This is a genomic window from Corynebacterium rouxii, assembly GCF_902702935.1.
GTDB lineage: Bacteria > Actinomycetota > Actinomycetes > Mycobacteriales > Mycobacteriaceae > Corynebacterium > Corynebacterium rouxii.
The window spans coordinates 1,836,470-1,892,146 of record NZ_LR738855.1 but is presented as its reverse complement, the minus strand read 5'-3'; the positions used below and the strand labels follow the sequence as shown (position 1 = coordinate 1,892,146).

Genomic DNA, 55,677 nt, shown 5'->3' with positions numbered 1-55,677 from the left:
CATTATTGATCTCGTTAGCGCGTAAGGCTTGTATCGTCACTTCTGCTGTAATGGATGAGCCTTCAATTTGTGCGTAATAGACCGTTTTGAGTCCTTGTGAGTCCAGATACTCAATAGCTGGCAGCATTTTCTCTCCAGTTACCTTAGAGGGCTCGCCGATTCGAGGTTTCTTGGTACCTAGGTTTTCTTTGTGAAGCGTTACAAAGATAGCTCCTGTACCAGACGGTGGAACGTAGTCCTGGCTCTAATAGAGCTATTTTTAGATCCATATAACTGTCTGGACTGAAAGGTCATTGGATACCCATAAACGAGCTCCTGTTCGTGCGAGTTGCCCGCTAGCGCAGATTCGCGCAACTTCTGGGCAGTATTCTGGTGCGATCTCTAAAGGGATGTATCCGAGTATGTCCGAACCGTTACGGACAGAGATGGCTTTACCAGAGTCTGAATATGGATTGACTGGTTTTGCAAACCAACGTGGCATCGAAGAAATACTCATTTTTGCCGTTTGGATTGGACACATAGGCGGCCTTGCGAATTTCGCTTTTATGGTAATACTCGCCGTTGATATCGATGTTGTACCACTTCAAGGTTGCGGTAGGAAGTGGATAGAGGGGGGTCACGTTGCGTTACGCGTCTTCCTCATCGAAGAAGTCTTCGTCGATTTCGTAGAGTGTAAATTCCTGCTTCTTCTGGATGGCAACACCATAATTCAGCATGTAACGGGTGAGTTTTTGTCCGTCGATAAGGACGATACGGCCATGGCGATAGCGGGCTGCTGATTGTTGCGCTTTAGGAAGAAAACTGGAGGTGGTTATGAAAACACCTAAGTTTGCACCTTGTGCATCGAGCGATCCGATGAAGTTACGAATCTCAGGATCACCGACCTTGTTTGTATCTGAGTATCGTTTGGCTTGGATGTAGACGTTGGTAAGTCCGAGGGCATCTTGGCTAATAATCCCGTCAATTCCGCCGTATCCCATTGCCCATAGGAGTTTAATCACAGCTTTTTCGAAGAATTCGGGAGAGGCTTGCTGAAGTCGATTTCGGAGCTCTGTCTCTACTTTGTAGTTAAAGGCTTGCTCATTATTTGCCATAACCTCAATGGGGCTTTGTAATTCTTCGTTTACGGGGGCAATGGAACTACCTGCAGGATCGTCTTTTTTACGCGCAGCTACTTCTTCTTGGTACGTTCGCCACGCTGGCCATTCGAGCATGTCTTTTTCTGAATAGGTTTTTAGTTTTCTTGACTCTACTTCACGTCCATTTGCTGTGATTGCGTAATGGCCGCGTTGTGGGCGTCCTAAAAGTTGGGCCTGGGTGAGTCCTGAGCATGCCCAATTGATGCGATTGATATAGCGTGCTTGCCCAGAAGGAACCTGTTCGGCGCGTATCTCTGTGCTCAGCCCGAGATAGTCAGCGACTTTTGTACATAGTTCGCGGAAAGGTACGACTCTGCCGTCGGCTAGTACGCTGAGGACGACTGGACGAAACTGGTCGATTGTTGGTGTGTTGTCAGTGCTCATAAAACAATTTTCACATTGTTTCTATTCGCGCGCCTTGGGTTTCACTCATTTTACCCTCACCTTGGCGTTACCATTGCTGGCATGAGTATTTCTCGGCATCTGGATCAGTATTTGAGTGAGCGTGGTTTGGTTCAGCGCGCGGAAGTTGTGCCGGAGGATGGGTGTCAGGAGTTTTTGCCGGCGGATCGTTGGTTTGGCGACATACCGGAGGGTGAAAAGGCGGAAAATGACACGCCGCAAAAAGATTTTTTTGACGAAAGTACTGGCGATGTTATCGATCAAGCGCGGTCGATGATTGAGGACCTTTTCCGCAGCTAGAAAGGTTTGTGGGCAAAACTTCATTATCAAGGTAGGGGATATGCGGCAGGTCGTCGCGGCCCAACCCACCCCGAAAAAGATGACAGTTTCCTCATATTTTGTGGCATATTAGTCTGGCAAAAGTTTTTAAGGTAGAACCTTCTTCACGATGGTCCGTAACTACAGGAGAGACAATCAGGTGACTGAACACAGCATCTTTACCAGCCATGCGGCCACCTCTAGGTTGATCGACAACCTCGAAGAGCAACCCTTCGCTTTGGTATTTTCCGGTCAAGGGTTCGACTGGCTGGAAACGCTGCGCGGCTCTGTTGGGCAGGGCGCTGCACGAACTCTCGCCCCGATCATCGACGAGGCCGCTGAGATCCTCAAGCCTGCCGCAGCCTACTTGGCACCGTGGCAGCCGCAGGGATTCAAGCCGATTGAGTGGACGCGCACAGAATCGCTGACATTGGACACACAGGCGGCGTCGTTAAGCGTGCCGGGCATTGTGGCCGCACAGCTGGCAACGCTGGATCAGCTGGAAAAGCAGGGCTTGGATCTGGATAAAGCTGTGGTAAGCATTGGGCATTCGCAGGGCATTTTGGGTGTGATGGCCCATGCGGATCTGACTCGCGCAGCCGAAATCCTTGCGATTTCCCAGCTCATTGGTGCGGCGATTGCTCGCCAGGGTCGGATCACGCACATGATGGTGACAGGCGACGCACGTCCGATGGTGTCGATCGAGGGTGTAACCCAACAGCAGCTCGAGGATGCGATCGCTACGGCGGGCGTGGCCTCGGAGATCGGTCTGCGCAACGCGCGATCCACGTTTGTGCTGGTCGGTACGCCTTCGGATAACCAGAAGGTGATCGAGGTTCTGCAGGCACAGGCCGCAGCAAGTGCCCGCGAGGTTGAGAATAAGCTGCGTGGCGGTCGTGCGTTTGAGCCAGTGATCAAGCCGTTGGATGTTGAGGTGGCGTTCCATCATTCCGCGATGGCCCCTGCCGTTGATGTGGTCGTGGAGATGGCCGCTGCGTGTGGCATTGATGCTGAGCGTGCGCGCCGGGCAGCCCAGGCTGTGATTGTGACTCCTGTGGATTGGCCAGGTGAGGTTGCGCAGGCGACGGCGGCGGGCGCTCAGTGGCTTCTCGACGTCGGCCCGAACGGTGGCGTGGTGTCGTTGACGAACCAAGCTGTGGTGGGGCAGCAGGTGGCGTCGTTTGCTGTGTGTGGCAACGAGGGCCAGGCGGCATTGTTCGATGCTGGTGCGGCCCCTGAGCTGCCGGTTTCTTTTGAAAAGTTTGCGCCACGATTGGTGCGTCGTAACGGTGAGGTGGCGGTGTCCACCAAGTTCACGCAGCTGACTGGCCTTAGCCCCATGTTGCTAGCGGGCATGACACCTACCACGGTGGACCCTGAGATCGTGGCCGCGGCGGCCAATGCAGGTCACTGGGCGGAACTTGCCGGCGGCGGCCAGGTCACCCCAGAGATCTTGGAAAGCAACATTGAGCGATTGACACAGCTGCTTGAGCCTGGCATGAATGCGCAGTTTAACTCCATGTTCTTGGATCCGTACCTGTGGAAGATGCAGGTGGGGGGTAAGCGTCTTGTGCCGAAAGCTCGTGCCCATGGTGCCCCGATTAATGGCATTGTGATCACAGCAGGTATCCCAGAGCACGATGAGGCTGTGGAGCTGGTACGTGAGCTGCGCGATTCTGGTTTCCCGTGGGTGGCGTTTAAGCCTGGTGCGGTCAAGCATGTGACCAAGGTGTTGGCTATTGCACGTGAGATCCCGGAGATTCCGGTGATTATTCAGGTTGAGGGCGGTAAAGCGGGCGGCCACCATTCGTGGGAGGAGCTTGATGAGCTGCTGATTGCTACGTATGCGCAGATCCGTGCTGTGGATAACACGGTGTTGTGTGTCGGTGGCGGCTTTGGTACTCCGGAGCGTGCTGCGGATTACCTCACCGGCCAGTGGTCGCAGACGTATGATCTGCCGGCTATGCCTGTCGACGGCATCCTGGTGGGTACTGCGGCGATGGCTACGAAGGAAGCGAAGACTTCTGCTGCTGTGAAGCAGATGTTGGTGGATACCAAGGGCTCTCAGGATTGGGTCCCTGCCGGTGGCGCTGTTAATGGTATGGCTTCGGGGCGTTCGCAGCTGGGTGCGGATATTCACGAGATTGATAATTCCTTTGCCAAGGCCGGCCGGTTGTTGGATGAGGTTGCTGGCGACGCGGATGCGGTGGCGAAACGTCGCGAGGAGATCATCGCGGCGATCGATAAGACGGCGAAGCCATTTTTTGGTGACCTCGACCAGATGACGTATCGCGCTTGGTTGGAGCGTTACATTGAGCTTTCTGGCCCGTACCAGGGCGAGTGGACTGATGTGAGCTGGCATGGCCGCTTCGTGCAGATGCTGCACCGTGCGGAGGCTCGGTTGTCGCAGCAGGATCACGGTAGTTTTGCCGCCAGCGTGGAGCTGGGTGTGGATGAGGATCCATACGCTGCGATTGCTGCGTTGGCCAAGGCTTATCCACTGATCGATCAGCTGGTTCATCCTGCAGATGTGGCGTGGTTCTTGGAGCTTGCGCGCACTCCTGGCAAGCCGGTGAACTTTGTGCCGGTGATCGATAAGGATATTCGCCGCTGGTGGCGTTCGGACTCCTTGTGGCAGTCGCAGGATGAGCGTTATAGCGCTGATCAGGTGGCTATCATCCCAGGCATTGCTGCAGTTGCAGGTATTGATCGTGTGGATGAGCCGGTTGCGGATCTTTTGGCGCGTTTCGACGCAGCCACCGTGGCACGTCTTACCGGCGAGCAGGTCTGTGAGAACACGGTGCGTGTGGTTTCTCGCGTGCTTGCTGCTAGCGGCACGTACTGGGCTGGCCGCCATGAGAGCAACATTGTTCAGCGTGTTGGTGCACCTGAGCAGTGGAAGGTTTCCGAGGATCAGACCCGTGCCACCCATCCAAGTGGTGCCACGTTGGTGGAGCTGGACGAGGATCATGCACTGTTGAACGTGGTGCTGGAGGGCTCTACTGCTCCTGGTACGCACGCGGTGTTGCCGATTCGTATTACGGCACCGGCTAAGCCTGGTCAGGTTCCAGCGGTGACCACTGCGGATGCTGAGGAGGCGATGGGTGAGCTGACTCGTATCGCTGCCGGTGGCAACCTTGGTGAGGTTACTGGCGATAAGGTGACTTCGACGACCAGCATTGACCGTGGTCATGTTGCGGACTATGAGCAAGTGACAGGTTCTGGTCCAGCACCGGACATCCTGGTGGGTAAGGCGTGGCCTGCGATTTTTGCGGCTGTGACTCAGGCGAAGATCCCTGACACGGATGATTCTGTGATCGAGGGAATGCTGTCGCTGGTGCACTTGGAGCACCACATCACGGTGGTCGACCATGACCTGTTTGCGCAGATCTGTGCTAGTGAGCAGCCGGTGGACATTGACGTCACCGCTCGTGCAGAAGACGTCAGCGACACCACCATTGGTCGTATTGTGATCGTGCGCGCGGAGATGTTCGTCGGCACGCAGCTGGTGGCAAAGCTGAGCGAGCGCATGGCTATTCGCGGCCGCCATGGTTCTGCTGTGGCACGCACGAACACATCGGCGTTGCCTACTGTAGTGGATACCCCACGGTCGTTCCGCGCGAGTGCCACGGTTACCGCACCCGTGTCGATGTTGCCGTTTGCGATGGTGTCGGGGGATCGCAACCCACTGCACGTCTCTGATGTTGCCGCCCAACTGGCAGGCATGAGCGATGGTGTGATCGTGCACGGCATGTGGACGTCTGCCATGGCGGAACTGACCGCTAGCCAAGATGGCAGCACGGTAATCGAGTACACCGCCACCATGTTGGCGCCGGTACTACCTGGCCAGCAGGTGGAGTTTGTTGTCGAGCGCAGTGGCGTGGATAGCCGCCCAGGTGCTGGCGAGGTCCGCGAGGTGACCGCAACAGTCGATGGCACCGTGGTTCTTACTGCTACCGCGGTGATGGCCGCACCGACCACGTTCTATGGTTTCCCAGGTCAGGGTATTCAACACCCAGGCATGGGCATGGATGGGTTTGCGCGTTCTGCCGCAGCGCGTGCGGTGTGGGAGCGTGCCGATAAGCACACCCGCGAGAATCTGGGATTCTCCATTGTGGAGATCGTCAAGAACAACCCCGAAGAGGTTCGCGTTGCTGGGGAGACGTTCCAGCACCCCAAGGGCGTGCTGTTCCTCACCCAGTTCACCCAGGTGGCTATGGCTACCCTTGGCGTTGCCCAGATCGCCGAAATGAAAGAGGCGAAGGCGCTTAACCAGCAGGCACTGTTTGCTGGCCACTCGGTGGGCGAGTACAACGCATTGGCCGCCTATGCTGAGGTGCTTTCGCTAGAAAACGTGGTGGAGATCGTCTACCAGCGCGGATTGACCATGCACCGCCTTGTGGAGCGCGACTCCGAAGGCAACTCCAACTACGGTCTGGCAGCCCTTCGCCCCGACAAGATGGGGCTGAGCGAGGCAGAAGTCTTTGACTACGTAGCCCAAGTTGCCCAAGCAAGTGGCGAGTTCTTGGAGATCGTCAACTACAACATTGCCGGCAAACAGTATGCGGTGGCGGGAACGTCGAAAGGCCTGCGTGCCTTGGCTGCGGACGCGGAAACCCGCGCGCCGGGCAAGCGTGCCTTTATCCAGATCCCTGGTATTGACGTGCCGTTCCACTCCACGCATTTGTTGGATGGTGTGGGTGCGTTCCGTGAGCATTTGGACTCGTTGATCCCAGCCGAGATTGATTTGAGCACGCTGGTAGGCCGCTATGTTCCGAACTTGGTGGCGCGCCCGTTCGAGGTGACTCGCGAGTTTATTCAGGCGATGCTGGATGTTGTGGACGCTCCGATTTTGCATGCTGCGTTGGAGAACTTCGATGAGGAGATCCGCAATGAGGTTCGTTTGGCGCGCACCTTGTTGGTTGAGCTGTTGGCGTGGCAGTTTGCGTCGCCGGTGCGCTGGATTGAAACACAGGATTTGATTATCCGCGGCGATGTGGATCGCTTTGTTGAGGTCGGCGTGGGTTCCTCGCCAACGCTTGCGAACATGTTGGGTCAGACGTTGGCGTTGCCGCAGTATGCGGGTGCTCACCTTGAGGTGTTGAATGTTGAGCGCGATCGCCCAGTCGTGTTTGCTACCGATGAGTTGGTTCGGGAAACCCCTGAGGTCGAGGTAGTTGCGGAGCCGGAGGCGGCGTCTGTCCCGACGGCGGCTGCTCCTACGGAGGCTCCGGTGGTGGCTGCTGCGCCGATGCAGCGCCCTGATGATATTGATTTCTCGTCTGCGGATGCGACTGAGATGTTGATTGCGTTGTGGACGAAGGTTCGCCCTGATCAGATGGGTGCTACGGATTCGATTGAGACGCTGGTGGAGGGTGTTTCTTCACGCCGTAACCAGTTGTTGTTGGATCTGGGCGTGGAGTTCGGCTTGGGTGCTATTGATGGTGCAGCCGATGCGGAGCTCATGGAGCTGAAGTCCACGGTGTCGCGGATGACGAAGGGCTACAAGGCGTTTGGTCCGGTGTTGGGCGATGCGATCAATGATGCGTTGCGACGTCTCACCGGCCCTACGGGTAAGCGTCCTAATTATGTTTCGGAGCGCGTGGCTAACGCGTGGGAACTTGGCGCTGGTTGGGGCGATCACGTCACCGCTGCTGTGGTACTGGGTGCGCGCGAGGGGGCGTCGTTACGCGGCGGGAACCTGGCCACGTTGAGCCCTGCGTCGCCGTCGAATACCGCTGAGCTGGATCAGTTGATCGATGCTGCGGTGCAGTCGGTTGCTCAGGCGCGCGGTATTACAGTGGCGTTGCCAACGGCCGGTGGCGCGGGCGGATCCGTGGTGGATTCAGCAGCATTGGGCGAGTTCGCGGAGCATGTCACTGGTGAGCAGGGCGTGTTGGCTACCACCGCGCGCACGATTTTGAGTTCCCTGGGCTTGTCGGCTTCTGCTGGCATGGATTCTTTGGATGATGCGGACGCGGATGCGGCTCTGTTTGATTTGGTGTCGCAGGAGTTGGGTTCGGACTGGCCACGCCAGGTTGCCCCAGCGTTTGACGCCACCAAGGCGGTGCTTCTCGACGACCGTTGGGCCAGCGCTCGTGAAGACATTGCGCGGGCCGCGGTGTCGGGTAGCGCTCCTGAGATTGATGTGACTGGTCTTGGCGAGGCCGTTGCCGCCCAGGCGGAGTACTGGGGCTTTGATGAGCTGGCACGTCAAGCACGCAATACCACATCATTGCGCTACGCGGATGACATTGCGGTGGTCACGGGTGCTTCGCCTCGCTCGATTGCGGCCTCGGTGACAGCCGAGCTGCTGGCAGAAGGTGCCACCGTGGTGGTTACCACCTCCAGCCTGAGCCATTCTCGTCTGGCGTTTTATAAGGATCTGTATCGTTCGGCTGCTCGTGGCAGCGCGGCGTTGTGGATTGTGCCAGCGAACCTGTCCTCGTTTGCTGATCTCGATGCGTTAATCGAGTGGATTGGTACGGAACAAACCGCCACCGTTAACGGCAGCAGTGTGCTGATTAAGCCAGCTCTGGTTCCTACCGTGCTGTTCCCATTCGCGGCACCGCGCGTGAGCGGTTCGCTGGCAGATACTAGCCACCAGACGGAAATGCAGATGCGTTTGCTGTTGTGGTCGGTAGAAAAGCTGATCGCTGGGTTGTCCAAGATTGGTGTGAACACCCATGTGGGCGAGCGCCTGCACGTGGTGCTACCAGGTTCTCCTAACCGTGGCCGCTTCGGTGGCGACGGTGCCTATGGTGAGGCCAAGGCAGCACTGGATGCGCTGGTCAACCGCTGGAGTGCAGAAAACGCGTGGAAGTTTGATACCTCGCTGGTGCACATCTTGATCGGTTGGGTGCGCGGCACCGGTTTGATGGGTGGCAACGATCCGCTCGTGGCAGCGGTTGAAGCTGCGGGTGTGACCACCTATTCCACGGAGGAGATCGCTAAGGTGCTGGTGGCGCAGGTTGAGCCTGAGGTTCGCCAGCGTGCCGCGGTTGCCCCAGTTCAGGTGGATTACACCGGTGGTTTGGGCACGGCTGAGCTTGATCTTGCGGAGTTGGCACGCAATGCCACGCTGCCGCAGGCAGAGGGCGATAACCCCGAGGCTGGCACGAAGCTCAAGGCGTTGCCGTCGCTACCTCACCAGCTGGCAGCTCCAGCACCAGATTTTGCGGGACAGGTGTCGCAGAAGCTCGATGACATGGTCGTGATCGTTGGCGCTGCGGAGCTTGGGCCATATGGTTCTTCGCGTACCCGCTTTGAGGCAGAAACCACCGGCGATCTGAATGCCGCTGGTGTGCTTGAGCTGGCGTGGACCATGGGACTTATCCACTGGGATGAGGACCCAACCCCAGGTTGGTACGACGCAGATGATCAAGCGATTGCAGAAGAAGACATCTTTGATCGCTTCCACGACGAGGTATTGGCTCGCGTGGGTGTGCGCCGCTACCACGACGACTTTGGCATGGTGGATAACCTCGCACCAGAGCTGACCACGATCTACTTGGATCAAGACATCAGCTTTGTGGTCACTGATAAGGCCGCTGCCAAGACATTCTTGGAGTCGGAGCCAGAGCTGACCACGGTGGCACACAACCCAGAAACTGGGGAGTGGATTGTTACCCGCAAGGCGGGCTCAGCGGTACGCGTTCCACGTCGTATGGCGATGAGCCGGTTTGTGGGCGGCCAGATTCCGGAGGGATTTGATCCTTCGGTTTATGGAATCCCAGCCGACATGGTGGACAACCTAGACCGCGTGGCACTGTGGAACCTCGTGTGCACGGTGGATGCGTTCTTAAGCTCCGGATTTAGCCCTGCTGAGTTGTTGGCGGCGATCCACCCAACTCGTGTTTCTTCCACCCAGGGCACTGGCCTTGGTGGTATGGAATCCATGCGTTCGTTGTATGTGGACGGCCTGCTTGCCGAGCCTCGCCAGAACGACATCCTGCAGGAAGCACTGCCAAACGTGATGGCTGCGCATGTGATGCAGTCCTACGTTGGCGGCTACGGCCAGATGATTCACCCGGTTGCTGCGTGTGCTACCGCTGCAGTGTCCGTGGAAGAGGGCGTGGACAAGATCAAGCTGGGCAAGTCCGACTTTGTGGTCGCCGGCGGTTTTGACGATCTTTCCATCGAGGGCATTACCGGCTTCGGTGACATGGCGGCTACTGCGGATTCAGCAGAAATGGCTGCTAAGGGCATTGAGGATCGCTTCTTCTCCCGTGCGAATGATCGTCGTCGCGGTGGGTTCGTGGAGGCTGCAGGTGGCGGAACCGTGCTGTTGGCACGTGGCTCGCTTGCCGCAGATCTCGGCTTGCCGGTTCATGGTGTGATTGGCTTTGCGGAGTCCTTCGCTGATGGTGCACACATGTCGATCCCCGCGCCTGGTCTGGGTGCGTTGGGTGCAGCCCGTGGCGGTAAGGATTCGCGGTTGGCTCACCAGCTGGCAGCGGTGGGTGTGACTGCCGATGACATCACGGTGTTGTCTAAGCACGACACCTCCACCACGGCGAATGATCCGAACGAGTCGGATCTGCACGAGCGTCTTGCCAAAGCGTTGGGCCGTACCAAGGGCAATCCCATGTTTGTGGTGTCGCAGAAGTCGCTGACCGGCCATGCCAAGGGTGGTGCTGCTGCCTTCCAGATGATCGGGCTTACCCAGGTGCTGCGCAGCGGTGTGGTTCCTGGCAACCTGGCGCTGGATTGTGTGGATCCGGTGTTGCGTGAGCACAAGCATTTGGTGTGGTTGCGCAGCGCTATGCAGCTGGGCACCGCAGCGAAGGCTGGTTTGGTGACCTCGCTGGGCTTCGGTCACGTGTCGGCGATCATTGCGATCGTGCACCCGCAGGCGTTCGTGGAGGCTCTGATTGCGCAGCGCGGTAGTGCGCAGCAGTGGCAGGAAGCCGCCCATGCCAAGGAGGAGCGTGGCCAGCGTCATCTGCTCAAGGCGATGATGGGTAAGGCTGCCCTGTACCAGCGTCCGGTGGATCGCAACCTCGGCGATGGTGGTAAGGAACTTGAGGCAGCGGTGCTGCTGAATGATTCCGCCCGTTTGGTTGACGGTGTGTATGTGGTTGATCCAGTAGCCTAAAGCTGGATCATAAAAGCGAGAAGAGGGAATGCGCATGATTGTTATTGGAACCGACATCGTGTGCATTCCCTCTTTTGCGCAGCAGTTAGACCAGCCTGGTACGCAGTTTGATCGGGTGTTTTCGACCCAGGAGTTACGCGTTGCGTCGCGCTATCGGGGGCGGCGGCGCGCTGAGCATTTGGCGGGGCGCTGGGCTGCTAAAGAAGCGTTTATTAAGGCGTGGTCGCAGTCGTTGTATGGCAAGCCGCCGGTGTTAGATCACGTCGATTGGGCAGAGATTGAGGTACAACCGGACGCGTGGGGACGGGTGCTGGTGGTGCCGCGTGGGGAGGTCGCTCACGCCTGCGGTATCGAGTCTGCGCAGGTGAGTATTAGCCATGATGGGGATTACGCCATAGCTCAGTGCGTGTTGGGCTAGGCGGTGGCGACGGCGAAGAGGTAGGCCACGATCATGCGTTTGATTTCGGCCACGCGGGATTCAAAGACCTCGTCGCTGGAGGAGGGGTCGTGCACGGCATAGTTGAGCAGGGAGGATACGGTGTGTACGAGCAGGCTTGCGATTTCGAGGCGCCGCTCGGGGCTGGTGCGCGGGGCGAGGGGGCGCATCACTTCGCCGATGATGTCGAGCATGGGTTGTTCGGTGGCGGCGGCGGTGGCACGGGTCGCTGGGGTGGATTGGATCGCGTGCCACACGCTGCGTCGCGACGGGTCCGCGCGCCACATTACCGATAAGTGATCGATGAACTCGTTGAGGAAGTCCGGCCATTGCAGGGCTGGGACTTGTTGGGAGAATCGCTGGATTTCCGCGATGGAGGCGGCGGTGTCGTGGCGGTCGAGTTCGCAGATCATCACGTACTTGTTGGCAAAGTACTGGTAGATGGTTCCGATGGGGACTTCGGCGCGTTTGGCTACTTCGTCGAAGGTGAATGACTCGAAGCCGACGTCAACAAGGACAGCGCGGGCAGCGGCGAGGATTCGGTCGAATTTTTCGCGGCTGCGTTGCTGTGCTGGCCGCCTGCGCGGCAGGAGGATCTGGTTGGCGGAATCCGGCGTAGACATTTACTTGGTCAGTTCTTTAACCACGCGGGCCACGTGTCCGGTGGCGCGCACATTGTAGAGGGCGAGTTCTATGCGACCGTCGGCACCGATCACAAAGGTGGAGCGGATGACTCCTTGAACAATTTTGCCGTAGTTTTTCTTCTCACCAAAAGCACCGTAGGCGGTCATGACTTCCTTGGTGGTATCGGAGAGCAGTGGGAAGGTGAGGTTGTGGTCGTCGCGGAAGGCGGTGAGCTTGTCTACCTTGTCGGGGGAGATACCTACTACGGCGATTCCGAGGTCGTTGAGCTGGGCGAGGCTGTCGCGGAAGTCGCAGGCTTCTTTGGTGCAGCCTGGGGTGTTGGCGCGTGGGTAGAAATAGACCAGTACGCGTTGCCCAGAGTAGTCGCTGAGGCTGGTGGTGGAGCCTGCGTCGTTGGGTAACGAAAAACTCGGCGCGGTGTCGCCGACGGCAAGACGAATGTTCTCAGTCATGGTTTCGAGGATACCGGCTCGACACGAAAGAATGATTTGGGGTTAAAGTGTAGAGGGACTATTCAACAAAACCTCAAGGAGTTTTACCGTGGCACGCGATATTAACGACATTCAGCGCGACATCGAACGTACTCGTCGTCAGCTAGCGAGCACCCTAGACGAGATCGCGGACCGCTCCAAGCCACAGAACTTTGTCGACGACGCCAAGAAGCAGGCAACCGCAAAGGTCCAGGAGCCAGAGGTACAAAAGATCCTTATTGGTATCGGTGCCGCTGTGGTGGGCTTGGTTGTTATCGGCGTCATGCGCGGCCGTAAGAAGAACAAGGACCTCAAGGAAATCCAGCGCCTGCTGGCTCAGCGCTAAAGGCGGCGTTGTATGAGCATTATTAAGATCAATGCGATTACAGTTCCGGAAGGCCATGGCCCGCAGCTAGAAGAGCGGTTTATGGCACGCAAGCATGCTGTGGATTCTGCCCCTGGTTTTGAGGGCTTTCAGCTGCTGCGCCCCACTGCTGGCGAGAGTCGCTATTTTGTGGTTACCCAGTGGGCTGATGAGGAATCTTATGCCGCGTGGCGTGATGGGGATTCCCATCGGGTTCATGGTGGCAACTCCGACAGTAAGCCGGTAGCAACTGGCGCTGAGCTGTTGGAGTTCGACGTGGTTCTTGATTCGCGCACCTAATTGTTATTCGAATAACGCCCCGCACATGTCCATTTCGTTATAGGCAGCGCGGGCGTTGTCGTCTGAGACGGCAGCGCACAGCTTTTTGTGGACGTGCACGTCAAAGCCTTGAGCGAGTGCGTCGAGAACAGTGGAGCGAATGCCTAGCTCGGTGCCAAGACCTACCACGTCGAGGCGTTCTATCGTGTTGGCGCGTAGCCAGTCACCGAGTTTGGTGCCGGTAGTATCCGTGCGCTCGAATCCGGAGAGGGCTTCGGTGGTGGGGTCTTTGCGGAATTGGTTATCAAAGGTGGTGCCGGCTATCTCATCGGCAATGGGGGCGCTAAGTGCCGTGATGACGTGGGTGTAGTCACTGCGGTGTTGGCTGAGATGTTGAGCGATGGCGTGGATGATTTCGGTTGCTTCGGTGGCAGGGGAGTCGGCGTGGGTATCGATAATAAGAAGTGCATTCATTTGACCCACTCTACCAACGCATAGACTTGGCGCTATGTGCAAACCGGAACTTCATTCCTCGCAGTTGCGCCCGCAGGGCTTAATGTTGCAGGGGTCGTGCTGGCCATGGTGATTAATCTCGTGTGCGCGGTGTTGCTTATGCGGTTGCGGGGAACCTGCTCATCATGGGCGCCGGTGTGCTGACCTTGGTGTGGCTGAGCCCGTGGCCTGACATTGTGGTGGGGATTGCGATCGGTGCGATCAATGTGAAGGCTGCTGCGGAGGTTTCCGAACAAGCTCGTGCCGAGGATCCGAAGTTGGTGCTTCCGCCTCCTCTACTGCACCTAAAAGGAAAAATTAGTAGCGTTTATAGACCGCCGAAGAAGTCATCAACATCTATCTCACGCGGATAGAGCGGATCATCCAATGTAAGAGGCGGCGAAGCTTGATCTTGGAATCCATATTCACTGAAATCAAATATTTCAAATGTTTCCATTGATTTTCCTTTCATGCGTTGGCGCTTATTAGAAAAGATAAATTGCAGCAATAGATATGCTGCTCTAGTGAACGTTAAGTCAGCCATTTAGGCTGAGGTCGATACAAGAGTGTGGTGCGTGATCCTTTCATTACATTGTTATTATTTAGGCTTAGCTAATCTAAGCTGAGGGGGATTCTAATTTAAGGGTTAGGGATAGTCTATGGGTGAAAAGTGTTACATCCGCCCTAAATTCGATGTTCCGCTTAATGAGGTTTCTTCCTTGTGGCTAGAGATAGCACATTAAAAATAGTGTGATTTATCTAACGCTGATTTTTCAAAGATACAAAATGGCTCGCATGTGCCTATCTACAACGTTGTGGTATCGCCTAGAACTCATGTGGTCAATATAGGAAGCGGTTGGGGGGATGTGTAGGCGGCCAGGGGTAGAGGTTGCATTCACGGATGCGAAAGGCCGACACTGGGTGCGCAGGTGCTCTGGGGAGGCGCTTCAAGCGCAATCCGATCCTTGAGATGGGTATTACGCACCCCTTTGTGGAATTTAAGGTGCTGCCCAGCGACTATCTGGAGCGGGGGTAGGTGGGGTAATTTTGACCGTGACTTCACACCAAATCTGGTGAAAACCGGCTGTTTGGGGTGATTTGGTGTGAAGTGCTGGCCGTGGGTACCTAAGACGGGGGTGGGGGCGATATTAAGGCAAGCCTGAAGGGCCTTAAAGTCCTGACGTGGAATGGTGGAGGTGCGCGTCGAAAAGAAGCGGGGCAGTGGTCTAGGATTGTAAGCATGCAAAAGAACCCCAGCTAGTCCAAGTGGTGTTCCTTACTAGCTGGGGTTTTCTGTGCGCCATCAGGGACTTGAACCCCGAACCCACTGGTTAAGGAATTTAGGGTCAAAGAACAGGCGCAATGTAGCTGTACACCATTTCGGAGAAGGATGTCGCGGGGGTAGCGATCGGGTGGCTGCATAGATTTTGCACGTCTATTGGAACATGTAATCATTTAGCAACATGAGTAACATTAGTCACACTCACACCATTGCGGGGTATCGGGAACATTTACTAGCGGGCGGGCGTGCTAGGGGCACGATTCATGTGCGGATTAGTCATATTTCACGGTGCTTGGCGTTTATCGATAAGCCGCTATGGGCGGTGACTACTGGGGATATAGAACGGTGGCTAGCGTCTGGGAACTGGGGGCCAGCGGCGCGTAAGAGTGCTAGAACTAGCGTGCGAGTGTTCTTTGCTTGGTGCGCTCGAGAGGGGCTAATCGAACAGTCCCCAGCGGCGGCGATTATCCCAGTCCCGCAAGTGCGAGCCGTACCTAAGCCATGCCCTGATGCACTGATTAGCGATGCTATGCGTGCCGCCTCACCGCGTGTGCGCTTGGCAATTGAGATCATGGCGACATGTGGTCTTCGTCGTGACGAATGTGCACGGGTCAGGGCCTGCGATGTCGAGCCAGTGGGGCAAGGGTGGATTTTGCGGGTTTGTGGTAAAGGCGGGCATGTGCGAACGATCCCGTGCCCGCCCCACTTAGCGCGGCGGATTAGCCAGGCACACGGGTGGGTCTTTCCAGGGGCGAGCGTGTCAGGGCATATCAGTGCTGGATGGCTAGGCAAGCTCATTAGTCGTGCGCTTCCTAGTGATTGGACACCCCACAAAATTCGGCACCGCTATGCCACTGTTGCCTACGGTCATTCCTATGATCTACGTGCGGTGCAGGAATTGCTAGGGCATGCGAGTGTAGCAACAACGCAGGTCTATGTGGCAGTTAACGCCGCCGATCTTGTTGATGCAGCAGCGGCGGCGTGGAAGATAGCTGGCTAGGATAGCCTTGTGAAAATCAAAACTTGCATATCGTAGTTTCCAAATTTTACGTACTTCTCGCCTTGGAATGTCTCGCCAGCACGAAATAGCTCAGCCCGGTTAGTCAATACATCAGCGCTCGCACGGTAGGTGCCCGCAGATAGGCGTACATAGGGCTTTTTAATGAGCTTGATTATGCTCGTGTCACCGGCGACGATTTTAGGTGTTTCTTCAGTGAAATCAACTTGTACCTGATTATCTTTGAGGGTCGGGGTAGCGATCCCCTCCAGCGCGGCGATCCGTTCCATGAGGGGGTAAATTATTGGATCCCCCTTTTTGCCTAAATTCCCCCATGCCTTGAGCATTTCGTTGATCCCGTCGGGGAGCTTCGGCACTGAGGCAGCGGCCTCTTCGGCGGCCTTAGCAGATCGTCGCGCCTCGTTCGTGTTCGAGGATGCTTTTTGCGCTTTCTCCTCGATCTCACCGAGTACGGCGGCGATGCGAGTAGAGAGCTGTTGCAAAATTCCAGGTAGTGAGCGGATCGTGTCGGATTCGAGGGGGTAGGGGAGTCCGTAGTGTTCAGTTGAGCGCGGCATCGTTAATCTTTCTTTGTGGTGAGCTTACCGAGGTCTGCGAGTGTGACATCGGAGTGCATATCGTAGTACTTCACTTCCCCTAGTTCGCGTATCTTCGCAGGTGGGAGCGTGCCACGACTAGCAAAGATCACGTGTAACGTGATGTCCCATCCTTTGCCACCGCGATAGCGCATAGTCCCACCGATCGGGGATATGAGATCAGGCTCGGAGCCCTCACCTGCTAGCCACCATGCGAGTTCGGAGGATTTCACGCGGGCGATTCGCGCATCGGCGAAGGTGCGTAGCCACCACGTGCGGGTGTCTGCATCCTTCTCGGTATCAGGTAGGTGATAGGTGATGTCAGGGTGAGCAGGTTCGCGCTGCACAGTGCGGTATGTCTCAAACACACGTGTGGCGATGTCTTTCGACGCGCTGGATGCCACGGAGTGCACAGTGATCTGTGATTTACCCCAGCCAGGGAACGTAAATTGCTCTTTCACGGGCTCGGTCTTGTCACGGCGGTAGGATTCCACGATGATACGGCCCACGGTGTGCACGGGTGTGAGCACGCAGTCGATGGCATCGACGGAGAGATCGTCGGCTTCGAGGTCGATTGTTTTAGCGGAGTCTACTGCATCACCGTCAAGAACGGTGTAGCCAATGTGAGCGGGGGAGAGCCCACCACCGTACTTTGTTAATCCCCATTCCACGACGGCGGCGGGGTTGGGGCGTACACGGATCGAGGCGGTAGTGGGGTCGTAGCTATACGAGAATCCCGCATACGAGCTGTAAAGACGTTGTAGCCAGGTGCGCGCTTGTCTCGGGTTTTCGTCGGGGGACGATACACGCACGTTTGTGCTTTGTCCTCCCTTTGGTGGGATCAGTGATTGCACGTGTGTGGGGTCTTTGACGAATCCCTCTAGCTGCGATAGCGCCGATGCCAACGGGATTTCCAGCCACCCTTTAGCGAAGTCCCCTTTGGGGTACATCGTGAGATCGGTCGTCGCGTCGGTACATGTGAGCGTCATACGCCATTGACGATCGTCGTTTTTCTTTGAGTGTAGCCAGGGGCGAATCTTACGGATTTTCCCACGGAAGATGATGGTGGAGCCATCGTATATCATCACATCCTCGGAGAAGATGTCACCGGATCGGATCGAGGCGGACACTTCCCGAGGATCGCGGGGGAGAATCACATCGAACTTTGCTACCATCGGGCGGTATTCATCCAAAAACTTTTCCGTCCCCCACTCGATCGTAACGCCATCGATAGCGATGGTGTGGGTGTCGTGCTCGGCGGGATCAGTCGATAGGAATGATCCCCCCATGGTGATAGAAACGCTCATACTGTGAGCACCTCGCGGCGGTTGTAGATACCGTCGGATGATTCGAGCACGCGGCGAATCGTACGAGCAAGTGTCAGTTCGTCGCCGATCACGGAGTCGGTGACGTGAATGTGTATCTCTTGCACGGGCTGGCTATTACCGGCGGCGTGTGCTGTCAGTCGCAGATTCGCGATTGAGAGTCCACCGTCATCAGCACCGTGGAAGGTGCCGTAAACGGTGTGCTCGTCTTCGCCGCCGAATAAGTCAACACCTGGTAGGTCGATCTTCGATATTTTATCGATCAGCTTTCCAGCCCACTGGATAGCGTCAACAAACATTTCCACCATCGAACCAATGAAGTTGATAACGGACTGAATCGCAGGCAAGAGAATGTTCATGAACACCTGCCCGAGGTCGCCTGCGAGGTTCATCAGTCCCTCGATCAGTGGGGCGGCATCCCCGACGGCATCAGCGAGCGCGGGGAATAGCTTTTTAGCGATCTCGGCGATCGGATCGATCAGTGGTACGAGCTGCACGAGTAGGTCGGCGAAGATGTCGGCGGCATGTATCAGGATCGGTGCCAGCGCGTTGACAACCTCGATCAGGGCCGGTATCAGGGCCTCGGCCACCTCGGCTAGTGGTGGGATGATCGGAACAAGAGCCTCGATCAGCTTACCGATCACGCGGGCGAGATCAGGGAACAGCGGGGCGATTGCTTGGATGATGTCACCGAGCATAGGCAGCAACCTAGCGGCTACGTCTTTCACCACGGGGATCAGGGGATCAAAAGAGCGTGCCAGTGTGCGGATCGCGTCAACGATCACGGGGAACAAGGGGCGCACGGCTTCGATCGCCATGGCGAGCACGTCACCGAGCAGGGCGGCGACATCCCGAATAAGAGGCATTACGACGGCGATCGCGTCGGTGAGGGCATCGGCGATCATCGCGGCTAGTTCGGCGATTGGCTGTACGAGCGGGAGCAAGGCGGCCAGCAGGTTACCGGCGACAATGACGATTTGGGAGAGTACGGGGGCGAGAGTATCCACGAGCATCGGCAAGATCGGCCCCAGTTCCACAACAAGGCGACCGATCGCGTCGGCTATGACACCCATCCACGGGGCAAGCGTAGATAGCCCCTCGGTAAGCGCGGTGCCTGTCACTTCGGCCATGGTGGCAAACGCTGGGGTGATCGCTGCGATGATCTCACCTAGGGATGTGAAGATTCCACCGAGCCCAGGGCCTAGAGCCACACCGAGCTGTGCGGCCATATCGATCAGCGGTCCCAAAAGATTCGATAGGCCGTCGAGGGCTACCGACATGCCATCAATGAGGGCGGTCATGGTGCCATCGTCGGCTAGCGCGGTGAAGCGTTCGCCGATGGCATCGAGTACGCCACCGAAGGCGGTGCCGAATTGATCGGCGACGGGCTCGATTGCGGGGCCGATGGAAAGGATCCCACTCACAAACGAATTTAGTCCAGGTGCCATTGCGTCGAAGAAGTCGCCGGATGCCCGTATCAGGGCCTCGATCTCGGATGATGAGTCAGTAAGGGTATCGAGCACGCCACCGATCAGGTCGGCGGATGATCCGGCGACATCCCGCATGGCGGGGGTAAGGCCCTCGAGTAGCCCGTTAATTCCTTTGAATGAGGATTCGAGGCGGTCGGCGAAGTCCTTAGACATCGCCTCTTTGAGATCGTCGAAGGCGGGTTGAGCTTTCTCTGCTGCTTCTTTGATGCCGTCGAATCCGAGGGCGACGGCACCGGCGGCGGGGCCTACTACGGCACCGAGTGCGGCGGCACCGGCGGCGATTTGGCCGATGGCACCGGCGGCGACGGCGGCGCCACCACTAATCGCGGTGGTGATCGCACCGATTTTCGCGGTTGAGGTCACGATTCTCTTGGACATATCACCGGCGGCATCGGCGGCTTTCTTGAAGCCCCTGGTGTTAGCATCGGAAACGATCTTGATGCTAACAATTGAGGTTTTACCCACGGTTCTTCTCCTGTGATATGTCAACTAATGTGGCGTAGAAGCCAGGTATGAGATCATCCTCGGCGATGATCTCACTAGGCAGCCTTCCGGTCTGGAGGAAAAGCTCGGCTAGGGCGCGGTGGATGGTTCCACGAGGTGCAGCACTTTTCCCTGTTCCACCCCGAGGTTCGCGACCTCTTCGGCGAACTGCTCGAACTCGCCTGCGTACACACCGGTGCGGGTGAGCGCGTGCCACGCCATGATTCCACCGGCGGTAATTGGGTTTTCAGCGACCGCACCGTAGCCACGGCGGCGGGCAACTTTCTCGTATTCGAGTTGGTCGGAGAGAGTGAGCGCTACAGTGTGCTTGGTGCCGTCGGTCATGGTGACTTCGATCGTTTTCATTTTCCTTTAACCTTTCTGATAGCGGCCTCTAGGGCTGCGATATATTCCTTTTCCCACACATGTTGATTGCGGATCGCCGCGTTTGACATGAACGGGTTTGCTTTAATGCCGTGTGCGGGCCAGCCCCAGTGAACGGGGCCAGCGTAGGCTACGGTTTTTCGGCCTGCTCGCAAAATACCGGCCTTGCGGGTGGCACCCACACGGATGGATGCTTGCAGGCGACCAGTGAGAACGGGGGCCATTCCCTCGGCGATCGGCTCGATAGCCTTAGCGGCACGACGGTTGGCCTCTTTGAGGTCGTCGAGATCGCCACCTGCTTTTTTGAGGGTGCGGCGTAGCCTGGCGGCACCCTCAACATGAGCTTGTGCCGAGAAGAACGAGTTGCCCTTAGCCATTAGCCTGCGTCTGGGGAGAACTTCGGTAGGCCGACGATTTCCCACTCGACATCAGTGGTGGTGCGAGTGCCTGCGTCGCCACCGATGCTAATGGGCTGGATAATCAGTTGACCTTCAATTTTGGCACCTGTTTTACCGGCCTTTGGGGTGAATACGAACGGCTGTTGCTTGCCTGCGTTTTCCCACGAATAGTCGATCAGGCCGCCCTTTTTCAGGGTTTGGAACGTCGTAAATTTGACCTTGCCACGGTAGGTTGATTCACCACCGATTATCTTTCCCGACAGTACGACGGTGGGGTCGCCCTGCGAAGAATCAACTTCCACGGTGATCGATTTGATGTAGTCCTCCCACGAATTCGTTAGGCCCGAGCCGACGGTGAAGGTACCAGGGCCTAGAGTCAGGTAGTCATCGATAGGTGCGGGTGTGGATTTAGCGGGTTCTGGCATGATTTATCCAATCTGGTAAACGAGCTTGAATGTGGGAATTTCGGCCCCATACTGGGGAAGCGATAGCGCCTCGATCGATACCGATGCGGGGGATTGGTCGATCTCGGAGAGCACTGTGTCGAGCATGTCGGAGAGCGCGTCGAGTGCTCGTGTGGTGCCACGGTCTGCACATGTCAGGTACACGGCCACGTCGATAGCAATGGTGGTTCCCATCACCTCGGGATCGATCCGATCGATCGCTACCCATGCCCCCGGTAATCTAATTGCAGTGGGATCGACGGTCGCGGGGATACCGGCGGCGGTGAGCTTGTCGGCGATGGAGCGTAGGGCGTGGGGGATGTGAGCCGCTTTCATGCGTCTATCCCACCCTCGGGATAGTCCAGCCCCCGAGCCCGAGCAGCATCGCCGCTTGCGGGTCGTGCTTTTGGACATACAGCCTGCCTTCATCACCGAATGCGGTTACACCGCCTGGCGTGCCACGACGGTGCCATAGGTGCGCCGCGAGCATCACAGCACCTGTGTGAAAGCGCTTTTCCCATGTATCCGGATCGCCATGCCATTTAGTCACAGTGACGTTAACGGCTTCGATAATAGACTCGGCGACATCACGCTCATTTCCGGTGAGTCTGATGTCGAGCCACGATTCGAGATCGGCGAGTATGATCTTCATGGGTTAGGCCGTACGCAGGGGCTTGGTCTTTTCAAAGTGCACCTTGACTAGTGCCTCTTTGCGGTTGAGTAGGGTGGCGGTGTAGCCGAATAGCGCAGCGTCTTTGCCACCCTTGGCGATGTGTTCTGCCTCGACACGCAGTGGTGAGCCTGCGAGCTCGAAGAAGGTCGCCGCTTGCTTGGCACCAACGATAGCGGTGCCCTTTTCCACGAACTCGGAGGTTACCCACTTCGCAGGATCACTCACTGGGGTGAGGTTTGTGTAGTGCGGCACGTCGAGCTGTGAGAAGTCCAGCACGGTTTGCAGGTCGTCGGGGTTGACGATCGCAAACGACGCTGGGATGTGCACGGTCTTATCGACGGCCAGTGCGCCACGGCTAATCGCACGGATCAGATCAGGGGCGGACTCCCCAATATCGGTTGACTCCTTGGTTAGGAATGCACCGAGCTCTTTATCAGTCTCGTAGGCATAGGATTCAGCCATCGCGGCCCAATATGCCTTGATTGTCTCGATTTCCCCAAAGTCCCACATCTGGCGGTCGAGGTCGTTACCACCGGCCCACGGTTGAGCCTTGGCGGTGACCTCCTGCCATGCGGCGGCGGTCGATGGAATGTCCTTCTTATCACCGGCCCACTTAGCGACGGTGGGCTTAGTTTTCCACTGGAAGCCGACTGCCTTGCGGCCTCGGAGTGGCTTGTTTTGTACCAGGGGTACGATCCGTCGCTGGTAGGCGACACCGGCCCAAACCTCCCCTAGCCACTGGGGAGGGTTGTTGACCAGTGTGGACGAGCCCACGATATCCTTTAGCTCGGCGTGAACTTCATCCATCGACATTTCACCGTTGTGAGCGGCGACGAGTACACCGAGGGCATCGTCGAGTGATGCGTGTACCTCTTTCGAAGTGGTTTGGATGCCTGCTGGGGTGATCGCAGGGCGCAGGGGGTTCTTCTTCGGTTTCATGTCGGCTTCGGCTTCCTGGTCTTGGTCGGTGCCATCGTTTTCTTCGTCGGCGGCTTCTTCGATCGTGGTGTTATCGGAGACTGTTTCGTCGTGATCCTCGGCGTGAGTCTCGGTCACTCGTGCCTCGGCAAAAGCGGGGAACGGGACTAACGCGACTGCCTTTAGCAGTGCCGAGGTAGCGCGGTAGCCTTGTCGCTTGAGGCCCACGGCCTCGATGGAGAAAGCATCGACCACATGCTCGGAGGCTTTCACGAGTGCATCGGTGGCATCGTCGGACGATCCCAATTGAAACTTCATCCATAGGCCTTCGTCGCGGGATTCAGCGGCGATCGCGTGGCCTACGGGGATACCGGCGGGGGAGTGACCAACCAGCAGCTTGACGCGTTCGAGCTCGGCGGGGTGATCGAGGGTGTCTTTGGGGAAAATCAGCGAGCCGGTAGAGGTCTTGCCTTCTTGTTCCCATGGCACGACGATGCCCTCGACTGTGCGAGCGGTCTCGGACGCTTTCACGAGGTTAATCGGCATTTTTTTCCTTTGGGTGGGCACCAAGGCCGATTGATGTAAGCCATTTATCGACACTCGGTAGGGTGATGATTCGTTGGACGGCCGCCGCGATCGTAAGAAATGACACGACTGCTGGCACTGTTTCGATGTCGGCGGCGCGGGCAATCTCAGGGAGCAGTGGCAAGATCCCAATAAGGGCGGTGAGTGTCGCCCGCACGGTGGCGCGCCACGGGAACTCGACTTGCGACGGCCCCGCTATGGGATTCGAGTGCTTCCCCATGATTCCTTTCAGCGATAGTGGTCGCGGCCCTGGCGATCCAGACGGCCGCCGCGATAGTTATAAGGATTACACCGGAGATGATTCCGGCGAGGTAGATCAGTGCCATAGTCACGATTCCTCCTATGCAGCGAAGATGGTGCGCAGTTCGTCGAGGGTTCCCTCGAATGCGTTTACATCGACTTCACGGAAACCAGCAACTTTGCCATTTGATCCGAATTGGAGGATATCGGGGAGCTTGTCACCGAGTGGGTACTTCCATCCACGATGATTTGCGCCGCCGTCGGCTTCGTAGGCCACCGATCCGTAGTCGTTGAGGTTGCGGCCATAGCTGGAAACCCATAGGTAGCCGAGGCCCTGCATTGATGGTTCACCGCCTGGCATGTTTTCCCAATACCACGCGCCGCTATATACACCGGCGACGGTGTAGCCACGACGTTCGAGCTCTTTCTTTGCGGCCCACACATCAGCGCCGGTTAGCGTCTTGATTCCTGCTTTGGTCACCGATTCGACATCGATCCAGACAGCCAAGTCTTTTCGCCCTTGGAGCTGGGAGTCGATCATATCGACTTGTTGGGCGATGGTGGTGCCCTCGGATGGTGCCCGCAGATACCAGTACACCGAAATTAACATTCCGGCGGCCTCGGCATCGACGAGGTGTGAGCGGAATGCCACGTCACGGAATGTTCCGTCACACATTCGCAGGATGCAAAAGTCGTAGCCCTCTTTCTTTGCCTGCACGAGGCTTAGCCCGTTTTGATGGACAGATACGTCAACACCATAGATGGTCATTGTTGGTTCCTATTCTCGTCATCAGGCACACTCACGTCGGTGAGTGATGTAAGACGTTCAGTATCAAACTCGAGTCGAATGCCAGGGGCGACCACATCATCCATTCCCAGTCGTGCGGCGATCGGTGCCATGAAGCTGTTTAGGCAGTAGTCGATTAGCTCGATATTGCGGGTGTCGACATTCGAATACTTGATCGACTTGTCAGCATCGGTGGATGCATCGAGTAGCACAGCGGGGATTCCACACACACGGGCGATGTCTACAGCCGCCGCGTTGCGTCCACCTACGAGTAGGTGGGAGTCGGCACTACCATGGGTTTTCACCTCGATGTTCGGCGGGGTGAAGGACACGGCACCGTCGGGTGCTCGGCGGGCACGAGCCCACGCAGATAGCAGATCGTAGATTCCCTCTTGGGAGAGAATGTCACCGCCGGTTTGGTGGAGCTCGGTATGAGCGACCGGGGATCGGCTAGCACGGGAGGCCGCTGCGTACAGCTCGCGGGCATCAATGAGCGCTTGCGAGTGTCGAAGTATCCCATCATCAACACCTGGTATGAGGATTACTTGATCTTCCCCCACGAGGGTGCCGTTCCACGTCACGCGGTTCTCGGGATCGATCGACCAATCATCAAACGGGACACGATCGGCGGCGAGGATCTCACCAGATCGGTCACGCTCGATGGCCCATAGTGACCAGCCGTGGAAGAAGAGATCGTCAATTGTCCACACCATGCGGTGATACGGAGACATGACACCATCGGTGCTGGTGAGCCAATCGGGCGTATCGATCTGTTCGTCGCCACGGTAGGCAGCGAGGTCACAGCGGGCGATCGATGAAACGATGATGCGGCGGGCACGCGCTACCGGCGGTAGGGACATAGCGCCGGCACGCGAGATTGTGTGAGATTGCTCGAGAAAGTCGGGAGTACTAACAGGCAGCAGGTTCCCTCGCGTAGCCCACGGGCTTTCAACGCTGGCAGTGTGAGCAGCAGCCAGCGATGGTAGTGCGAGTGCATCCCGCAAGTTCTGTAGTACTCCCATGGCGACTATGGTGGGGCTAGCGCGTTACTTAGCTCGAATCACGTACCTTTAGCGCAGCTAGGCGGGCCTTTTCGGCGGCGTGATAATCGCCGTGTGCATCCTTGTAGTGGCGGGCAAGCGCGATCCATGCGCTACCACGTGTCGGGAAGTGCCCACGCCAATGCCCACAATCAGGGCATACGACAACAACTCCAGACCATTCGGAAAATTCGAGCTTCATTAAAGACTCCAGATCACGGGGGCGGGCATTTTGACTTCTTGGACGGCTTCGAGGCGGCGAAGAGCAAGAACAGCAGCCTCGATGCGGGGGATAGGACCTTGGGACTGTCGGCGGCTAATCAATCGGCCTCGATCACCGAGATAACGCAGTTTCAGGGCGGGCAATTCGTCGCGTAGGCCGGTGTCACGGCGAAGAGCAAGGGCGGGGGGATCCGATTCAACGGCGGTCATGAACTTTTCGGTGCCGATGACCAGATCATCAGGGCCAATCGCGGTGATGTCGTCGCGGGCGGCGATCAGATGCTCGGCTATCGAGGATGCGGGGCCGTGGGAGTCGATCGAGATGGAGGCAATATCGTCGCGGGCGGCGATCTTGTCGATCGCAGCGGTGAGCCATGACTCGCCAGGGCGGGCGGCGATCACCTCGATGGCGGGGGTTCCTGCTATGCGACCGGCGGCGACGATCGCAGATAGTGAGCGATCCCATGCGACAGCGACACCGATGTGGACGGGGCCAGCGTCGAGGGGGTCGTCAGTCTCGATCGCGTCAATGCGGTGCATATCAAACAGCGGTGAGTGTGTGGTGGTTGCGACGTTTCCATAGCCGCGTGCGAACTCGGCGGGGGAGAGCTGGTCGGCGGCTTTGTAGACTGCTTGTGGGGCAATGAGCCCGCCGTGGACTCCTGGATGTGCGGCGATCACTGCCTCAATGTCGGTCGGGTCAACATCAGGTGCGATGCCATAGTCGGCGACAAACACGCCGGATTTGGGGTTGTTGATCGCGTCATCCAACATGTTGTGCCACCACGTCGAGGCGGCGGTTCCTTTGGTAGAGAAGTACCACAGTTGAGTACCACGCCCCTTATCTTCACGAGTGGCCATCGTAGGGATTACGGACTGCAAAAGGGCCGCGCCCTCAGCCTCGGAGTGTGCCCACGGTTCGTCAATGCCTACGAAGTTGGCTTGCTCACCGTGGAGGTACTGTGCGGTGGGCGGCATCGGCCTAAACTCGGCATCGGTCGCGGGGATACGCATACGAGTGTCACCGGCCCCATATTTGATCCGGAAGAGCCCATGTAGCTTAGCGTCAACGGGCTGTGCAGCCTCTTTGATCCACCGCTCGCGAGCGGCGGCACCGGATTGGGCGGTGTACCACACACGGGCTTCCCGATTGGTCAGTGTGCGCTCGATCGCGGTGCACATGAAACCGGCTGTTTTTCCACTTTGGCGGGGCACCGAAGCGAGAACGGTGTGATAACGGAATTTACCGTTATCGTCGAGTTCACCGGCACCGATGTTCAGCTTCAATTGCCATGGAAGAAGCGGTTTCCCGAGATGCTTTGCAACCTTAGCTACCGCGTAGCCTCTGCTTTTCGCGCCTGGTGTAAGTGGTGTGTGGTACCGAGGTGGTGGGGTCTGTAGGTTCATCATCGCTGGTTAATTCCGTCATGAGCTGGTTAATAGCGTCGTCGGTTGCTACGGCGCGGGAATCAGGGGTAAGGCGCGCTTCACGCAACGCGTTGATCAGGGGATCGATCAATTTAGCGGGTCCATAAGGCTTGTTCTGCGATTCGAGCGCGTCGAGTGCCCACGCACCGGATCGCAGGACGGTAAGAATGCCGTCATCGATGTCATCGACAAGATCGGCGGCCTTGGCGGCGGCGATGGAGCGATCCATAGCGTCGGAATGTCGACCACGGAGCACTTTGCCTGGTTCTTGAACTGCTTCCGATTCAAAGAGTCCGATTTGTCCCTCGCGTGGTCGTTTTGGGTCTGGTCTTGGCATTGTTTTTTGCATTCCTAGCTGGGGTTTTGTAATGTACCGACCCCCTAGTTATGAGAGTCCGGAGAAAAAGAAAGTTGGGCGCGGGACTTCCCGCGGCGGCCCACCCTCTAAAACACCGTGGGGGTCACAGCCACGGGCGGGAGGGTTGAGCACGCGAGGCGCGGGTCGCGTCGATCCGGCGGGCTCGCCACTCGGCGAGCGGCATGTCTTGTCGGGAGCAGTTGCACGAGCGGTGAGCAGGACGCATGTTCGCCAGGCTGTCGTCGCCACCGGCGGCGCGTGGTATGAGGTGGTCTGCTGTGTTTGCACCGAGCTCGCCACATAGGTGACAGCGGTCGCCGTAAGTTGCGAGCACTAGCGCAGTGAGGCGCTGTGCATGCCGACCGCCCCAACTCATTTGCTCACGTAGCGGAGTAGCGCGCCAAAGGCGATTGTCTGTAGCTCTTCTACCGATTCACCGGCGGCGACGCGATGGAGTAAGGGTTCGATGATGCGGCGTAGTGAGGGACCTCGGCTATGGCGTGAGAACATGGGCAGGCCGCCGCGGAATACCTCAATGTCTTTGTGGTGGAGTGCATCAACGGCGCATAGGTGAGCGACGGGGCATGCGGTGCACTTCAGGTTGGTGATGCGCTGCCATGCGTAGGTGGAATCGAGCTGCTTCTCACTGAGTGCTCGCAGGAACGGAGCGTCTACGTCGTAGTCTCGTGGATCATCTTCGATGCATGCTGCATCGGTGATCCAAGTATGTGCGGGTGCGGGGGTGGTTGAGTTTGCTTTCATTTATTCATGTCTCCTATCGGTTGAAGGCACCTCAACCACCCCGCCCCATTCCAGAGGGAGGGCGGGAGTGAGAGAGGTGCCCCTTATTGTTTGGACAATAAGAAGCACCGACGGTTACATTCCGTCGGTCGGTTGGTCGTTCGTTCTTACGCACTCTGCGGGTATTAATCGCTTGAGTCAGGACTGGGACGCAGGGAACGCATACCTCAAGGGGCTACCCTTGGCGCGCCCGAGTCTGCCTTTACCGCGCTACGTTCCCCATCATCGGGGAAGTGATCTGGCTCTAACCCAGGACGGCACCGGCGGCTAACCGGCCTACCGCTTTAGCGTCGCGGCACGTGACGTGATTGGTGGTTATTGGGCGAAGAGCCCAATTTTTATTGGGGCTGGGCGCTTGGCGTAGCAGTCGGAACATATGCGTTCACCGTTGCTGTTTTTTGGTGGTATCCCACCGGCTCGGAATGTAAGACCGCAGCTATCGCAGCGGATCCCTGCACTATTGCGGCGGTATGGTCGCCATTCGCCGTTAATCCATGGCATTGCGTGCGTCACTATCTGTCAGTGCTAGAGCACCTACAACGACCGATGGAACGGCGAGGATTAGGAAGAGATCGGGGAGGCCGCTGCTTATTAGTGAATCAAGCATCATTTCCTGCGATCCTCTCGGAGGTCGTGAACGTCTTGAACCTGGAATGCGAACGTTCCGCGTTTTCCGAGGCGGGCCTGTGGGGTGAGTAGGCCCTTTTTGACGAAGTTGATAACGGATCCACGAGACACACCCAGTATCCGTGCGGCGTCTACCGTCCCCACAAGGTCAGGGACATCTAGTGAACTTGACATGTGTTCATAATGGATCACAGGTTATCTTGTGTCAAGTTCTGTAGTGAACGTGAGTTAAGTTTATCGCTAGACACTTGACCATTAGGCCATGTCAGGACTAGAAATGGACATATGACTATTGCAATTGATGGAGCTGGGTTTGTGCCCCGGTTTGAGCTAAAGCACCGCGTTAAGTTGGCACGTGAATATTCCCAACTACAGCAGTCGGAACTTGCGGAAAAGACTGGCCTATCTAGGACGGCCATTGCGAACATCGAGCGCGGCGACGCAACCCCCCGGCGTTCATCGCTTACATTGATTGCCTTTGCCACTGGCGTTGATCGCACTTGGCTAGAAACAGGAAAAACCCCCGTTGGGGATAATCCCAACGGGGGTGAAACTGTGCGCCATCAGGGACTTGAACCCCGAACCCACTGATTAAGAGTCAGTTGCTCTGCCAATTGAGCTAATGGCGCTTCTTTGCTTTGCAGTCTCTCTGGGCTGCGTTGGCAACGGAGATAAATATAACGCGGTACAAGAAATATGTAAAATCGCCTGCTCAGAGTCATATTTTTGGGTGTTTAGTTGTAGTTGTTTGTGTAAAGGGCTGGGTAGTAACGCTCGGGGTGGGCTTGTTCGATAACGATGTAGCAACAAAGCATCAGGTGACCTAGGTGGCAATGGCTGTAGAGCATAGGATGGAAACCTGTTGTCTTCGCGGGATATGCGCGGTCAAACGGCTTAGTAATAAGAGAAGAGGGACAGTGGTGAGCAAGCGCTGTTATGTGCGGATGGTCGCCCTAGTGGCGGGCCTAGCGCTCGGGGTAACGGGATGCACGATTGATTCGGCAAGCCCAGAAAAAGAACAGGCGGCCTCGACGACTGTAGAAAAGAAACCTGCACCCGTCGTCAGTGTGTCGGATGGTGCGTCCAAGGTAAACCCCGCGGACCCCGTGGTGGTGAAGTCTCTCGGCGAGGGACTATCCGATGTCACTATGACCAACGAGAACGGCAAAATCGTAGAAGGGGAGATGGCTACCGACGCCCGCTCCTGGCGCACCACCGAGCCGCTTGGCTACTCGCGCAGCTACACCGTAGAAGCCACCGACCGCAACGGGGAGAAAACCACCACCGAGTTCACTACCGTGGTGCCCGACGGCCAAGCGTTCGCATCGCTTGCGCCTCTCGACGGCGCTACCGTGGGCGTGGCACAGGTCATCGCGCTGCGCTTCGACTACGCGATTAATGATCGCAAGGCGGTCGAAGATGCAGTTAAAATCACCACCGAGCCAGCCGTAGAAGGCGCATTCTTCTGGATCAGCCCCTACGAGGTTCGCTGGCGCCCCGAACACTTCTGGAAACCGGGCACCCAAGTCACCGTCAAAGCCGATCTCTACGGAAAAGACCTCGGCAACGGAATCTACGGCGACAACGACAACAGCGCCACCTTTGCCATCGGCGACCGTGTCGAGGCCGTGGCCGACGACGCTACCAAGACCATGGTGATCTACAAAAACGGCGAACAGGTCAACTCCATGCCCGTCTCTATGGGTGCCAACAAATGGCCAACCCCCAACGGCATCTACACCATCGGCGACAAAAACCCCTCGCTGATTATGGACTCCGAATCCTACGGCCTAGCCCACAACGACGGCGGCTACCGCACAGAGGTAAAATTTGCCACCCAGATGTCCTACTCCGGCATCTACGTCCACGCAGCACCATGGTCCGTGTGGGCACAAGGAAACAGCAACACCTCCCACGGCTGTATCAACGTGAGCACCGACAACGCCGCGTGGTTCCAAAACTACGTCAAACGTGGCGATATCGTCCGTGTGCAAAACACCATCGGCGGCACCCTGAACGGCTACGACGGCCTCGGTGACTGGAACATTGACTGGGACACCTGGAAAGCCGGAAACGCCAACGGCTAACTAATCCACAATCGGCCCGAGAGGAAGACGGCATGACCCCATGTTGATACCCTCTTGGGCCGAAATCTTTTCCTTCAAAAACTGGATAGGGTGGTGGGCAAAAAGCTGGTCGATAAGCTCCCGCAGCTTCGCACTGCCCTCATACTCTTCACCCTGGCGCAGCGCGTTAAACCATGCCACCGTCTCCTCCGGTGCAATATTGCCCACCACAGACGATAAATACGTATAGCCATGCGCAACCTTCGCATGCAGATCCAACTCGCCACCGGCGTAATACCGCGCCCGAAACGGTGCAATCTCGCGAGAAACCTCCGCTAACTTCGGCGCACCACCAGGATCCTTCACGCCGATCACATCCGGCAGCATGCACAACTGTGCCAACGTGCTAGCGCTGGCATCAAAACCCGTACGAGCCGGATTGTTGTAAATAATCGCAGGCTTGCCAGCCGCCTGAGTAATCGCAGTGACAAACCGACGCGCCTGGTCTTGGGTCGGACGAATATACGGCGGGAACCCCACCAAGATGGCGTCGATACGCTCACACTGCGCCACCTCCTGCGCCAAACGCACCGCATGGCTCTGCCGGATCGCCGAAACGCCGAAAATGATCTCCGCCCCCTGTGGCCACTTCGCGCGATCCACAGCGCGAGCAAGCGCAATCTTCTCATCAAGATCAAGGCTATGTTGCTCGCCTGTTGAACCGCACAACATCACCGATTCAATCTGGTGATCCAACAAATACTGCGCATGCGCCAACGTGGCAGCAATATTCAACGACTCATCCGCATAAAACGCGGTCGGAACGGCAACATGAACCTTGGCATTGATCATTGGGGCAGTATAGCGAAAACCCCCGAATCATAAAGGTTCGAGGGTTTTCAGTCGGGGTGGCTGACGGGGCTCGAACCCGCGACACCCAGGATCACAACCTGGTGCTCTACCAGCTGAACTACAGCCACCATTTGCTGCTTGCTTAAGCAACGGTGACAATATTAACCTACAAACCGATTATTGCAAAAACTGCTGGTAGGCGGCCGTTGCGTCGGCCTTAGCGGACTCTGCATCTTCAGAAGTTGGATCGCTAATAAGCCACGCGCGACGATAATAATCCAACTCGCGAATCGACTCCACAATATCCGCCAACGCGCGGTGAGCCATCCCCTTATCGGGTTGATTGAAATACACACGCGGTGCCCACCGGCGCGACAACTCCTTCACCGAAGACACATCCACCATGCGGTAATGCAACGCCTTATCCAACCGTGGCATCTGCGCGCGGATAAACGAACGATCCGTCGCAATCGAGTTACCCGCCAACGGAGCCGGATGCTCCGGATCACAATGCTGCGCAATCAACGCCAACACCGCATCCTCTGCCTCCTGCAAGGACACAGTCGACGCCTTAATCTCATCCAACAGGCCAGACGACGTATGCATGGTGGTCACAAAATCGTCCATCTCCGCTAACTGCTCAGGCGTTGCATGAACCACCAGATCCACGCCCTCGCCAATAATGTTGAGATCCGCATCCGTAATAAGCGCAGCGACCTCAACAATGACATGGCGATCCAACTCAAGGCCCGTCATCTCAAGGTCAATCCACACCAAACGATCATTTTTCGGGTGAATAGTATCTACCATGCTGATAACGCTACCCTTCTACGCCATCTTGGCGTAGAACCACCCCATCACTGGCGCCAACACTGCCGTAGGAGCCACCAGTGACACCGCATTCATCACCTTTGACAATGGGCCTGGCACCACACGACGCCTATTCGAGGCCATCGCCTCCAACGTCTCCCTCGAGCAAGACTCATAGGTCGTCCATAAGAAATCTGGAACAACGCGATCCACAATCGACTTCTCAGCATCCGGAATCACAGCCTCACGCACCGGCCCTGGTGCCAACAACGTGCACGCCACCCCCGACTTCCGCAGCTCATAATGCAACGCCTCAGTAAAGGCATTCACCCCCGCCTTGGTCAACACATACGTCGCATTATTCGGAATCGGCACATTGCCTGCAGCCGAACCCACATTACAAATCGCCCCCGACTTCCGCGCCACCATCCCTGGCAACACCGCATGCGTAAGCTCAAAAACCGCCCTCGCATTCAAATCAAACTGCTTCGACTCATACTGCCAATCCTGATCCAAAAACGGACCAAAACTAGCAATACCAGCAGAATTAACAATGATATTGACCTCACGGCCCTGTAACTCAGCAACAAGACCACGCAACTGATCCGCATCAGCCAAATCGCACGGATACACCTCAGCCACCACACTGTGGTCAGCCATCAACTGATCCGCCAACTCGCGCAGCACATCCTCGCGCCTGGCCACTAACAACACATTGTGACCCATCCGCGCCAAATCCCTAGCCATGGCACGGCCAATACCTTGACTAGCGCCCGTAACAACAGCAAACGCATGAACCGATGGGGAAGGAAGAGCCATGATGCCTCCGAAAAGTCGAGGATGTAGGAAAGATAAAACTCTCCCACATCCTACGGACTTACTCAGCGTCTGGGTTAACAACCACCACAGTGCGACCGTGGCGCTCATTGCGCAACAACTGCGCACCCGCCTCAATCACACCATCAAGACCCACAGTTGTTGTGAGCGACTCCAGCACCGAGACGTCGATAGTCTCCGCCAACAGTGCCCAAGCCTCCTCACGCAACGCCAACGGTGCGTTCACCGAATCCACGCCCACCAAGGAAACACCACGCAAAATAAACGGCAACACCGTGCCTGGAAGATCCGGACCCTGTGCGAGGCCGCACGCAGTAACAATGCCACCCCACATCGTCTGTGCACACGCATTAACCAACGTATGTGAACCAACGCAATCCACCACACCCGCATACACAGCCTTCTGCAGCGGCTTTGACTTCTCGCTCAACGTGGCACGATCAATTACCTCGCTAGCGCCCAACGCCCGCAAATAATCACTATGCTCATCCACGCGGCCTGTCGAGGTCACAATCGAATACCCACGCTGTGCCAACAAATGCACCGCAATAGAACCCACGCCACCAGTGGCGCCCGTTACCAAAATGGGGCCATCCTCCGGCTTCACACCATGCTTAATCAGCGCATTCACACACAGCGCAGCCGTATAACCCGCCGTGCCAATCGCAGCAGCCTGACGCATCGAAAATGCAGCCGGCAACGCAACCGTAGCCTCCGAGTGCAACCGCTGCTGAGAGGTATAGCCACCATGGCGGAACTCGCCTAGACCCTCGCCATTAGCAACGACCTTGTCGCCAACAGCAAAACGATCCGAAGCCGACTCCACCACAACGCCCACGGCATCAATGCCTGGGACCAGTGGGAACGTGCGGGCAACACCACGGTTGCCCTCCAACGCCATGCCGTCCTTGAAGTTCAACGAGGAGAACGCAACATCGATCAACACGTCGCCGTCGTTAACGTGCGAAGCATCTGCCTCAACCAACTGAGTGGAAATTGCGCCAGACTCCGAACGAGTGACAAGGACAGAACGAGAAGAAGAATTAGACATGGCACCCAAAGTAGCGAACACTGTGCCCCAGTGCACTAATTAAAACTGTGATATATCTGGCGCGGAAGCCACGAGTTTTCACTACTTCCAACACCGTAGTAAGATACCCACAGCAATGCCTCCATAGCTCAGTGGATTAGAGCAGTCGGCTTCTACCCGATTGGTCGCGGGTTCGAATCCTGCTGGGGGCACTCTTGCCCTAAAAATTAGGGCGTTAACCGGTGTTCTGTTTACAGGGCGCCGGTTTTTGCCTTCGGGGCAGGGGGAGCTGCTTTGTCACCTCCTCGAACTCAAGAATACGAAAACCCAAGGGCGGTGTTGTTCAGGGGGTTGACCCCGTCCTTGGGTTTTTGCGTTCTCGGATTCGAGGAGGAGAAAACGATTGCCTAAAGTACCCGCCCTCATGTCGCAGACCTAGGATGGGTACTTATGACTAACCAACAACTGAATGCCCGAAAATTTATCTGGTCCAATGGGCTGCAAAACATTGGCGACCAGATCGTCGCCGCCAAAACGGTGCTGCCGTGGCTATTGCACGCGGCGGGCGCGTCGGGATTCTTTATCGCATTGTTGGTTCCGGTTCGCGAGTCCGGCTCCATGCTGCCGCAGGCAGCGCTAACACCGTGGGTGGTGGGCAAACCGCAACGTAAAACGATCTGGGTAATAGGTGCGGTGGGTCAGGCGCTGTCGGCTGCGGGCCTGGCGGTTGCTGCGGCGCTGTTGCGGGGGACGTTGTTGGCCGTGGCGGTGATCGCGCTGCTGGCGGGGTTGTCACTGGCTCGCTCGCTGACGTCGATAGCCTCGAAAGATGTGCAAGGTCGCGTGGTGCCCAAAGGTTCGCGAGGTGTAGTAACCGGCAAAGCAACCGCCCTCGGTGGTGCCGCCGCCTTGATCGTCGGTGCCCTGCTGTGGGTGCTGCGCGAGCACAGCACCCACGCCGTGATCGTGGGGCTCATCGTGCTTGCGGCGCTCGCTTGGTTGGTCGCTGCGCTCGTGTTTCATATGATCGACGAGCCAGAGGAGCAAACCCACACCCAGTCCACCAACTGGTGGCGCGACACCTGGCAGCTGTTTGTAGAAGATAAAGACTTCCGCCTATTCGTGATCGTGCGTGCGTTCCTCCTCGTCAGCGCCCTATCTACTTCCTTCATCGTGGTGCTCAGCAATCAAGAAGGGGCCTCGCTCGGCGGGCTCGGCGTATTCATGCTGGCCTCGGGGCTATCCGCACTGGTGGGCGGCCGGATTTCAGGAGTGTGGTCCGACTACTCCTCACGCGCGGTCATGAGCTACGGCGCGCTGGTCAGCTCCATCGTTTTGTTGCTGATCGTGGCGTGCTCTTGGTGGGCACCCAGCGCTATCAACATTTGGTTATTCCCGCTGAGTTTCTTCGTGGTCAACGTGGTCCATACCGGAATCCGTGTGGCGCGCAAAACCTACATTGTGGATATGGCTGAAGGCGACCAACGCACGCGCTATGTGGGGGCCGCCAACACGCTCATGGGCGTGGTTCTGCTGATCATCGGTGTGATCTCTGGTGCCATCGCACACTGGGGTCCGCAACCAGCGCTTCTGTTCCTAGCGGCCATCGGGCTCGCGGGGGCTGCAACCTCGCACAAACTCAAAGACGTGGAATAACAAAAACGGCCCACAATGTGGGCCGTTGGCGTTAACAGCAGCGCGATCCAGGATTGGCTTCCTGATCCGCCCACCGGCGGTGCCAGTATTCACGTTCGGTGGGGATCGGGCAGCCAGGATGATGGCGCTTGAGGTGGGCAACATATTTTTCGTAGTCTTTTTCGCCCAAGACCTCGCCCCAATACCTCACAGGGGCAGTGATCCATCGTGCGATTGTGGCTAATGCGTTCATAGTGGCCCAACCTTATTAACTAGTGGTGATGGTGTCCGTGCGATGACGGCGGCTCGTACTCGTTCCATGCGGCAACAAGCACCTTCTCGACATCCGTGGCACCCAGCGACGATGGGGCAAAGAACGCGGACTCGTGGAATGGTTCCTCCGACGATGGTACATCGATACCGCGGCTGCGTTGCATGATGGCGGTGATGCATGCGCGTGCGGCAGCAACCAGAACCACGATGACAAGTGCGGCGAACAGGACAGACAAGAAGCCCTGAACTGCGGTGTTGCGAACAACAGCCTCCATAGCCTCGGTGGACTTTGCGGTTCCGAAGGTGGTCTTGCCCTCGGCAAGCGCATCCTGGTAACGGTTGTGCTGAGCCCAGTAGCCGATCTTCGGGTTGTCGGAGAAGATCTTTTGCCACGAAGCGGTCATGGTGACAATTACGTCCCATACCAGTGGAACACCTGGGATCCAAGCCCACTTGTACAGGCCCTTCTTTACTACAACCACCAGCACGAGCGAGAGTGCGATAGCGGCGAGCAGCTGGTTGGCAATACCGAACAGTGGGAACAAGACGTTAATGCCGCCAAGTGGATCGGTCACACCCATGATGAGGATGGAACCCCAGAGGGCACAGACCAAGATGGTGGAGATCCAGTGGCCGAAGGTCCAGCTTGGGTCGGCGAACTTCTTAAGACCTGGGACGTTTGCCAAGGTGTCGGTCATCATGAAGCGGGCCACGCGGGTACCGGCGTCCACGGTGGTAAGGATGAAGAGTGCCTCGAACATGATGGCAAAGTGGTACCAGAAGGACTGCATGCCGGGGTGGCCGATGATGTCGGTCAGGATCTGCGACATACCGAAGGCTAGAGTAGGAGCACCGCCGGTACGGGAAATGATGGTGTGTTCGCCCACTGCTTCTGCGGCCTGTGTGAGGGCGTCGGCAGTCACACCGGAACCGGGCAGGCCAAGGCTGTTAACAAAGTCGGCAGCCTGCTGTGGATCCAGTGCGGTTAAGGTAGCGGGGGAGTTCATCACGAAGTACATGTGGCGGTCGATCACTACGGCGGTGATCAAAGCCATGATGGCCACGAAGGATTCCATCAGCATGGAGCCGTAGCCGATCATGCGCATCTGGGATTCCTTCTCAATAAGCTTCGGGGTGGTACCCGCAGAGATCAACGCGTGGAAGCCGGAGAGCGCACCACAGGCGATGGTGATAAATAGGAATGGGAAGAGGTTACCTGCGAACACTGGGCCGTCGCCGGTATGAGCGAAGGTGGTCACAGCGGGCATGTGAACGTCTGGGTGATCCACCACGATGGCGATGGCGAGCAGGCCAATCACGCCGACCTTCATAAAGGTAGAGAGGTAATCGCGAGGTGCAAGCAGCAGCCACACTGGCAGGATGGCGGCAACGATACCGTAGCCGATTAGTACCCATGCCAAGGTGAGCTTGGACCACGTGAACCATTCCACGCCCCAGTCGGTGGAGGCTACCCAGCCACCGGAGATGATAGCCAGCAGCAGGAGTACAACGCCGATAACGGAGACTTCAGTAACGCGGCCTGGGCGCAGGTAGCGCATGTACAGGCCCATGAAGATGGCGATGGGGATGGTCATGGAGATGGAGAACACGCCCCATGGGGAATCGGCCAACGCGTTGACCACGACGAGTGCCAGCACGGCGATGATGATGACCATGATGGTGATCACGGCGAGGATACCGGCGGCACCACCTACGGTGCCCATTTCGTCGCGAATCATCTGGCCAAGGGAGCGGCCGCGGCGGCGGGTGGATACCCACAGCACGAGGTAGTCCTGCACAGCGCCAGCGAAGATCACGCCGAGCACGATCCACAGGGTGCCAGGAAGGTAGCCCATTTGAGCTGCCATAACAGGGCCGACGAGGGGGCCGGCGCCGGCGATGGCGGCGAAGTGGTGTCCGAACAGCACGCGGCGGTCGGTGGGAACGAAGTCCTGGCCGTCGTTGATGTATTCGGCTGGGGTTGCACGGTCGTCGCGCGGCTTGACCACCTTGTATTCAATGAGGCGGCCCCAGAAGGAATAGGCGATGAAGTAGGAGCCCACTGCCGCGAAGACGATCCAGACGGCGTTGATTGTTTCGCCTCGGGCAAAGGCGATCATGCCCCAGCCGGCGGCGGCGAACAAGGCGATGATGATGAAGGTGATGCGTGCTTTGAGCGACATTGGTCGCTTGTCGTCCACGCCGACGGGGAGGGGCACCTTGGAGGACTCGATGTAGTCCACGCCTGGTGGTGGAGGGGCGAGGGTTGGCACTGGATTGCTCATGTCGGTGTTCCTTGTGTACAGGTCCAGGGATGAGAGATGACAACTACGGTAAATGTGATAACTACTTACCGTGCATACCTTAGAGACTAAAACAATAATTTTATGCATGTAGTAATACCGGTCACTTAGGTAGACATATCCAGCATGAGATAACTCATAGGCTCACAAATTGCATTCGCACCCCTACTAGGGGTAAACGGTGTTCAAGATATAGGCTTGGGAGTTATGTCAGAACCGGTATCGCGTCAAGTTCGAAGCACTTGGCCGCTCTACGTGATGTTTTTCGTGGTCGCGGGCACGGTGGGTGCCCTCATCTCGTGGGGATTCCTCAGCGAATCACTCGCGGCACTCGGCATCCCCGACCCAGGACCCATCACCACCGCAGGCTTACCGTTCTTGCGCGCCGGGGGATGGATACTCATAGCCCTAGCCACGGGTTCCTTTATGGCTTCGGCGTATTTTATCTCGCCGCGCCCAGCACCCAAGCTTGTCGACGCCACCCTCACCGTCGACGGCCACATCGCCGCCCGCACCGGTTCCATGTCGCTGCTCTCATTCGCAGCCATCGCCATAATCATGATCCCGCTCGTGCTTTCCGACGTCTCCGGGCAGCCGTTCTCCCAAGCAGTCCAGCCCTTCAACTGGCCTAACGCCATCGAAAAGGTGCCGGCAGCCCTCGCTTGGCTATGCACCGCGATCATTGCTGTTGTGGTAGGTACTGCCTCTTTGCGCTCGCAGCGGTGGAAGAGTCAACCGGTGTGGTTTATCGGCGCAATAGCAGCCATCGTGCCACTTGGTCTTGAGGGGCACTCCGCAGCAGGTGGCGACCACGACTACGGCACCAACTCGCTCCTGTGGCACCTACTCTTCATGCTGCTGTGGGTCGGTGGCCTGATGGGGCTGATCGCTCACGGACGTCGATTAGGCGTAGATCTTGCCACCGCAGTGCGACGCTATTCCCATGTCGCCTTATGGGCGATTATCGCCATGACGCTATCGGGCCTGATCAACGCTGCTATCCGCGTGCGCCCCGAAGACCTCCTCACATCCGGATATGGGCGAATGATCGTGGTCAAAGCGGTACTTACAATTGTGCTTGCCCTGTTTGGCTTCGCGCACCGCAGCATTACCATCAAACAATTAGAGCGTAGTGCTACCAGCGCACCTTTTATCAGACTTGCCATCGCAGAGCTAGTGGTCATGGCCGCCATCATTGGCGTGGCCATATCCTTGGGACGCACACCGCCACCGCCACCACGCGTGATCGACCTGACACCCATGGCACTGGAGATGGGCTACACCCTGACCAAGGCGCCAACCGTATGGAACGTGTGGACCACGTGGCGCTTCGACATCATGTTCACCACCATCGGGCTCATCATGACCGCTGCCTACATCATGGGCGTGCGCACCCTCAAAGCCCGCGGCGAATCATGGAAACCCATGCGCACCTTCTGGTTCCTCTTGGGCTCCATCGGACTATCACTGAGTATGAGCTCCGGCGTTGGACTCTACATGCCAGCCATGTTCTCCATGCACATGGTCACCCACATGGTGCTGTCCATGGTGATCCCAGTGTTCCTGGTGCTCGGAAACCCCTTCGAGCTCGCACTAGCGGCGCTACCGCAGGGGACGTCGCAACGCCCCGGCGCGCGCGAATGGCTGGAGGTATTCCTTAACTCCACCACGCTGCGCATCCTCATGCATCCAGCGCTTAATACCATTCAGTTCATTACCATCTTCTACCTGCTGTACGTCACCCCGTGGTACAACGTGATGGTGTCTGAGCACGCAGGGCATTTGTCCATGAACTTTGTGTTCTTACTTTCTGGATACATCTATTACTGGGAGATGATCGGCGGGGATCCCAAGCCGGTGTACAACTCGGTGATCAAGCGGTTGTCGTGGCTGATTTTCTCCATGCCCTTCCACCTGTATTTTGGCGTGTATCTCATGCAGCTCTCGCAGATCTTGGCCGAGGACTTCTACTCGCACCTGGACCTGCCGTGGGCCGTGGATCTTATGCATGATCAAAACGTAGGCGGCGGTATCGCATGGGCCTCGGGTTCATTCCCGCTGATCGTGGTGTTTGGCACCTTGTTTATCCAGTGGCTGCAAGAAGATAGGAAAGAAGAAGCCGAGATCGAACAGCGCGTGGAAAACCACGAGGATGATGACTTCGATGCCTATAACGAGATGTTGGCGCGGATGAACTCTGGGCGACAAGATGCAGTGTCCGACTACCACAATCGCGAATTTTAGGCAGAACTGGCATTGAAAATCTGTGGATAACTCCGGCTAGGTGGGTGGAGAGGGGAAGTTATCCACAGATTTTGGTGTTTCTGGGGTACGGCGGTGGCGGCTTATCGTCGTAGGGGTGCACGATGAGCGCAGACCGACTTTTAGGACACGCCTAGTCGGCACAGATGACAAGGGGGAACATCATGCATATTCAAAGCACCATCGTGGGCAACCTCATCGGGGAGCCCTCGTTACGCAGGGCGGGGACCAGCATGGTGGCGTCGTTCCGGATCGCTGCTAGTAGGCGCATTTTGCGTACCAACCAGACCACTGATTCTGAGGGGCGCCCGGAGGACAAGTGGGTCGATGCTGACTCGCTCTATATTGATGTGGAGTGTTGGGGGCAGCTTGCTTCCAACGTCAAGACCACGCTGTGTAAGGGTCGGCCGGTGATTTGCACGGGGTATTTGACCACGCAGTCGTGGTCGGATAAAGATTCTGGGGCAGCGCGGTCAAAGATTGTGTTTAAGGCCAACTCTGTGGGATTGGAGTTGTCGCGGTATTGTGCGTCGTCACGCAAGACCGTGGAAAACGACGTCCATGAGGCGCCAGGATTGCATGCGCCAGTGGCGGGAGCCGAGCCTAGCTTTGATGCCGAAACTTCCAGCGAGGAGGCGGTAGTACCGTTCTAAGGGGGCGCGCGGGTTGTTCAGAGCGCAAATGTTGCTACAGTGATGTACCCTTTGACGTGACTTCACATCTACAAGAAACATTAAGGGGAACATCACTGTGGGCGAATTCATCTACACGATGAAAAACGTGCGCAAGGCTATCGGCGAAAAGCTGATCCTTGACAATGTGACCATGGCTTTCTATCCAGGCGCCAAGATTGGTGTCGTGGGCCCCAACGGCGCGGGTAAGTCGTCGATCCTTAAGATCATGGCTGGCCTTGACCAGCCTTCCAACGGCGAGGCCTTCCTTGACCCAGGTGCCACCGTGGGTATCTTGCTCCAGGAGCCACCTCTGAACGAGGAAAAGACCGTCCGTGGCAACGTGGAAGAGGGCTTGGGTGGCATCTTTGAAAAGAAGCAGCGTTTCGAGCAGATCGCCGAGGAAATGGCGACCAACTACACCGATGAGCTCATGGAAGAAATGGGCAAGCTCCAAGAAGAGCTTGACCACGCCGACGCATGGGAGATCGACTCTAAAATCGACCAGGCTTTGGAAGCTCTGCGCTGCCCACCGTCTGACGAGCCTGTGACCCACCTTTCCGGTGGTGAGCGCCGCCGCGTAGCACTGGCCAAGTTACTGCTTTCCGAGCCTGACCTTTTGCTTCTCGACGAGCCTACTAACCACCTCGACGCGGAATCCGTGCAGTGGCTGGAGAAGCACCTTGCGGACTACAAGGGTGCTGTTTTGGCCGTCACCCACGACCGTTACTTCCTCGACCACGTTGCTGGCTGGATCTGTGAGGTCGACCGCGGCAAGCTTTACCCATACGAGGGCAACTACTCCACCTATTTGGAGACTAAGGCTGCTCGTTTGGAAGTTGCTGGCAAGAAGGACCAGAAGCTGCAAAAGCGTCTGAAGGAAGAACTTGCATGGGTTCGTTCCGGTGCCAAGGCGCGTCAGGCAAAGAACAAGGCTCGTCTGCAGCGCTACGAGGAGATGGCTGCCGAGGCCGAGCAGTACAAGAAGCTCGACTTCGAAGAAATCCAGATCCCTACGCCACCACGTCTGGGTAACCAGGTTGTTGAGGTTGAGCACCTCGACAAGGGCTTTGATGGCCGTGTGCTGATCAAGGATCTTTCCTTCACCCTGCCACGCAACGGCATTGTTGGTGTGATCGGCCCGAACGGTGTGGGTAAGTCCACCCTGTTTAAGACCATCGTTGGCCTAGAGCAGCCAGACGGCGGCGAGGTCAAGGTTGGCCAGACGGTGAAGCTGAGCTACGTTGACCAGAACCGTGAGAACATCGACCCCGAAAAGACCGTGTGGGAAGTTGTTTCCGATGGCTTGGATTACATCCATGTTGGTCAAAACGAAATGCCATCGCGTGCATACCTGTCTGCTTTCGGCTTCAAGGGCCCAGATCAGCAAAAGCCTTCTAAGGTTCTCTCCGGTGGTGAGCGCAACCGCCTGAACCTTGCGCTGACCTTGAAGCAGGGCGGCAACTTGATCCTGCTTGACGAGCCAACTAACGACCTCGACGTGGAAACCTTGGGTTCTTTGGAAAACGCGTTGCAGAAGTTCCCTGGTTGTGCCGTGGTCATCTCCCACGACCGTTGGTTCTTGGACCGCACCTGTACCCACATCCTCGCGTGGGAAGGCAACGTTGCAGAAGGCCAGTGGTTCTGGTTCGAGGGCAACTTCGAGGATTATGAAAAGAACAAGGTCGAGCGCCTTGGTGCCGATGCTGCACGCCCATCGCGTGTGACGCACCGCAAGCTCACCCGCTAGTTTTAAGTCAAAAGCCACCTCGGCGCTTTCTGAGGTGGCTTTTGTGCTTTAGGTAACACGCTGGTCTAGATACTATTGTGAACTAAACGACTTTTAGGATTGTAGAAAGTACACGGCAAATTTCAATGAGCACTGAATCTTCTCACCAAGTTCACACCGCCACCGTCCCTGTTCGCTGGACGGATTTTGACCGCTTCGGTCACGTGACTAACTCCGCCTACGTGGATCTCGCCCAAGAGGCTCGCACTGTGTGGGCAAACGACAACTTTGCTGTGAAAGGCCACCAGATTCCGGCCGTCTTTGTTCGCCACATCGAGGTGGACTATCTTCGCCCCATCATGCCAAGCACCTCGCAAGTAGTGGTAGAAACCGAAGTTGTGCACATCGGCAACACCTCGTTTACCACTCGCCAGCACCTTAAAGACGGCGAAGGCCACGTCTGTGCCACCGTTATCGCTGTTCAGGTAGCAGTAGACATGCTGACCACAAGGCCACGCGCCATCGCCGCCCACGAGCTGCAGGTGCTCACCCAGTTTGCAGCCTCGACACAACAGGAGTCAGAGCAGTAGCTTTGTGCTATGAGTAATTCCTCGGTATCCCTGACCGTACAGTCAGGGCAGTCCGGTTTAACGTCCCTGCTGCAACGCGCAGTGGGGCTCGACGCCTCTTCCTACGCGCGCTTGCAGCAAGTAGGGGAGGCGGTCAACGTTTTTGTGACCACACCCTTTGATGTGATTGTTTCTCGCCGAGTGTTGGGAACCGCCAGTAGCGACGGTGCCGTGCTGCGTAGCGCTGATCTCCTCGCCGCAGGCAGTGGTCCTGCTGTGCCAGCGGGCTGGCCAGGTGCACTGCCCCCAGCTGAAGGCTTTGAGCTTGTCGACGAAATCCCCGTGGCCGTAGCTCGCCAACTCGCCGACCAAGGCCAAGCGCTGGCAAAACAGTTCAGCAGCAGCCTTGGACCGCCGGTGAGCTTGCTCAATCAAACGGTGTTGACTGTCACCGGAAACAACACCTCGGTAGACATTCCTATGCGCATGATCTTTGCGTGTACCTCGCTGGGATTTATCCCTGGTATGAACGCGCCGGAAAATATCCCGCGACACCTGCGAGTATCGCAAGTGGGGCGGTGGAGTCGTATCGATGCCCCCTTCGGTAGCGTGTATCGCAGCGAGGGGATCGGATTGTTGTTCCCAATCTAAGGGGCTTGGTTAATAAGCATCTGGGCCACGCGCTGCATGTGATCCCACATGGCGGCGCGGTGGGCTGGGGGAAGAGTTGCCTCGTCGATGCTGTCCAAGGTGTCGGACATGATATCCAGCCAGCGCTGAGCCTCGTCCATACCAATGGGGAAGTGGGCATGGCGCATGCGCAGGCGCGGGTGGCCACGGTTTTCAGAGAAGGTCTGTGGCCCGCCCCAATACTGGGCGAGGAACCAGCGGAGGCGATCTTCGGCGCCTTCCCAATCATCGTCGGGGTACATGGGGCCGATGAGGTCGTCGTTACGCATGCGTTCGTAAAAACGGTGCACGATGAGATGGAAGGTTTCCTCGCCACCGACGGACTCATAAAAAGACGCAGGGGTGTTCATGGTGGCTTATCCTATTCTTCTTCGTCGAGGCGGCGGTAAGCACCAATGCCTTCGGGGTAGGGGGTGTCAATGCCGTTGCGCTGCAAATCGGTAAGAATACGCGCGCGCATCTTGCGCTCAATAAACCATTGTTGATCCGGCAAGGTGGTCACACGTGTCCGGATAACCATGTGGTCAAGTCCAACGGAATTCACGCCGTCGACCACGGGGTCGTCGAGAAGCACATCGGCTACTTCTTGCAGCTGTGCTTCATCGGCCACGGACTTCTCAATCAATGCAATCGCATCGGAGGCCTTCTCATCCAAGGCGATGGGGACGTTGATGATCGCTACCGCATACTCCTGGCTGAAATTGCCCACGCGCAGGATCTCACCGTTACGCACGAACCACTGGGTGCCGTTGATATCACGCAAGGTGGTCAGGCGAAGGGATACGTCTTCGACTGTGCCCACAACATCGCCGACATCAATGGTGTCGCCCACGCCGTATTGGTCCTCGATGAGCATGAACACGCCAGAAAGGAAGTCCTTCACCAGCGATTGAGCACCAAAGCCTAAGGCCACACCAACAACACCGGCAGAAGCAATCAACGGGGTGACATCCACGCCGATCAGTTTGAGCGTGCCCAGTGCCGCCCACACCCAGACAAAGATCGACACCGCGCTGCGTCCCACCGCAGCTAGGGTACGGATACGAGCTTGCCGACGCTGCTCCTGAGTGGCAGTCAGTGCCTCGCTCGCGGCGTTATTGCGCTTGCGCTTGATAATCGGGTTCGAGATAGCCAAGCGGGGTTTGCGAATGTTGGCATCGGCGGCCTTGGTGATCGCCTTGCGTAGCGCCCAGTTCAGCACAATGGCCACAACGAGCGTCAACGCGATCCTGATCGGACGCTCAATCAACCAATCCTGTGCCATTGGGCTGTGCAGCCACGACTCGGTGGAGTTGATCGCAGACTCCGTCTCATCTGACAACTTATTTTGGGCGAGAACCTGAAGCGGCTCACCCCCTGAGAAACCAAAAATATTCATCGGTTTCCACCGTATCGTAGAACGCCAACACGCGGGGGTAACCATGCGTAAAAGGGCAGGTGAAACGGCATCGTTTCGCTAGAGATGGCACCTGGAAGTAGGCGAGTGGTGTTTTATACACCGCATGGAAAATGAACAGCTTGGTCTAGTGTGGTCACTCATACCTACGCCGACTACCAAAGCCAACAAGGAGAACCCATGCCTTCGCACTGTGACCACGGATTTTCCACCCGTAGTATTCACGCAGGATACGAGCCCGATTCCCTCTATGGCTCCATCAACACCCCGATTTACGCCTCCACCACCTTCGCTCAAAATGGTCTCAACGAACTCAGGGGCGGGTTCGAGTACACCCGCTGTGGAAACCCGACCATCGCAGTGCTAGAAGCAACCGTCGCCTCCTTAGAAGGCGCAGAATACGGCCGAGCTTTTTCCTCCGGCATGGCAGCCACGGACGTACTACTGCGCACGGTGCTCACTCCTGGCGACCACCTGATCTTCGGACATGATGCCTACGGTGGCACCTTTCGCCTCATCGACCAAGTCTTTGCAGCCTGGGGTATTAGTTACACCGTGGTTGATACCACCAACGCGGCAGAAGTAGGCGCAGCACTGCGCCCTAATACCCGTGTGGTGTGGCTAGAAACCCCCTCCAACCCAGGCCTTGCTATCACCGACATCGCAGCGGTAAAAGACCAGCTAGCCCAGCACGCAGCCCACCTTGTGGTAGATAACACCTTCGCCTCCCCCTATTTGCAATCCCCACTCGCACTGGGTGCCGACGTGGTCGTGCACTCGACCACAAAATATTTGGGCGGACACTCAGACGTAGTTGGCGGGGTAGTAGTAACCAACAACGCAGAAATCGACGAGTCCGTCGCCTTCCTCCAAAGCGGCGCCGGCGCCATCTCCTCGGCTTTCGACGCCTACCTCATCGCCCGTGGCATTAAAACGCTGGGAGTGCGCATGGACCGCCACTGCGACAACGCCGAAGCACTCGCGCACTACTTCGCACAACACCCCGCAGTAGCAAAGGTGCTCTACCCAGGCCTGCCCAGTCATCCAGGACACGACGTAGCTGCACGTCAAATGCGCAGGTTCGGGGCCATGATTTCCCTGCGATTCCACAACGAACAAGCAGCGCGTGCCTTTTGTTTGAACACCAAGATCATCTGCCTTGCAGAATCCCTCGGTGGCGTGGAATCCCTAGTGGAGCACCCCGCCACCATGACCCATCAGTCAGTCACCGGATCCACACTCGAAGTCCCCCGTGACCTCGTGCGACTCTCAGTAGGAATAGAGGACATCGACGACCTCATCGCCGATGTCCAACACGCCTTAAGCTGCGTCGACAGCGCGTAGGTGAACCGCCCGCTCCTGGCCTGCCGCACCCTCGCTAATAATGCGACGAGCTGCACTAGGCAGGTTCGGATGCGTGTCTAGGAACTCCTGAGCAAAGGCAACAGCCTCTGCCGAAACATCCCACGCAGGATAAATGCCCGTCACAGTGACGGCCGCAACCTCCGAAGACAATGCCTCCCATAGCGGTTCTGCAAGCTCAAACACCGAACGAGAGAACTGCTCCAAATACGGTGCCGAACCTGCAAAACGCAAGCCCTCCAACTTGTGACGCAAATACAAGTTAGACAGCGAATTAGCCGGATCAGTAATCTCCGCGAAAATCTCTGCCTTTACGTCCTTGCTGGGCTGAGCTGCATAGGCACGAAGCGCAGCCAGCTCGCTAGCAGAAGACTTATCTAATGCCAACAACTGAGCGATACGCGACTCCACCTGATCTGCAGGAACATCACCACGAGCGATAAGCGCAGTAAGCGCCCACCACCGCAGATCAGAATCCACCACAACACCCGGCAGGGAAGTAGAGCCCTCGGCAATGAGAGCAAACTCCTGTGCCGCCTCATCAGTCAGCTTCACCTTGGCCAACGCCTGCACAAACGCCAGCTGCGCATCGGAACCGGGTTCAAGCTCACGGGCAGCCTGCAACATGGCATCCGCCAACAGAGCAGAACCCTCCTGTTCAGCCCACTGCGGATCCACATACGACGACAACGCCCGCGAAGCCTGCATGAGCACACGCTCCAGCACCGCGATTTCCGTTTCCGCCTGCGCACCACGAGCCACCAACCGCACAAAATCACGCGCCCGCATCGAACCGTCACGCGTCATCTCCCATGCAGCTGACCAGCACAACGTCCTAGCCATCGGATCCGCAATTTTGTCGATGTTCTCCACAACAAAAGCCAACGACGCAGGATCCAACTGCATCAAGCAGTAGGTCAAATCGTCATCATTTACAATCACCAGATCAGCTGCCGGAACCCCCACCAGCTCTGGTACCTCAGTCAACTCAGAATCAACATCGAGCTCTACGCGATGGGTACGCACCACGGAGTCGTCGGCAAGCGAATATAGGCCCACCGCAATCCGGTGCGTGCGCACCTCGCCCGCGCCGGGTGCCGCACCATCTTGGGCCACCGCAAAGCTGGAATAGCTGCCATTGCTAACCTCAAAACGCGGGCTGAGCTTATTCACACCCGTGGTCTTGAGCCATTGATTTGCCCATTGTGACAAATCGCGACCGGAGGCCTTTTCAAAAGCACCCAACAAATCATCAAAAGTGGCATTACCAAACGCATGGTTGGCAAAGTGCATACGCACACCAGCCAAGAATGCCTCACGGCCAACATAAGCCTGCAGCTGCTTGAGCACCGAGGAACCCTTGGCATAAGTAATGCCGTCGAAGTTCTGCTCCACGATCTCAATATCGCTGGCATCGGCAGTAATGGGGTGCGTGGATGGCAACTGATCCTGCTGGTAGGCCCACGACTTCTCCACATTGGCAAAGGTCACCCATGCTGTGGAATACTGTGTTGCCTCCGCCTGTGACAACGCAGCCGACCACGTGGCGAAGGACTCGTTAAGCCACAAATCACCCCACCACTTCATGGTCACAAGATCGCCAAACCACATGTGTGCCATCTCGTGAAGAACGGTGTCGCAACGGCGCTCATACCGGTAACGAGTCACCTTCGATGAAAACACGTACTCGTCTCGGAACGTCACCGCGCCAGCGTTTTCCATCGCACCCATGTTAAATTCCGGCACGAAAATCTGGTCATACTTGCCAAAGGGGTAGGCCACGCCAAAGTTGGCATGATAAAAATCAAAGCCCTGCTTCGTCTCCGTAAACAGCGTTTCTGCATCCAAGTGCTGCGCCAAAGACTCACGGCAGTAAATAGCCATCGGAATCTCAAGCTCGTGCGGCTGATCCGCGGGAGTCTCAGGATGATGCGTAAGAGCACCATGCCACGTATCGGTCACCTCGTGATAAGGGCCAGCACACAAGGCGATCAAATAGGTGGACAGCTTGTAATCCACCGAAGACACATGTGTTGCCACATCGCCATCAACTGTGATCTCCGAATACGCATTGGTGATCACCTTCCACGCTTTTGGTGCCACGATGCTAAAACCATAGGTTGCCTTAAGATCTGGCTGGTCAAAGCAGGCAAACATCCGCTTAGCATCGGCAGTCTCAAACTGGGTGTACAGGTAGACCTCATCGTCAGCTGGGTCCACAAAGCGGTGCAAGCCTTGGCCGGTGTGAGAATACACACAGGTGGCGTCGATAAGCAGCGTGTGCGACCCCACCGTGAGATCATCGAGGGCGATACCGCGGGATTCGTCGTAACGCCCATCCTTCAACGCCACCGCGCTCCCCGTAATATCGCGGCCATCCAACTCCACACGAGCAACCGACTCCGCACGAAGATCAATGAAGGTACTACCAGCATTGAGAACCTCAAAGGTCACCGTAGTCGTAGAAGGAAAAGTGCGCTCATCAGCGGTGAGATCCAGTGCAACATCATAATGGCCTACGCTCAGCACATGCGCGCGATGCTCGGCTTCCTTCTGCGTGAGATTAATCGAAGACATACAACTCCTTGGAAATAAAATATTCGCAGGTTACGGCTCTCCACGATACCGCGGGGAATAAACCACTGGGGGCCAAAGCGTTGATAAGAAAAGAAACCCACGAGCGCGAAGGAGATACGCATGGCTAACAACGTGACGTTCTGGTTCGATGCATCCTGCCCATTTTGCTGGATCACATCGCGATGGATCAAAGAAGTAGAAAAAGTCCGCGACATATCCGTCACATGGGTTCCCATGAGCCTATCCGTGCTTAACGAGGGCCGCGACGAGCTCCCAGAAGACTACAAAGAAAAAATGAAAGCCAACTGGGGGCCCGCGCGCGTATTCGCAGCCGTGGCCACCGAACAACCCGACCGTGTCGACGCCCTCTACACCGCAATGGGCACCCGAATTCACAACCAAGGCGAAGGCGGCAAACAAGGCTACGGAGCTTACGACGCCATCATCGCCGAAGCACTCGAAGACGTCGGACTACCCGCCTCCTACGCAGCCGTCGCCAACACCGACACCTGGGACGACACCCTCACCGCATTCCACACCACCGCCATGGACGCAGTGGGCAACGATGTAGGAACCCCCGTAGTCAAACTCGGCGACACCGCATTTTTCGGCCCCGTACTCACCCGAATCCCGCGTGGCGAAGAAGCAGGAATGCTTTTCGACGCATCCTTCCAGCTGGCGGCCTATCCGCACTTCTTTGAGATCAAACGCTCCCGAACCGAAAGCCCCCAGTTCGACTAAAACTCAAGCGCTATCGACTACACTTCTAGATATGCGCGTATACCTAGGAGCGGACCACGCAGGGTTCGATATGAAAAACACTATTGCCGATCACCTCAAAGCCAAAGGCCACGAGGTGATCGACTGCGGAGCTCACACATACGATGCTCTCGACGATTATCCCGCCTACTGCATCGAAGCAGCAAGCCGCGTAGTAAACGACCCAGGCTCACTGGGCATTGTTCTCGGCGGATCCGGCAACGGCGAGCAAATTGCCGCCAACAAGGTCAAAGGTGCCCGCTGCGCACTCGCATGGTCAGTAGAAACCGCCCGCCTAGCCCGTGAGCACAACAACGCACAACTGATCGGCCTCGGTGGACGCATGCACTCCGAAGAAGAAGCACTAGCCATCGTCGACGCCTTCCTCGACCAAGAGTGGAGCAAAGAAGAGCGCCACCAGCGTCGCATTGACATCCTCAGCGAATACGAGCGCACCGGAATCGCACCAGTTATTCCAGAATCCTAAAACCGCTCATACCTTGAAGGGGTGTGCCGACCAACTGGCCGGCACACCCCTTCAAGCGTGTCAAAGACTATGAGCTAGAAATCGAAATCAAAATCAAAATCGCCGAATCCATCAAAGCCCCCGAAGCTATCGCCGGCATCACCCATATCACCGAAGTCACCTGCAGTGTCTACGTCTCCTGTATCTCCCGTGCCCTCCGCAGCTGCAAGACCGTCTTGGAAACCATCACCATAGCCGGACTCAAAAGCGTGCGCACTATAGCCCACACCAGACATGCCGTTGAAGAGGGACGAGAACAACAAGACAGAACCTGCAGTCCACATGCCCGAACGCAACGCACCAGCCCACCATGGCTCGGAATACCAACCGGCTGGAACCGGACGACCAGCGACCATGCCGCCAGGGTAGTAGTTAGGTGTTTGCGGAGAAGCAGTAGGAGAGGCCGTCACACTATGCCCCTCGTGCTCAATAGTGCGCTGTTCAGTCACCTTGCCAGCGGCACGCTGTCCCTCCAACGGCGGCAACTCAGGTCCAGCAGGAAGCCCCATGATTTCTCGGGCAGCATTGACATAGTGCAATCCTTCAAGCGCGGACTCGCGGGCCAACTCCGCTTGGCGAACGGTCTGTGCTTGGCTAATCTGCGAAGATGCCGCATTGAAACGCTCGGACGCATCAGCCATCGCCTGAGTAGACGCAGAATCCGTGCCGCTGAGTGAAAGCACCTGCGAACCCAAGCGATCAATCCACCGCCGTGCCTCGGTAATAGCATCATCTAGCTGGATAGCCTGCTGCTTTTGGCTCGACCCACCGGATTTAGACACCACAACAACAAGGCCACCGACAACGATGGCAACCAAAAGCAAAGCGATCATGATCGAATTCCTTATACCAATTGAGCAACTGACCGCAGCCGCATGTCTAAGCGGCTGCGCTGTTAACTATGTAAACGGTGCAGAACGCAGAAAGTTCCCCACGCGCATCACCTAGGGGTGCAAATGCGCGTGGGGAACTTTGTTGCATTATCTACTCGGAGGATTTCTCTTGTTGAGCGGTACTCTTAGCTTTCCGCTCCTCGACCCACTCTTTGATGTGGTCGGAATCCCATAGCGTCAATCCATGGAATTTAGTGACGGGCTCTGGTGCGCGCCCGCGTCCAGCGTAGCTTGTGAACGTACCTCGGGCGGTGCCGGAAAAGGCAGCGCATTCGACAGCTGTCCATAGTTCTCGACCTGTGTCAGAATCAATGATCTTCGGGTGCATGGGGTTATATAATATCCAACTAATTATTCTTGGTCTAAAAGTGCTGGTAGGGCGGCTTGCTCAAACTTTTGTTATACCTAACGGGGTTGAAAAAGGAGGGGTGAACTTGACTTCCCGTGCAAACGATATGCTAGCAATGTTGGTTTGCCTGAAATTTTTGGGGAGGCTTGGCTGGAAAGCATGCTCGGGTCGATTTGGGGGCGGTGTCAAAACTGCCGATTTTGAAATTCCATGCCCCTGTGCGCTAAGGTTGTTCGCACAGCAGTTAATGCCTGTGGGAATGTCGTATAGTGGCTAATACCTCAGCCTTCCAAGCTGAAGACGCGGGTTCGATTCCCGTCATTCCCTCCAATAGCCGGTGCTTCTAGTTTTTTACTTGAAGCACCGGTTTTTTGCTTTTGTGTATGGTGTCCAAATTCCCGTCTCCTCGAACTCAAGAACGCGAAAACCGCAGGGCGGCAATTTCGGGTGATTTTCGCGTCCTGTGGTTTTCGCGTTCTTGAGTTCGAGTTCGCGAAATGAGAGCGAAATGAGAGCGAAATGAGAGCGATTGAGCGGTTGTTCATGCTTTTTCGGTACAGTGCACATTCTTGACCGGTTTGAAACCCCTCAAAAGTCCACTTGAGCTGGCGATTTTCTTTTTTCCGGAGGGTTATGTAAAGTTTCTCCTCGGACACGGAAGGGCCCACAAGGTTCTGAAGGTTCAACAGGAAAGAAAAACGGGACGTGGCGCAGTTTGGTAGCGCACCTGCTTTGGGAGCAGGGGGTCGCAGGTTCAAATCCTGTCGTCCCGACAAAAATCCCTCCACTTGAATATAGGTGGAGGGATTTTTCTAATTCAACTATCCCCTATAAAAAAACGACCAGGAGAGTTACTCGTGAAGAGTTCCGTCGAAAAGCTGAGCGAGACCCGCGTTAAGCTCAATGTAGAGGTTCCTTTCGAGGAGCTAAAGCCAGAGATCGACCAAGCTTACAAGGCTTTGGCTCAGCAGATCACCATCCCTGGCTTCCGTCGCGGTAAGGCGCCACGCCAGCTTATCGACGCCCGCATTGGTCGCGGCGCAGTCCTCGAGCAGGTCATTAACGATATGCTGCCTACCCGCTATCAGCAGGTTGTGGAAGAAAACGAGCTTGTCGTTCTCGGCCAGCCACACATTGACATCACCAAGTTGGAAGACAACGAAGTTGTCGAGTTCACCGCTGAGGTTGATGTTCGCCCAGAGATCACTGTTCCTGATTTCTCCGCTTTCGCGGTTGAGGTCCCTGCCATCAAGTCTGATGATGAGGCTGTCGATGCACAGATCGATAAGCTGCGCGAGCGTTTCGGTGAACTGAAGGACACCAAGCGCAAGCTGAAGACCAACGACTTTGCCATCATCGACATCGAGGCTGCTATCGACGGCGAGAAGCTGGAAGAGGCAACCACCGAGGGTATGTCCTACCAGATCGGCGCTGGCGACCTCATCGATGGTCTGGACACCGCACTGCGCGGTCTGAAGACCGGCGAGTCTGCTGAGTTCACCACCACCTTGAAGGCTGGTGAGCACGAGGGCAAGGAAGCTGCTGTGACCGTTACCGTTCAGCAGACCAAGGAGCGTAAGCTTCCTGAGCTTGATGAAGAGTTCGTTCAGACGGCTTCCGAGTTCGACACCGTCGAAGAGCTGCGCGAGTCCGTCGCAGAGCAGGTTGCGGAGCAGGCTAAGGCTGAGCAGGCTACCGCAATCCGCGACGAGGTTCTCAAGGCTGCCCTCGCAGAGGCAACCTTCGAGCTGCCAGAAGGCGTTGTCGAGGATCAGATCCACGCACAGCTGCACCAGCTCCTCAACCAAGTTGGTGGCGACGAGGCTGCCCTCAACGCTGCACTCGAGGCTCAGGGTACTTCCCGCGAGCAGTTCGATGCTGACAACCGCAAGAACTCTGAGGAAGCTGTTCGTACCCAGTTGTTCTTGGACGCACTGGCAGAGCAGGAGCAGCCAGAGGTTTCTCAGCAGGAGCTGACCGACCACATTCTGTTCACCGCTCAGTCCTATGGTATGGACCCTAACCAGTTCATCACCCAGCTGCAGCAGTCTGGTCAGATCGGCAACCTTTTCTCTGACGTTCGCCGCGGCAAGGCACTGGCAGCAGCTATCTGCCGTGTTTCCGTGAAGGACGACGAGGGCAACGCTGTTGACCCAAGCGAGTACTTCGGTGAGGAAGAAGAGTCCGCAGAGGATTCCGAGTAATTCTTCACGGTGAAAGGCCCAGCTTCGGCTGGGCCTTTTGCGTACACTGCAGGGTTTCGACGCTGAGAGCGAACAGAGAAGCTATGCGGAACAAACGGCAGGTACCCTAGGGTTGCATTTGTTATAAAGATCGTGAGTAAGTCTAATGAAAAGGAGCACGGGAATGACTGACCAGATTCGCATGGCGCAGGCAAGTGCCGGAATGAATTTGAGCGATTCGGTATATGAGCGCTTGTTGCGAGAGCGCATTATTTTCCTAGGCACCCAAGTGGATGATGAGATCGCTAATAAGTTATGCGCTCAGATCCTGTTGCTATCGGCAGAGGATCCTACGCGTGATATCTCGCTGTACATTAACTCCCCAGGTGGCTCCGTTACCGCAGGTATGGCTATTTACGACACGATGAAGTATTCGCCGTGCGATATTGCTACCTACGGCATGGGCTTGGCTGCGTCGATGGGGCAGTTCCTGCTCTCCGGCGGTACCAAGGGCAAGCGCTTCGCGCTGCCACACGCTCGTATTATGATGCACCAGCCGTCGGCAGGCGTGGGCGGCACTGCCGCTGACATCGCTATTCAGGCCGAACAGTTTGCACAGACCAAACGCGAGATGGCTGAGCTTATCGCTGAGCACACCGGCCAGTCGTTTGAGCAGATCACTAAAGATTCTGATCGTGACCGTTGGTTTACTGCGCAGCAGGCCAAGGAATACGGAATCGTCGACCATGTTATTGAGTCCGCGCAGGGCCCGCTTTCTAACTAGGCAGGAGTAACACCGATATGAATAACAACGGAATGCAGATGCCACAGGCTCGCTACGTGCTGCCATCGTTTATTGAGCAGTCCGCGTATGGCACCAAAGAAACCAACCCTTATGCCAAGCTGTTTGAGGAGCGCATCATCTTCTTGGGCACCCAGGTTGATGACACTTCGGCGAATGACATCATGGCGCAGCTGCTGGTGCTCGAGGGCCTCGACCCTGATCGCGACATCACCATGTACATCAACTCCCCAGGTGGCTCCTTTACCTCGTTGATGGCTATTTACGACACGATGCAGTACGTGCGCCCCGACGTTCGCACTGTCTGCCTCGGCCAGGCAGCATCCGCAGCAGCTGTGCTGCTTGCTGCAGGTGCACCAGGCAAGCGCGCCTGCCTGCCTAACT

General features: G+C 56.9%; 57 protein-coding genes and 5 tRNA genes (2 of these 62 only partly in view). 24 read left to right on the top strand and 38 right to left on the bottom strand.

The genetic code is table 11. From position 1 onward, the window contains the following. The 3 genes from CIP100161_RS09315 to CIP100161_RS09310 form a co-directional block, all read right to left on the bottom strand. Positions 1-127: the start of a hypothetical protein gene (locus CIP100161_RS09315; protein ID WP_155873847.1), read on the bottom strand. 248 nt of this gene lie to the left of the window's left edge; the window shows 127 of its 375 coding nt (coding positions 1-127); its start codon is at positions 125-127; the stop codon falls past the left edge of the window. 132 nt (positions 128-259) lie between these two features. After that, complete coding sequence (locus CIP100161_RS12190; RefSeq protein WP_232053144.1) at positions 260-481, bottom strand: hypothetical protein; 222 nt, start codon at positions 479-481, stop codon at positions 260-262. 145 nt (positions 482-626) lie between these two features. Next, a complete protein-coding gene (locus CIP100161_RS09310; protein WP_155873843.1) occupies positions 627-1,523 on the bottom strand; it encodes a restriction endonuclease in 897 nt (298 codons plus the stop codon). Positions 1,524-1,604: 81 nt separating this feature from the next. On the opposite strand from CIP100161_RS09310, the gene CIP100161_RS09305 reads away from it, so the two are divergent. The 3 genes from CIP100161_RS09305 to acpS all read left to right on the top strand — a co-directional run bounded on the left by CIP100161_RS09305 (position 1,605) and on the right by acpS (position 11,374). Further along, positions 1,605-1,841 (top strand): hypothetical protein, encoded by a 237-nt coding sequence (locus tag CIP100161_RS09305; RefSeq protein ID WP_155873841.1) that lies wholly within the window; start codon positions 1,605-1,607, stop codon positions 1,839-1,841. Between the two features lie 178 nt (positions 1,842-2,019). After that, positions 2,020-10,956, top strand: a complete 8,937-nt coding sequence (locus CIP100161_RS09300) for a type I polyketide synthase (protein WP_155873839.1) — start codon at positions 2,020-2,022, stop codon at positions 10,954-10,956. Positions 10,957-10,990: 34 nt separating this feature from the next. Next, positions 10,991-11,374, top strand: a complete 384-nt coding sequence (gene acpS, locus CIP100161_RS09295; protein WP_155873837.1) for a holo-ACP synthase AcpS — start codon at positions 10,991-10,993, stop codon at positions 11,372-11,374. On the opposite strand, the gene CIP100161_RS09290 is transcribed toward acpS, so the two are convergent. Together CIP100161_RS09290 and bcp are read right to left on the bottom strand one after the other, a co-directional pair. Further along, positions 11,371-12,015, bottom strand: coding sequence for a TetR/AcrR family transcriptional regulator (locus tag CIP100161_RS09290; protein ID WP_155873835.1), 645 nt, complete (start codon positions 12,013-12,015; stop codon positions 11,371-11,373). The genes acpS and CIP100161_RS09290 overlap by 4 nt on opposite strands. Then, complete coding sequence (bcp, locus tag CIP100161_RS09285) at positions 12,016-12,489, bottom strand: thioredoxin-dependent thiol peroxidase (protein ID WP_155873834.1); 474 nt, start codon at positions 12,487-12,489, stop codon at positions 12,016-12,018. A gap of 88 nt (positions 12,490-12,577) precedes the next feature. Between bcp and CIP100161_RS09280 the strand changes: the two genes are divergently transcribed. Both CIP100161_RS09280 and CIP100161_RS09275 read left to right on the top strand, forming a co-directional pair. Further along, complete coding sequence (locus CIP100161_RS09280; RefSeq protein ID WP_003852591.1) at positions 12,578-12,853, top strand: DUF3618 domain-containing protein; 276 nt, start codon at positions 12,578-12,580, stop codon at positions 12,851-12,853. Positions 12,854-12,865: 12 nt separating this feature from the next. After that, complete coding sequence (locus CIP100161_RS09275) at positions 12,866-13,171, top strand: antibiotic biosynthesis monooxygenase family protein (protein ID WP_155873832.1); 306 nt, start codon at positions 12,866-12,868, stop codon at positions 13,169-13,171. A 3-nt stretch (positions 13,172-13,174) separates the two neighbouring features. Here CIP100161_RS09275 and CIP100161_RS09270 read toward each other — a convergent pair whose 3' ends face one another. Then, positions 13,175-13,624, bottom strand: a complete 450-nt coding sequence (locus CIP100161_RS09270; protein WP_155873830.1) for a cysteine hydrolase family protein — start codon at positions 13,622-13,624, stop codon at positions 13,175-13,177. 122 nt (positions 13,625-13,746) lie between these two features. On the opposite strand from CIP100161_RS09270, the gene CIP100161_RS09265 reads away from it, so the two are divergent. Further along, positions 13,747-14,016 (top strand): hypothetical protein, encoded by a 270-nt coding sequence (locus CIP100161_RS09265; protein ID WP_174775778.1) that lies wholly within the window; start codon positions 13,747-13,749, stop codon positions 14,014-14,016. A gap of 1,089 nt (positions 14,017-15,105) precedes the next feature. Further along, positions 15,106-15,924, top strand: a complete 819-nt coding sequence (locus tag CIP100161_RS09260; protein WP_155873828.1) for a tyrosine-type recombinase/integrase — start codon at positions 15,106-15,108, stop codon at positions 15,922-15,924. On the opposite strand, the gene CIP100161_RS09255 is transcribed toward CIP100161_RS09260, so the two are convergent. From CIP100161_RS09255 to CIP100161_RS09170, 19 genes are all read right to left on the bottom strand, one after another. Then, positions 15,921-16,499, bottom strand: a complete 579-nt coding sequence (locus CIP100161_RS09255; RefSeq protein WP_155873827.1) for a hypothetical protein — start codon at positions 16,497-16,499, stop codon at positions 15,921-15,923. The genes CIP100161_RS09260 and CIP100161_RS09255 overlap by 4 nt on opposite strands. Before the next feature lie 2 nt (positions 16,500-16,501). Beyond that, a complete protein-coding gene (locus CIP100161_RS09250) occupies positions 16,502-17,824 on the bottom strand; it encodes a hypothetical protein (RefSeq protein ID WP_155873825.1) in 1,323 nt (440 codons plus the stop codon). Continuing rightward, complete coding sequence (locus tag CIP100161_RS09245) at positions 17,821-19,797, bottom strand: phage tail protein (protein ID WP_155873823.1); 1,977 nt, start codon at positions 19,795-19,797, stop codon at positions 17,821-17,823. The genes CIP100161_RS09250 and CIP100161_RS09245 overlap by 4 nt, the downstream gene beginning before the upstream one ends. A gap of 108 nt (positions 19,798-19,905) precedes the next feature. After that, entirely contained in the window at positions 19,906-20,181 is a 276-nt protein-coding gene (locus tag CIP100161_RS09240) for a hypothetical protein (protein ID WP_155873821.1), read from the bottom strand. Next, entirely contained in the window at positions 20,178-20,576 is a 399-nt protein-coding gene (locus tag CIP100161_RS09235) for an HK97 gp10 family phage protein (RefSeq protein ID WP_155873819.1), read from the bottom strand. The genes CIP100161_RS09240 and CIP100161_RS09235 overlap by 4 nt, the downstream gene beginning before the upstream one ends. Then, complete coding sequence (locus CIP100161_RS09230) at positions 20,576-21,022, bottom strand: hypothetical protein (RefSeq protein ID WP_155873817.1); 447 nt, start codon at positions 21,020-21,022, stop codon at positions 20,576-20,578. Before CIP100161_RS09230 ends, CIP100161_RS09235 begins: the two co-directional genes overlap by 1 nt. A 3-nt stretch (positions 21,023-21,025) precedes the next feature. After that, positions 21,026-21,376: a hypothetical protein gene (locus CIP100161_RS09225; RefSeq protein WP_155873815.1), complete on the bottom strand. Its 351-nt coding sequence runs from the start codon at positions 21,374-21,376 to the stop codon at positions 21,026-21,028. A 4-nt stretch (positions 21,377-21,380) separates the two neighbouring features. After that, a complete protein-coding gene (locus CIP100161_RS09220; RefSeq protein WP_155873813.1) occupies positions 21,381-21,692 on the bottom strand; it encodes a hypothetical protein in 312 nt (103 codons plus the stop codon). A 3-nt stretch (positions 21,693-21,695) separates the two neighbouring features. Continuing rightward, positions 21,696-23,177 (bottom strand): HK97 family phage prohead protease, encoded by a 1,482-nt coding sequence (locus CIP100161_RS09215; protein ID WP_155873811.1) that lies wholly within the window; start codon positions 23,175-23,177, stop codon positions 21,696-21,698. After that, complete coding sequence (locus tag CIP100161_RS09210; protein WP_155873809.1) at positions 23,167-23,436, bottom strand: hypothetical protein; 270 nt, start codon at positions 23,434-23,436, stop codon at positions 23,167-23,169. The genes CIP100161_RS09215 and CIP100161_RS09210 overlap by 11 nt, the downstream gene beginning before the upstream one ends. 120 nt (positions 23,437-23,556) lie before the next feature. Further along, positions 23,557-24,225 (bottom strand): glycoside hydrolase family 25 protein, encoded by a 669-nt coding sequence (locus tag CIP100161_RS09205; RefSeq protein ID WP_155873807.1) that lies wholly within the window; start codon positions 24,223-24,225, stop codon positions 23,557-23,559. After that, on the bottom strand, positions 24,222-25,265 hold the full coding sequence (locus CIP100161_RS09200; protein WP_155873805.1) for a phage portal protein: 1,044 nt from the start codon (positions 25,263-25,265) through the stop codon (positions 24,222-24,224). Before CIP100161_RS09200 ends, CIP100161_RS09205 begins: the two co-directional genes overlap by 4 nt. A 28-nt stretch (positions 25,266-25,293) precedes the next feature. Beyond that, positions 25,294-25,485, bottom strand: a complete 192-nt coding sequence (locus tag CIP100161_RS09195) for a hypothetical protein (protein ID WP_014316998.1) — start codon at positions 25,483-25,485, stop codon at positions 25,294-25,296. Continuing rightward, a complete protein-coding gene (locus CIP100161_RS09190) occupies positions 25,485-26,792 on the bottom strand; it encodes a terminase (protein ID WP_155873803.1) in 1,308 nt (435 codons plus the stop codon). The genes CIP100161_RS09195 and CIP100161_RS09190 overlap by 1 nt, the downstream gene beginning before the upstream one ends. A 40-nt stretch (positions 26,793-26,832) precedes the next feature. Further along, a complete protein-coding gene (locus CIP100161_RS09185; RefSeq protein WP_155873801.1) occupies positions 26,833-27,270 on the bottom strand; it encodes a hypothetical protein in 438 nt (145 codons plus the stop codon). Positions 27,271-27,394: 124 nt separating this feature from the next. Then, the gene (locus CIP100161_RS09180) at positions 27,395-27,667 is read right to left on the bottom strand and encodes an HNH endonuclease (RefSeq protein ID WP_155873799.1); all 273 of its coding nucleotides are present in this window, start codon (positions 27,665-27,667) and stop codon (positions 27,395-27,397) included. Beyond that, positions 27,664-28,053, bottom strand: coding sequence for a hypothetical protein (locus tag CIP100161_RS09175; RefSeq protein WP_155873797.1), 390 nt, complete (start codon positions 28,051-28,053; stop codon positions 27,664-27,666). The genes CIP100161_RS09180 and CIP100161_RS09175 overlap by 4 nt, the downstream gene beginning before the upstream one ends. Positions 28,054-28,579: 526 nt before the next feature. Beyond that, complete coding sequence (locus CIP100161_RS12385; protein WP_269472948.1) at positions 28,580-28,702, bottom strand: hypothetical protein; 123 nt, start codon at positions 28,700-28,702, stop codon at positions 28,580-28,582. Next, positions 28,699-28,893: a MerR family transcriptional regulator gene (locus CIP100161_RS09170; protein WP_155873795.1), complete on the bottom strand. Its 195-nt coding sequence runs from the start codon at positions 28,891-28,893 to the stop codon at positions 28,699-28,701. The genes CIP100161_RS12385 and CIP100161_RS09170 overlap by 4 nt, the downstream gene beginning before the upstream one ends. A gap of 111 nt (positions 28,894-29,004) precedes the next feature. Here CIP100161_RS09170 and CIP100161_RS09165 point away from each other — a divergent pair, with 111 nt between their 5' ends. After that, positions 29,005-29,310 (top strand): helix-turn-helix domain-containing protein, encoded by a 306-nt coding sequence (locus CIP100161_RS09165; protein ID WP_080561864.1) that lies wholly within the window; start codon positions 29,005-29,007, stop codon positions 29,308-29,310. On the opposite strand, the gene CIP100161_RS09160 is transcribed toward CIP100161_RS09165, so the two are convergent. Next, positions 29,276-29,348 (bottom strand) — tRNA-Lys (locus CIP100161_RS09160). The genes CIP100161_RS09165 and CIP100161_RS09160 overlap by 35 nt on opposite strands. A 204-nt stretch (positions 29,349-29,552) precedes the next feature. On the opposite strand from CIP100161_RS09160, the gene CIP100161_RS09155 reads away from it, so the two are divergent. Further along, the gene (locus tag CIP100161_RS09155; protein ID WP_155873794.1) at positions 29,553-30,806 is read left to right on the top strand and encodes a L,D-transpeptidase; all 1,254 of its coding nucleotides are present in this window, start codon (positions 29,553-29,555) and stop codon (positions 30,804-30,806) included. Here CIP100161_RS09155 and CIP100161_RS09150 read toward each other — a convergent pair whose 3' ends face one another. The 5 genes from CIP100161_RS09150 to CIP100161_RS09130 form a co-directional block, all read right to left on the bottom strand. Beyond that, complete coding sequence (locus CIP100161_RS09150) at positions 30,807-31,637, bottom strand: dihydrodipicolinate synthase family protein (RefSeq protein ID WP_155873792.1); 831 nt, start codon at positions 31,635-31,637, stop codon at positions 30,807-30,809. It lies immediately after the preceding gene. A 55-nt stretch (positions 31,638-31,692) separates the two neighbouring features. After that, positions 31,693-31,765: transfer RNA gene (locus CIP100161_RS09145), tRNA-His, on the bottom strand. A gap of 49 nt (positions 31,766-31,814) precedes the next feature. Beyond that, a complete protein-coding gene (orn, locus tag CIP100161_RS09140) occupies positions 31,815-32,447 on the bottom strand; it encodes an oligoribonuclease (RefSeq protein ID WP_155873790.1) in 633 nt (210 codons plus the stop codon). Between the two features lie 18 nt (positions 32,448-32,465). Next, positions 32,466-33,266, bottom strand: coding sequence for a mycolate reductase (gene cmrA, locus CIP100161_RS09135; RefSeq protein WP_155873788.1), 801 nt, complete (start codon positions 33,264-33,266; stop codon positions 32,466-32,468). A gap of 58 nt (positions 33,267-33,324) precedes the next feature. Beyond that, positions 33,325-34,356: an MDR family oxidoreductase gene (locus tag CIP100161_RS09130; protein ID WP_155873786.1), complete on the bottom strand. Its 1,032-nt coding sequence runs from the start codon at positions 34,354-34,356 to the stop codon at positions 33,325-33,327. 96 nt (positions 34,357-34,452) lie between these two features. On the opposite strand from CIP100161_RS09130, the gene CIP100161_RS09125 reads away from it, so the two are divergent. Both CIP100161_RS09125 and CIP100161_RS09120 read left to right on the top strand, forming a co-directional pair. Continuing rightward, positions 34,453-34,526, top strand: a tRNA-Arg gene (locus CIP100161_RS09125). A 238-nt stretch (positions 34,527-34,764) separates the two neighbouring features. Next, positions 34,765-35,970 carry an MFS transporter gene (locus tag CIP100161_RS09120; RefSeq protein WP_155873784.1) on the top strand — a complete coding sequence of 402 codons (1,206 nt, stop codon included), beginning with the start codon at positions 34,765-34,767 and terminating at the stop codon, positions 35,968-35,970. Between the two features lie 31 nt (positions 35,971-36,001). Here CIP100161_RS09120 and CIP100161_RS09115 read toward each other — a convergent pair whose 3' ends face one another. Beyond that, a complete protein-coding gene (locus tag CIP100161_RS09115; RefSeq protein WP_155873782.1) occupies positions 36,002-36,202 on the bottom strand; it encodes a YbdD/YjiX family protein in 201 nt (66 codons plus the stop codon). 19 nt (positions 36,203-36,221) lie between these two features. After that, positions 36,222-38,507: a carbon starvation CstA family protein gene (locus tag CIP100161_RS09110; RefSeq protein WP_155873780.1), complete on the bottom strand. Its 2,286-nt coding sequence runs from the start codon at positions 38,505-38,507 to the stop codon at positions 36,222-36,224. A 225-nt stretch (positions 38,508-38,732) separates the two neighbouring features. Here CIP100161_RS09110 and CIP100161_RS09105 point away from each other — a divergent pair, with 225 nt between their 5' ends. The 5 genes from CIP100161_RS09105 to CIP100161_RS09085 all read left to right on the top strand — a co-directional run bounded on the left by CIP100161_RS09105 (position 38,733) and on the right by CIP100161_RS09085 (position 44,407). Further along, positions 38,733-40,769 (top strand): cytochrome c oxidase assembly protein, encoded by a 2,037-nt coding sequence (locus CIP100161_RS09105; RefSeq protein WP_155873778.1) that lies wholly within the window; start codon positions 38,733-38,735, stop codon positions 40,767-40,769. 182 nt (positions 40,770-40,951) lie between these two features. Beyond that, on the top strand, positions 40,952-41,440 hold the full coding sequence (locus CIP100161_RS09100; protein ID WP_155873776.1) for a single-stranded DNA-binding protein: 489 nt from the start codon (positions 40,952-40,954) through the stop codon (positions 41,438-41,440). 97 nt (positions 41,441-41,537) lie between these two features. Next, positions 41,538-43,208, top strand: a complete 1,671-nt coding sequence (gene ettA, locus CIP100161_RS09095) for an energy-dependent translational throttle protein EttA (RefSeq protein WP_003852495.1) — start codon at positions 41,538-41,540, stop codon at positions 43,206-43,208. A gap of 125 nt (positions 43,209-43,333) precedes the next feature. After that, positions 43,334-43,777 carry an acyl-CoA thioesterase gene (locus CIP100161_RS09090; protein ID WP_010935345.1) on the top strand — a complete coding sequence of 148 codons (444 nt, stop codon included), beginning with the start codon at positions 43,334-43,336 and terminating at the stop codon, positions 43,775-43,777. Between the two features lie 9 nt (positions 43,778-43,786). After that, the gene (locus CIP100161_RS09085; protein WP_155873774.1) at positions 43,787-44,407 is read left to right on the top strand and encodes a hypothetical protein; all 621 of its coding nucleotides are present in this window, start codon (positions 43,787-43,789) and stop codon (positions 44,405-44,407) included. Here CIP100161_RS09085 and CIP100161_RS09080 read toward each other — a convergent pair. Then, positions 44,404-44,796, bottom strand: a complete 393-nt coding sequence (locus tag CIP100161_RS09080; RefSeq protein ID WP_155873772.1) for a globin — start codon at positions 44,794-44,796, stop codon at positions 44,404-44,406. The two genes, CIP100161_RS09085 and CIP100161_RS09080, sit on opposite strands and share 4 nt — an antisense overlap. An 11-nt stretch (positions 44,797-44,807) precedes the next feature. Then, positions 44,808-45,824, bottom strand: coding sequence for a mechanosensitive ion channel family protein (locus CIP100161_RS09075; protein WP_155873769.1), 1,017 nt, complete (start codon positions 45,822-45,824; stop codon positions 44,808-44,810). Between the two features lie 198 nt (positions 45,825-46,022). Between CIP100161_RS09075 and CIP100161_RS09070 the strand changes: the two genes are divergently transcribed. Continuing rightward, the gene (locus CIP100161_RS09070; RefSeq protein WP_155873767.1) at positions 46,023-47,186 is read left to right on the top strand and encodes a cystathionine gamma-synthase; all 1,164 of its coding nucleotides are present in this window, start codon (positions 46,023-46,025) and stop codon (positions 47,184-47,186) included. Here CIP100161_RS09070 and pepN read toward each other — a convergent pair. Further along, positions 47,163-49,781, bottom strand: a complete 2,619-nt coding sequence (gene pepN / locus CIP100161_RS09065) for an aminopeptidase N (RefSeq protein ID WP_155873765.1) — start codon at positions 49,779-49,781, stop codon at positions 47,163-47,165. The genes CIP100161_RS09070 and pepN overlap by 24 nt on opposite strands. Positions 49,782-49,901: 120 nt before the next feature. On the opposite strand from pepN, the gene CIP100161_RS09060 reads away from it, so the two are divergent. Then, positions 49,902-50,522, top strand: coding sequence for a mycothiol-dependent nitroreductase Rv2466c family protein (locus CIP100161_RS09060; RefSeq protein WP_155873763.1), 621 nt, complete (start codon positions 49,902-49,904; stop codon positions 50,520-50,522). Between the two features lie 31 nt (positions 50,523-50,553). Next, positions 50,554-51,027: a ribose-5-phosphate isomerase gene (locus CIP100161_RS09055; RefSeq protein WP_155873761.1), complete on the top strand. Its 474-nt coding sequence runs from the start codon at positions 50,554-50,556 to the stop codon at positions 51,025-51,027. Positions 51,028-51,101: 74 nt separating this feature from the next. On the opposite strand, the gene CIP100161_RS09050 is transcribed toward CIP100161_RS09055, so the two are convergent. Continuing rightward, on the bottom strand, positions 51,102-51,899 hold the full coding sequence (locus CIP100161_RS09050) for a DUF1542 domain-containing protein (protein WP_155873758.1): 798 nt from the start codon (positions 51,897-51,899) through the stop codon (positions 51,102-51,104). Between the two features lie 151 nt (positions 51,900-52,050). Then, on the bottom strand, positions 52,051-52,287 hold the full coding sequence (locus CIP100161_RS09045; RefSeq protein WP_155873757.1) for a helix-turn-helix transcriptional regulator: 237 nt from the start codon (positions 52,285-52,287) through the stop codon (positions 52,051-52,053). Between the two features lie 276 nt (positions 52,288-52,563). Between CIP100161_RS09045 and CIP100161_RS09040 the strand changes: the two genes are divergently transcribed. From CIP100161_RS09040 to CIP100161_RS09020, 5 genes are all read left to right on the top strand, one after another. Then, positions 52,564-52,638 (top strand) — tRNA-Gly (locus tag CIP100161_RS09040). A gap of 369 nt (positions 52,639-53,007) precedes the next feature. Beyond that, positions 53,008-53,081, top strand: a tRNA-Pro gene (locus CIP100161_RS09035). An 84-nt stretch (positions 53,082-53,165) separates the two neighbouring features. Continuing rightward, complete coding sequence (gene tig / locus CIP100161_RS09030) at positions 53,166-54,512, top strand: trigger factor (RefSeq protein WP_155873755.1); 1,347 nt, start codon at positions 53,166-53,168, stop codon at positions 54,510-54,512. Between the two features lie 163 nt (positions 54,513-54,675). Continuing rightward, complete coding sequence (locus CIP100161_RS09025) at positions 54,676-55,275, top strand: ATP-dependent Clp protease proteolytic subunit (protein WP_003852476.1); 600 nt, start codon at positions 54,676-54,678, stop codon at positions 55,273-55,275. Positions 55,276-55,292: 17 nt separating this feature from the next. Beyond that, positions 55,293-55,677: the 5' portion of an ATP-dependent Clp protease proteolytic subunit gene (locus tag CIP100161_RS09020; RefSeq protein WP_003852475.1), read on the top strand. The gene runs 245 nt beyond the window's last position; the window shows 385 of its 630 coding nt (coding positions 1-385); the start codon lies at positions 55,293-55,295; its stop codon lies off the right edge, out of view.

What these genes read in the sequence shown, in the direction of transcription:
- CIP100161_RS12190 (WP_232053144.1), bottom strand. Translation starts at nt 481, where the DNA reads ATGCCACGTTGGTTTGCAAAACCAGTCAATCCATATTCAGACTCTGGT.
- CIP100161_RS09310 (WP_155873843.1), bottom strand. Translation starts at nt 1,523, where the DNA reads ATGAGCACTGACAACACACCAACAATCGACCAGTTTCGTCCAGTCGTC.
- CIP100161_RS09305 (WP_155873841.1), top strand. Translation starts at nt 1,605, where the DNA reads ATGAGTATTTCTCGGCATCTGGATCAGTATTTGAGTGAGCGTGGTTTG.
- acpS (WP_155873837.1), top strand. Translation starts at nt 10,991, where the DNA reads ATGATTGTTATTGGAACCGACATCGTGTGCATTCCCTCTTTTGCGCAG.
- CIP100161_RS09290 (WP_155873835.1), bottom strand. Translation starts at nt 12,015, where the DNA reads ATGTCTACGCCGGATTCCGCCAACCAGATCCTCCTGCCGCGCAGGCGG.
- bcp (WP_155873834.1), bottom strand. Translation starts at nt 12,489, where the DNA reads ATGACTGAGAACATTCGTCTTGCCGTCGGCGACACCGCGCCGAGTTTT.
- CIP100161_RS09275 (WP_155873832.1), top strand. Translation starts at nt 12,866, where the DNA reads ATGAGCATTATTAAGATCAATGCGATTACAGTTCCGGAAGGCCATGGC.
- CIP100161_RS09270 (WP_155873830.1), bottom strand. Translation starts at nt 13,624, where the DNA reads ATGAATGCACTTCTTATTATCGATACCCACGCCGACTCCCCTGCCACC.
- CIP100161_RS09260 (WP_155873828.1), top strand. Translation starts at nt 15,106, where the DNA reads ATGAGTAACATTAGTCACACTCACACCATTGCGGGGTATCGGGAACAT.
- CIP100161_RS09255 (WP_155873827.1), bottom strand. Translation starts at nt 16,499, where the DNA reads ATGCCGCGCTCAACTGAACACTACGGACTCCCCTACCCCCTCGAATCC.
- CIP100161_RS09250 (WP_155873825.1), bottom strand. Translation starts at nt 17,824, where the DNA reads ATGAGCGTTTCTATCACCATGGGGGGATCATTCCTATCGACTGATCCC.
- CIP100161_RS09240 (WP_155873821.1), bottom strand. Translation starts at nt 20,181, where the DNA reads ATGAAAACGATCGAAGTCACCATGACCGACGGCACCAAGCACACTGTA.
- CIP100161_RS09235 (WP_155873819.1), bottom strand. Translation starts at nt 20,576, where the DNA reads ATGGCTAAGGGCAACTCGTTCTTCTCGGCACAAGCTCATGTTGAGGGT.
- CIP100161_RS09230 (WP_155873817.1), bottom strand. Translation starts at nt 21,022, where the DNA reads ATGCCAGAACCCGCTAAATCCACACCCGCACCTATCGATGACTACCTG.
- CIP100161_RS09225 (WP_155873815.1), bottom strand. Translation starts at nt 21,376, where the DNA reads ATGAAAGCGGCTCACATCCCCCACGCCCTACGCTCCATCGCCGACAAG.
- CIP100161_RS09220 (WP_155873813.1), bottom strand. Translation starts at nt 21,692, where the DNA reads ATGAAGATCATACTCGCCGATCTCGAATCGTGGCTCGACATCAGACTC.
- CIP100161_RS09215 (WP_155873811.1), bottom strand. Translation starts at nt 23,177, where the DNA reads ATGCCGATTAACCTCGTGAAAGCGTCCGAGACCGCTCGCACAGTCGAG.
- CIP100161_RS09210 (WP_155873809.1), bottom strand. Translation starts at nt 23,436, where the DNA reads ATGGGGAAGCACTCGAATCCCATAGCGGGGCCGTCGCAAGTCGAGTTC.
- CIP100161_RS09205 (WP_155873807.1), bottom strand. Translation starts at nt 24,225, where the DNA reads ATGACCATCTATGGTGTTGACGTATCTGTCCATCAAAACGGGCTAAGC.
- CIP100161_RS09200 (WP_155873805.1), bottom strand. Translation starts at nt 25,265, where the DNA reads ATGGGAGTACTACAGAACTTGCGGGATGCACTCGCACTACCATCGCTG.
- CIP100161_RS09195 (WP_014316998.1), bottom strand. Translation starts at nt 25,485, where the DNA reads ATGAAGCTCGAATTTTCCGAATGGTCTGGAGTTGTTGTCGTATGCCCT.
- CIP100161_RS09185 (WP_155873801.1), bottom strand. Translation starts at nt 27,270, where the DNA reads ATGCCAAGACCAGACCCAAAACGACCACGCGAGGGACAAATCGGACTC.
- CIP100161_RS09180 (WP_155873799.1), bottom strand. Translation starts at nt 27,667, where the DNA reads ATGAGTTGGGGCGGTCGGCATGCACAGCGCCTCACTGCGCTAGTGCTC.
- CIP100161_RS09175 (WP_155873797.1), bottom strand. Translation starts at nt 28,053, where the DNA reads ATGAAAGCAAACTCAACCACCCCCGCACCCGCACATACTTGGATCACC.
- CIP100161_RS12385 (WP_269472948.1), bottom strand. Translation starts at nt 28,702, where the DNA reads ATGATGCTTGATTCACTAATAAGCAGCGGCCTCCCCGATCTCTTCCTA.
- CIP100161_RS09170 (WP_155873795.1), bottom strand. Translation starts at nt 28,893, where the DNA reads ATGTCAAGTTCACTAGATGTCCCTGACCTTGTGGGGACGGTAGACGCC.
- CIP100161_RS09165 (WP_080561864.1), top strand. Translation starts at nt 29,005, where the DNA reads ATGACTATTGCAATTGATGGAGCTGGGTTTGTGCCCCGGTTTGAGCTA.
- CIP100161_RS09155 (WP_155873794.1), top strand. Translation starts at nt 29,553, where the DNA reads ATGGCTGTAGAGCATAGGATGGAAACCTGTTGTCTTCGCGGGATATGC.
- CIP100161_RS09150 (WP_155873792.1), bottom strand. Translation starts at nt 31,637, where the DNA reads ATGATCAATGCCAAGGTTCATGTTGCCGTTCCGACCGCGTTTTATGCG.
- orn (WP_155873790.1), bottom strand. Translation starts at nt 32,447, where the DNA reads ATGGTAGATACTATTCACCCGAAAAATGATCGTTTGGTGTGGATTGAC.
- cmrA (WP_155873788.1), bottom strand. Translation starts at nt 33,266, where the DNA reads ATGGCTCTTCCTTCCCCATCGGTTCATGCGTTTGCTGTTGTTACGGGC.
- CIP100161_RS09120 (WP_155873784.1), top strand. Translation starts at nt 34,765, where the DNA reads ATGACTAACCAACAACTGAATGCCCGAAAATTTATCTGGTCCAATGGG.
- CIP100161_RS09115 (WP_155873782.1), bottom strand. Translation starts at nt 36,202, where the DNA reads ATGAACGCATTAGCCACAATCGCACGATGGATCACTGCCCCTGTGAGG.
- CIP100161_RS09110 (WP_155873780.1), bottom strand. Translation starts at nt 38,507, where the DNA reads ATGAGCAATCCAGTGCCAACCCTCGCCCCTCCACCACCAGGCGTGGAC.
- CIP100161_RS09105 (WP_155873778.1), top strand. Translation starts at nt 38,733, where the DNA reads ATGTCAGAACCGGTATCGCGTCAAGTTCGAAGCACTTGGCCGCTCTAC.
- CIP100161_RS09100 (WP_155873776.1), top strand. Translation starts at nt 40,952, where the DNA reads ATGCATATTCAAAGCACCATCGTGGGCAACCTCATCGGGGAGCCCTCG.
- CIP100161_RS09090 (WP_010935345.1), top strand. Translation starts at nt 43,334, where the DNA reads ATGAGCACTGAATCTTCTCACCAAGTTCACACCGCCACCGTCCCTGTT.
- CIP100161_RS09085 (WP_155873774.1), top strand. Translation starts at nt 43,787, where the DNA reads ATGAGTAATTCCTCGGTATCCCTGACCGTACAGTCAGGGCAGTCCGGT.
- CIP100161_RS09080 (WP_155873772.1), bottom strand. Translation starts at nt 44,796, where the DNA reads ATGAACACCCCTGCGTCTTTTTATGAGTCCGTCGGTGGCGAGGAAACC.
- CIP100161_RS09075 (WP_155873769.1), bottom strand. Translation starts at nt 45,824, where the DNA reads ATGAATATTTTTGGTTTCTCAGGGGGTGAGCCGCTTCAGGTTCTCGCC.
- CIP100161_RS09070 (WP_155873767.1), top strand. Translation starts at nt 46,023, where the DNA reads ATGCCTTCGCACTGTGACCACGGATTTTCCACCCGTAGTATTCACGCA.
- pepN (WP_155873765.1), bottom strand. Translation starts at nt 49,781, where the DNA reads ATGTCTTCGATTAATCTCACGCAGAAGGAAGCCGAGCATCGCGCGCAT.
- CIP100161_RS09060 (WP_155873763.1), top strand. Translation starts at nt 49,902, where the DNA reads ATGGCTAACAACGTGACGTTCTGGTTCGATGCATCCTGCCCATTTTGC.
- CIP100161_RS09055 (WP_155873761.1), top strand. Translation starts at nt 50,554, where the DNA reads ATGCGCGTATACCTAGGAGCGGACCACGCAGGGTTCGATATGAAAAAC.
- CIP100161_RS09050 (WP_155873758.1), bottom strand. Translation starts at nt 51,899, where the DNA reads ATGATCGCTTTGCTTTTGGTTGCCATCGTTGTCGGTGGCCTTGTTGTT.
- CIP100161_RS09045 (WP_155873757.1), bottom strand. Translation starts at nt 52,287, where the DNA reads ATGCACCCGAAGATCATTGATTCTGACACAGGTCGAGAACTATGGACA.
- CIP100161_RS09025 (WP_003852476.1), top strand. Translation starts at nt 54,676, where the DNA reads ATGACTGACCAGATTCGCATGGCGCAGGCAAGTGCCGGAATGAATTTG.